The organism is Streptoverticillium reticulum, from assembly GCF_047456005.1.
Taxonomy (GTDB): Bacteria; Actinomycetota; Actinomycetes; order Streptomycetales; family Streptomycetaceae; genus Streptomyces; species Streptomyces reticulum.
The window spans coordinates 4,701,796-4,755,192 of record NZ_CP179755.1 but is presented as its reverse complement, the minus strand read 5'-3'; the positions used below and the strand labels follow the sequence as shown (position 1 = coordinate 4,755,192).

The 53,397-nt window shown below is 70.1% G+C and carries 67 protein-coding genes (1 of these 67 only partly in view); 12 read left to right on the top strand and 55 right to left on the bottom strand.

The window, feature by feature from the left end:
* Positions 1 to 99 precede the first annotated feature (99 nt).
* The 3 genes from groES to ACMATS_RS21795 form a co-directional block, all read right to left on the bottom strand.
* Positions 100 to 408 (bottom strand): co-chaperone GroES, encoded by a 309-nt coding sequence (gene groES, locus ACMATS_RS21805; protein WP_030022440.1) that lies wholly within the window; start codon positions 406 to 408, stop codon positions 100 to 102.
* A gap of 259 nt (positions 409 to 667) precedes the next feature.
* Positions 668 to 1,528, bottom strand: coding sequence for a polysaccharide deacetylase family protein (locus ACMATS_RS21800; RefSeq protein WP_414168765.1), 861 nt, complete (start codon positions 1,526 to 1,528; stop codon positions 668 to 670).
* A gap of 118 nt (positions 1,529 to 1,646) precedes the next feature.
* A complete protein-coding gene (locus ACMATS_RS21795) occupies positions 1,647 to 2,318 on the bottom strand; it encodes a transglycosylase SLT domain-containing protein (protein ID WP_414168764.1) in 672 nt (223 codons plus the stop codon).
* 427 nt (positions 2,319 to 2,745) lie between these two features.
* On the opposite strand from ACMATS_RS21795, the gene ACMATS_RS21790 reads away from it, so the two are divergent.
* Positions 2,746 to 3,927 carry a THUMP-like domain-containing protein gene (locus ACMATS_RS21790; RefSeq protein WP_414168763.1) on the top strand — a complete coding sequence of 394 codons (1,182 nt, stop codon included), beginning with the start codon at positions 2,746 to 2,748 and terminating at the stop codon, positions 3,925 to 3,927.
* A gap of 7 nt (positions 3,928 to 3,934) precedes the next feature.
* Here the strand turns inward: ACMATS_RS21790 and ACMATS_RS21785 are convergent, their stop codons facing one another.
* The 4 genes from ACMATS_RS21785 to tsaB are packed head-to-tail and all read right to left on the bottom strand — an operon-like array spanning position 3,935 to position 6,701.
* Entirely contained in the window at positions 3,935 to 4,318 is a 384-nt protein-coding gene (locus tag ACMATS_RS21785) for a hypothetical protein (protein ID WP_171082845.1), read from the bottom strand.
* 55 nt (positions 4,319 to 4,373) lie between these two features.
* Entirely contained in the window at positions 4,374 to 5,510 is a 1,137-nt protein-coding gene (gene tsaD, locus ACMATS_RS21780; protein WP_414168762.1) for a tRNA (adenosine(37)-N6)-threonylcarbamoyltransferase complex transferase subunit TsaD, read from the bottom strand.
* Positions 5,494 to 5,982, bottom strand: a complete 489-nt coding sequence (gene rimI, locus ACMATS_RS21775) for a ribosomal protein S18-alanine N-acetyltransferase (protein ID WP_414170759.1) — start codon at positions 5,980 to 5,982, stop codon at positions 5,494 to 5,496. Before rimI ends, tsaD begins: the two co-directional genes overlap by 17 nt.
* Before the next feature lie 50 nt (positions 5,983 to 6,032).
* Entirely contained in the window at positions 6,033 to 6,701 is a 669-nt protein-coding gene (gene tsaB / locus ACMATS_RS21770; RefSeq protein WP_390779895.1) for a tRNA (adenosine(37)-N6)-threonylcarbamoyltransferase complex dimerization subunit type 1 TsaB, read from the bottom strand.
* A 215-nt stretch (positions 6,702 to 6,916) separates the two neighbouring features.
* Here tsaB and ACMATS_RS21765 point away from each other — a divergent pair, with 215 nt between their 5' ends.
* A complete protein-coding gene (locus ACMATS_RS21765) occupies positions 6,917 to 7,498 on the top strand; it encodes a L,D-transpeptidase (protein ID WP_390779894.1) in 582 nt (193 codons plus the stop codon).
* A 7-nt stretch (positions 7,499 to 7,505) separates the two neighbouring features.
* Here the strand turns inward: ACMATS_RS21765 and ACMATS_RS21760 are convergent, their stop codons facing one another.
* From ACMATS_RS21760 to alr, 4 genes are all read right to left on the bottom strand, one after another.
* The gene (locus ACMATS_RS21760; protein ID WP_390780185.1) at positions 7,506 to 7,694 is read right to left on the bottom strand and encodes a hypothetical protein; all 189 of its coding nucleotides are present in this window, start codon (positions 7,692 to 7,694) and stop codon (positions 7,506 to 7,508) included.
* A 120-nt stretch (positions 7,695 to 7,814) separates the two neighbouring features.
* Positions 7,815 to 8,348, bottom strand: coding sequence for a tRNA (adenosine(37)-N6)-threonylcarbamoyltransferase complex ATPase subunit type 1 TsaE (tsaE, locus tag ACMATS_RS21755; protein ID WP_390779893.1), 534 nt, complete (start codon positions 8,346 to 8,348; stop codon positions 7,815 to 7,817).
* An 11-nt stretch (positions 8,349 to 8,359) separates the two neighbouring features.
* Positions 8,360 to 9,541: an alpha/beta fold hydrolase gene (locus ACMATS_RS21750; protein ID WP_390779892.1), complete on the bottom strand. Its 1,182-nt coding sequence runs from the start codon at positions 9,539 to 9,541 to the stop codon at positions 8,360 to 8,362.
* A complete protein-coding gene (gene alr / locus ACMATS_RS21745) occupies positions 9,538 to 10,749 on the bottom strand; it encodes an alanine racemase (protein ID WP_390779891.1) in 1,212 nt (403 codons plus the stop codon). Before alr ends, ACMATS_RS21750 begins: the two co-directional genes overlap by 4 nt.
* Positions 10,750 to 10,818: 69 nt before the next feature.
* Here alr and ACMATS_RS21740 point away from each other — a divergent pair, with 69 nt between their 5' ends.
* The 3 genes from ACMATS_RS21740 to ACMATS_RS21730 all read left to right on the top strand — a co-directional run bounded on the left by ACMATS_RS21740 (position 10,819) and on the right by ACMATS_RS21730 (position 12,990).
* Complete coding sequence (locus ACMATS_RS21740) at positions 10,819 to 12,258, top strand: NAD(P)H-hydrate dehydratase (RefSeq protein ID WP_414168761.1); 1,440 nt, start codon at positions 10,819 to 10,821, stop codon at positions 12,256 to 12,258.
* A gap of 82 nt (positions 12,259 to 12,340) precedes the next feature.
* Entirely contained in the window at positions 12,341 to 12,613 is a 273-nt protein-coding gene (locus tag ACMATS_RS21735; protein WP_414168760.1) for a hypothetical protein, read from the top strand.
* On the top strand, positions 12,610 to 12,990 hold the full coding sequence (locus tag ACMATS_RS21730; RefSeq protein WP_391155796.1) for a hypothetical protein: 381 nt from the start codon (positions 12,610 to 12,612) through the stop codon (positions 12,988 to 12,990). Before ACMATS_RS21735 ends, ACMATS_RS21730 begins: the two co-directional genes overlap by 4 nt.
* 47 nt (positions 12,991 to 13,037) lie before the next feature.
* Here the strand turns inward: ACMATS_RS21730 and ACMATS_RS21725 are convergent, their stop codons facing one another.
* Genes ACMATS_RS21725 through ACMATS_RS21710 form a run of 4 tightly spaced genes read right to left on the bottom strand, consistent with a single transcriptional unit; the run spans position 13,038 to position 16,575 of the window.
* The gene (locus ACMATS_RS21725; protein ID WP_390779887.1) at positions 13,038 to 13,979 is read right to left on the bottom strand and encodes a MerR family transcriptional regulator; all 942 of its coding nucleotides are present in this window, start codon (positions 13,977 to 13,979) and stop codon (positions 13,038 to 13,040) included.
* A 59-nt stretch (positions 13,980 to 14,038) separates the two neighbouring features.
* Entirely contained in the window at positions 14,039 to 14,407 is a 369-nt protein-coding gene (locus ACMATS_RS21720; protein ID WP_336413016.1) for a holo-ACP synthase, read from the bottom strand.
* Positions 14,404 to 16,263: a glutamine--fructose-6-phosphate transaminase (isomerizing) gene (gene glmS, locus ACMATS_RS21715; protein WP_414168759.1), complete on the bottom strand. Its 1,860-nt coding sequence runs from the start codon at positions 16,261 to 16,263 to the stop codon at positions 14,404 to 14,406. Before glmS ends, ACMATS_RS21720 begins: the two co-directional genes overlap by 4 nt.
* 24 nt (positions 16,264 to 16,287) lie before the next feature.
* Positions 16,288 to 16,575, bottom strand: a complete 288-nt coding sequence (locus tag ACMATS_RS21710; RefSeq protein ID WP_390779885.1) for a hypothetical protein — start codon at positions 16,573 to 16,575, stop codon at positions 16,288 to 16,290.
* 207 nt (positions 16,576 to 16,782) lie between these two features.
* On the opposite strand from ACMATS_RS21710, the gene coaA reads away from it, so the two are divergent.
* On the top strand, positions 16,783 to 17,772 hold the full coding sequence (gene coaA / locus ACMATS_RS21705; protein ID WP_336413019.1) for a type I pantothenate kinase: 990 nt from the start codon (positions 16,783 to 16,785) through the stop codon (positions 17,770 to 17,772).
* A gap of 164 nt (positions 17,773 to 17,936) precedes the next feature.
* Here coaA and glmM read toward each other — a convergent pair whose 3' ends face one another.
* The 4 genes from glmM to ACMATS_RS21685 all read right to left on the bottom strand — a co-directional run bounded on the left by glmM (position 17,937) and on the right by ACMATS_RS21685 (position 23,113).
* Positions 17,937 to 19,295, bottom strand: a complete 1,359-nt coding sequence (gene glmM, locus ACMATS_RS21700) for a phosphoglucosamine mutase (protein ID WP_336413020.1) — start codon at positions 19,293 to 19,295, stop codon at positions 17,937 to 17,939.
* A gap of 179 nt (positions 19,296 to 19,474) precedes the next feature.
* Positions 19,475 to 19,987, bottom strand: coding sequence for a 30S ribosomal protein S9 (gene rpsI / locus ACMATS_RS21695; RefSeq protein WP_390779884.1), 513 nt, complete (start codon positions 19,985 to 19,987; stop codon positions 19,475 to 19,477).
* Between the two features lie 39 nt (positions 19,988 to 20,026).
* Positions 20,027 to 20,473, bottom strand: coding sequence for a 50S ribosomal protein L13 (gene rplM, locus ACMATS_RS21690; protein WP_390779883.1), 447 nt, complete (start codon positions 20,471 to 20,473; stop codon positions 20,027 to 20,029).
* A 1,020-nt stretch (positions 20,474 to 21,493) separates the two neighbouring features.
* Positions 21,494 to 23,113 (bottom strand): ABC-F family ATP-binding cassette domain-containing protein, encoded by a 1,620-nt coding sequence (locus ACMATS_RS21685; RefSeq protein ID WP_414168758.1) that lies wholly within the window; start codon positions 23,111 to 23,113, stop codon positions 21,494 to 21,496.
* Between the two features lie 55 nt (positions 23,114 to 23,168).
* Here ACMATS_RS21685 and ACMATS_RS21680 point away from each other — a divergent pair, with 55 nt between their 5' ends.
* Together ACMATS_RS21680 and ACMATS_RS21675 are read left to right on the top strand one after the other, a co-directional pair.
* A complete protein-coding gene (locus tag ACMATS_RS21680; protein ID WP_414168757.1) occupies positions 23,169 to 24,089 on the top strand; it encodes a hypothetical protein in 921 nt (306 codons plus the stop codon).
* A 149-nt stretch (positions 24,090 to 24,238) separates the two neighbouring features.
* Positions 24,239 to 26,323 (top strand): glycosyltransferase, encoded by a 2,085-nt coding sequence (locus ACMATS_RS21675; protein WP_414168756.1) that lies wholly within the window; start codon positions 24,239 to 24,241, stop codon positions 26,321 to 26,323.
* 96 nt (positions 26,324 to 26,419) lie between these two features.
* Here ACMATS_RS21675 and truA read toward each other — a convergent pair whose 3' ends face one another.
* The 31 genes from truA to rpsJ form a co-directional block, all read right to left on the bottom strand.
* A complete protein-coding gene (gene truA, locus ACMATS_RS21670; RefSeq protein WP_414168755.1) occupies positions 26,420 to 27,277 on the bottom strand; it encodes a tRNA pseudouridine(38-40) synthase TruA in 858 nt (285 codons plus the stop codon).
* Positions 27,278 to 27,354: 77 nt separating this feature from the next.
* On the bottom strand, positions 27,355 to 27,819 hold the full coding sequence (gene rplQ / locus ACMATS_RS21665; protein WP_336413027.1) for a 50S ribosomal protein L17: 465 nt from the start codon (positions 27,817 to 27,819) through the stop codon (positions 27,355 to 27,357).
* A 145-nt stretch (positions 27,820 to 27,964) separates the two neighbouring features.
* Positions 27,965 to 28,987, bottom strand: coding sequence for a DNA-directed RNA polymerase subunit alpha (locus ACMATS_RS21660; protein WP_004946635.1), 1,023 nt, complete (start codon positions 28,985 to 28,987; stop codon positions 27,965 to 27,967).
* A 228-nt stretch (positions 28,988 to 29,215) separates the two neighbouring features.
* Positions 29,216 to 29,620 carry a 30S ribosomal protein S11 gene (gene rpsK / locus ACMATS_RS21655; protein WP_003948617.1) on the bottom strand — a complete coding sequence of 135 codons (405 nt, stop codon included), beginning with the start codon at positions 29,618 to 29,620 and terminating at the stop codon, positions 29,216 to 29,218.
* 66 nt (positions 29,621 to 29,686) lie between these two features.
* Complete coding sequence (gene rpsM / locus ACMATS_RS21650; RefSeq protein ID WP_171082784.1) at positions 29,687 to 30,067, bottom strand: 30S ribosomal protein S13; 381 nt, start codon at positions 30,065 to 30,067, stop codon at positions 29,687 to 29,689.
* 185 nt (positions 30,068 to 30,252) lie between these two features.
* The gene (gene rpmJ / locus ACMATS_RS21645; protein WP_003956441.1) at positions 30,253 to 30,366 is read right to left on the bottom strand and encodes a 50S ribosomal protein L36; all 114 of its coding nucleotides are present in this window, start codon (positions 30,364 to 30,366) and stop codon (positions 30,253 to 30,255) included.
* 62 nt (positions 30,367 to 30,428) lie between these two features.
* Positions 30,429 to 30,650, bottom strand: coding sequence for a translation initiation factor IF-1 (infA, locus tag ACMATS_RS21640; RefSeq protein WP_003956442.1), 222 nt, complete (start codon positions 30,648 to 30,650; stop codon positions 30,429 to 30,431).
* A 280-nt stretch (positions 30,651 to 30,930) separates the two neighbouring features.
* Positions 30,931 to 31,767, bottom strand: coding sequence for a type I methionyl aminopeptidase (map, locus tag ACMATS_RS21635; RefSeq protein ID WP_414168754.1), 837 nt, complete (start codon positions 31,765 to 31,767; stop codon positions 30,931 to 30,933).
* A gap of 98 nt (positions 31,768 to 31,865) precedes the next feature.
* A complete protein-coding gene (locus ACMATS_RS21630; RefSeq protein ID WP_390780825.1) occupies positions 31,866 to 32,522 on the bottom strand; it encodes an adenylate kinase in 657 nt (218 codons plus the stop codon).
* A complete protein-coding gene (gene secY, locus ACMATS_RS21625) occupies positions 32,522 to 33,835 on the bottom strand; it encodes a preprotein translocase subunit SecY (RefSeq protein ID WP_414170758.1) in 1,314 nt (437 codons plus the stop codon). Before secY ends, ACMATS_RS21630 begins: the two co-directional genes overlap by 1 nt.
* A 205-nt stretch (positions 33,836 to 34,040) precedes the next feature.
* Positions 34,041 to 34,496 (bottom strand): 50S ribosomal protein L15, encoded by a 456-nt coding sequence (rplO, locus tag ACMATS_RS21620; RefSeq protein ID WP_171082775.1) that lies wholly within the window; start codon positions 34,494 to 34,496, stop codon positions 34,041 to 34,043.
* Position 34,497: 1 nt separating this feature from the next.
* Positions 34,498 to 34,680, bottom strand: coding sequence for a 50S ribosomal protein L30 (rpmD, locus tag ACMATS_RS21615; protein ID WP_086567281.1), 183 nt, complete (start codon positions 34,678 to 34,680; stop codon positions 34,498 to 34,500).
* On the bottom strand, positions 34,680 to 35,282 hold the full coding sequence (gene rpsE / locus ACMATS_RS21610; protein WP_190066381.1) for a 30S ribosomal protein S5: 603 nt from the start codon (positions 35,280 to 35,282) through the stop codon (positions 34,680 to 34,682). Before rpsE ends, rpmD begins: the two co-directional genes overlap by 1 nt.
* A gap of 46 nt (positions 35,283 to 35,328) precedes the next feature.
* Entirely contained in the window at positions 35,329 to 35,712 is a 384-nt protein-coding gene (rplR, locus tag ACMATS_RS21605; RefSeq protein WP_336413030.1) for a 50S ribosomal protein L18, read from the bottom strand.
* 3 nt (positions 35,713 to 35,715) lie between these two features.
* Positions 35,716 to 36,255 (bottom strand): 50S ribosomal protein L6, encoded by a 540-nt coding sequence (gene rplF / locus ACMATS_RS21600; RefSeq protein WP_390780824.1) that lies wholly within the window; start codon positions 36,253 to 36,255, stop codon positions 35,716 to 35,718.
* Positions 36,256 to 36,276: 21 nt separating this feature from the next.
* Positions 36,277 to 36,675 carry a 30S ribosomal protein S8 gene (gene rpsH / locus ACMATS_RS21595; RefSeq protein ID WP_229322121.1) on the bottom strand — a complete coding sequence of 133 codons (399 nt, stop codon included), beginning with the start codon at positions 36,673 to 36,675 and terminating at the stop codon, positions 36,277 to 36,279.
* 209 nt (positions 36,676 to 36,884) lie between these two features.
* A complete protein-coding gene (locus ACMATS_RS21590) occupies positions 36,885 to 37,070 on the bottom strand; it encodes a type Z 30S ribosomal protein S14 (protein ID WP_004946670.1) in 186 nt (61 codons plus the stop codon).
* Positions 37,071 to 37,072: 2 nt separating this feature from the next.
* A complete protein-coding gene (rplE, locus tag ACMATS_RS21585; RefSeq protein WP_390780836.1) occupies positions 37,073 to 37,627 on the bottom strand; it encodes a 50S ribosomal protein L5 in 555 nt (184 codons plus the stop codon).
* Positions 37,624 to 37,947, bottom strand: a complete 324-nt coding sequence (gene rplX / locus ACMATS_RS21580) for a 50S ribosomal protein L24 (RefSeq protein ID WP_120756562.1) — start codon at positions 37,945 to 37,947, stop codon at positions 37,624 to 37,626. Before rplX ends, rplE begins: the two co-directional genes overlap by 4 nt.
* A gap of 2 nt (positions 37,948 to 37,949) precedes the next feature.
* Entirely contained in the window at positions 37,950 to 38,318 is a 369-nt protein-coding gene (rplN, locus tag ACMATS_RS21575; protein ID WP_004946682.1) for a 50S ribosomal protein L14, read from the bottom strand.
* 95 nt (positions 38,319 to 38,413) lie between these two features.
* Complete coding sequence (gene rpsQ / locus ACMATS_RS21570; RefSeq protein ID WP_019888756.1) at positions 38,414 to 38,695, bottom strand: 30S ribosomal protein S17; 282 nt, start codon at positions 38,693 to 38,695, stop codon at positions 38,414 to 38,416.
* Positions 38,695 to 38,919, bottom strand: coding sequence for a 50S ribosomal protein L29 (rpmC, locus tag ACMATS_RS21565; RefSeq protein ID WP_030368408.1), 225 nt, complete (start codon positions 38,917 to 38,919; stop codon positions 38,695 to 38,697). The genes rpsQ and rpmC overlap by 1 nt, the downstream gene beginning before the upstream one ends.
* Positions 38,919 to 39,338: a 50S ribosomal protein L16 gene (rplP, locus tag ACMATS_RS21560; protein ID WP_106677952.1), complete on the bottom strand. Its 420-nt coding sequence runs from the start codon at positions 39,336 to 39,338 to the stop codon at positions 38,919 to 38,921. The genes rpmC and rplP overlap by 1 nt, the downstream gene beginning before the upstream one ends.
* A gap of 5 nt (positions 39,339 to 39,343) precedes the next feature.
* The gene (rpsC, locus tag ACMATS_RS21555; RefSeq protein ID WP_030368410.1) at positions 39,344 to 40,174 is read right to left on the bottom strand and encodes a 30S ribosomal protein S3; all 831 of its coding nucleotides are present in this window, start codon (positions 40,172 to 40,174) and stop codon (positions 39,344 to 39,346) included.
* Positions 40,174 to 40,521, bottom strand: coding sequence for a 50S ribosomal protein L22 (gene rplV / locus ACMATS_RS21550; protein ID WP_384946107.1), 348 nt, complete (start codon positions 40,519 to 40,521; stop codon positions 40,174 to 40,176). The genes rpsC and rplV overlap by 1 nt, the downstream gene beginning before the upstream one ends.
* 42 nt (positions 40,522 to 40,563) lie before the next feature.
* Positions 40,564 to 40,845 carry a 30S ribosomal protein S19 gene (gene rpsS, locus ACMATS_RS21545; RefSeq protein WP_004950443.1) on the bottom strand — a complete coding sequence of 94 codons (282 nt, stop codon included), beginning with the start codon at positions 40,843 to 40,845 and terminating at the stop codon, positions 40,564 to 40,566.
* Between the two features lie 12 nt (positions 40,846 to 40,857).
* A complete protein-coding gene (rplB, locus tag ACMATS_RS21540) occupies positions 40,858 to 41,694 on the bottom strand; it encodes a 50S ribosomal protein L2 (RefSeq protein ID WP_390780823.1) in 837 nt (278 codons plus the stop codon).
* 39 nt (positions 41,695 to 41,733) lie between these two features.
* Positions 41,734 to 42,057, bottom strand: a complete 324-nt coding sequence (gene rplW / locus ACMATS_RS21535) for a 50S ribosomal protein L23 (RefSeq protein WP_058046827.1) — start codon at positions 42,055 to 42,057, stop codon at positions 41,734 to 41,736.
* Positions 42,057 to 42,707 carry a 50S ribosomal protein L4 gene (gene rplD, locus ACMATS_RS21530; RefSeq protein ID WP_390780822.1) on the bottom strand — a complete coding sequence of 217 codons (651 nt, stop codon included), beginning with the start codon at positions 42,705 to 42,707 and terminating at the stop codon, positions 42,057 to 42,059. The genes rplW and rplD overlap by 1 nt, the downstream gene beginning before the upstream one ends.
* 8 nt (positions 42,708 to 42,715) lie before the next feature.
* Entirely contained in the window at positions 42,716 to 43,360 is a 645-nt protein-coding gene (gene rplC, locus ACMATS_RS21525) for a 50S ribosomal protein L3 (RefSeq protein WP_390780821.1), read from the bottom strand.
* Between the two features lie 13 nt (positions 43,361 to 43,373).
* On the bottom strand, positions 43,374 to 43,682 hold the full coding sequence (rpsJ, locus tag ACMATS_RS21520; protein WP_003948644.1) for a 30S ribosomal protein S10: 309 nt from the start codon (positions 43,680 to 43,682) through the stop codon (positions 43,374 to 43,376).
* 538 nt (positions 43,683 to 44,220) lie between these two features.
* Here rpsJ and ACMATS_RS21515 point away from each other — a divergent pair.
* Positions 44,221 to 46,341 (top strand): PIG-L family deacetylase, encoded by a 2,121-nt coding sequence (locus ACMATS_RS21515; protein WP_414168753.1) that lies wholly within the window; start codon positions 44,221 to 44,223, stop codon positions 46,339 to 46,341.
* A 9-nt stretch (positions 46,342 to 46,350) separates the two neighbouring features.
* Positions 46,351 to 47,196, top strand: a complete 846-nt coding sequence (locus ACMATS_RS21510) for a metallophosphoesterase family protein (RefSeq protein ID WP_390780819.1) — start codon at positions 46,351 to 46,353, stop codon at positions 47,194 to 47,196.
* Positions 47,197 to 47,276: 80 nt separating this feature from the next.
* Here ACMATS_RS21510 and tuf read toward each other — a convergent pair whose 3' ends face one another.
* The 5 genes from tuf to ACMATS_RS21485 form a co-directional block, all read right to left on the bottom strand.
* Positions 47,277 to 48,470 carry an elongation factor Tu gene (tuf, locus tag ACMATS_RS21505; protein ID WP_336413038.1) on the bottom strand — a complete coding sequence of 398 codons (1,194 nt, stop codon included), beginning with the start codon at positions 48,468 to 48,470 and terminating at the stop codon, positions 47,277 to 47,279.
* A gap of 172 nt (positions 48,471 to 48,642) precedes the next feature.
* Positions 48,643 to 50,766, bottom strand: coding sequence for an elongation factor G (fusA, locus tag ACMATS_RS21500; RefSeq protein WP_336413039.1), 2,124 nt, complete (start codon positions 50,764 to 50,766; stop codon positions 48,643 to 48,645).
* A gap of 39 nt (positions 50,767 to 50,805) precedes the next feature.
* Positions 50,806 to 51,276, bottom strand: coding sequence for a 30S ribosomal protein S7 (gene rpsG / locus ACMATS_RS21495; RefSeq protein WP_171082751.1), 471 nt, complete (start codon positions 51,274 to 51,276; stop codon positions 50,806 to 50,808).
* Positions 51,277 to 51,278: 2 nt separating this feature from the next.
* On the bottom strand, positions 51,279 to 51,650 hold the full coding sequence (gene rpsL / locus ACMATS_RS21490; protein WP_003948652.1) for a 30S ribosomal protein S12: 372 nt from the start codon (positions 51,648 to 51,650) through the stop codon (positions 51,279 to 51,281).
* A 460-nt stretch (positions 51,651 to 52,110) separates the two neighbouring features.
* A complete protein-coding gene (locus ACMATS_RS21485; protein ID WP_414168752.1) occupies positions 52,111 to 52,581 on the bottom strand; it encodes a helix-turn-helix domain-containing protein in 471 nt (156 codons plus the stop codon).
* 297 nt (positions 52,582 to 52,878) lie between these two features.
* On the opposite strand from ACMATS_RS21485, the gene ACMATS_RS21480 reads away from it, so the two are divergent.
* Together ACMATS_RS21480 and ACMATS_RS21475 are read left to right on the top strand one after the other, a co-directional pair.
* Positions 52,879 to 53,172: a hypothetical protein gene (locus ACMATS_RS21480; RefSeq protein ID WP_390780817.1), complete on the top strand. Its 294-nt coding sequence runs from the start codon at positions 52,879 to 52,881 to the stop codon at positions 53,170 to 53,172.
* Positions 53,169 to 53,397, top strand: the beginning of a protein-coding gene (locus ACMATS_RS21475; RefSeq protein ID WP_390780816.1) for a hypothetical protein. Its footprint extends 413 nt past the window's final position; only the first 229 of its 642 coding nucleotides appear in the window; its start codon is at positions 53,169 to 53,171; its stop codon lies beyond the right edge, outside the window. The genes ACMATS_RS21480 and ACMATS_RS21475 overlap by 4 nt, the downstream gene beginning before the upstream one ends.

Here is a 53,397-nt window from a genome sequence, read left to right as displayed (position 1 = left end):
CGTATCTCTCAACGAACTGCGCCCCGGGCGCCCGGCTCTTCAGGCACGGGAACCAGGGGCGCAGTCAAAAGCCTCGAAAGCCTGTGGCTTCGGGGTGAATTACTTCTCGATGATCGCGAGCACGTCGCGAGCCGAGAGGACGAGGTACTCGTCGCCGTTGTACTTCACCTCGGTGCCGCCGTACTTGCTGTAGAGCACGACGTCGCCGACCTGCACGTCGAGCGGCAGGCGCTCGCCGTTCTCGAAGCGGCCCGGACCGACGGCGAGGACAGCACCCTCCTGGGGCTTCTCCTTCGCGGTGTCCGGGATGACCAGGCCGGAGGCCGTGGTCTGCTCGGCGTCGAGCGGCTGGACCACGATGCGGTCCTCAAGCGGCTTGATGGCAACCTTGGAGCTGGCGGTCGTCACGATCCGACCTCCCCCTTCGGAGATCTCACGGGGTCAATTGTCTGAGGTGGCGACCAGGTGGATCCGTCGTCGCGGGTGCCGGACCTGCCCGTCGCTGTGTTTGGCACTCACCGGTGGAGAGTGCCAACGGAGCCGAGACTATGACGCGGTTAGCACTCGGTCAAGCGGAGTGCCAATTCGCCGTGCGGCGAGCCATGACCTACCCGGGGGGCGGGGCGCCTACTCCACCTGCGGGGCGGCGCGTCGCGGGGGCGCGCACCTACACGTAGTCCTCCAGGCGCGCCACCGTGTAGCCCTGTTTCTGGATGCTGCGCAGCATGTTCGTCACCATCTGCGTCATCGTCGTGCCCTTGAGCTCGGACGGGCCGCGGAAGTGCGCGAGGACGATGTCGCCGGGGCGCAGCCCGCCCCCTTCCGCGTAACGCATGTCGTTGATCTGCATCGTCGCCTCCCACAGCACGACCGCGCGCACCCCGCAGCCGCCCGCCGCGGCGAGGGTCTGGTCGTTGTAGTTGCCGTACGGGGGCCGGAAGAGGACGGGGCGGCTGCCGAACCGCTTCTCCAGGATGTCCTGCTGCCCGCAGATCTCCTTGCGCTGCGCCTCGGCGGAGAGGGTGCGCAGGTTGGGGTGGGTCAGGGTGTGGTTCTGCACGGCGTTGCCCGGGGCGGGGCCCGCGGCGCGGAGCCGGTCGAAGTAGCCGTAGCCGCTTCCGGAGCGCGCGATGCTGTCCGTCAGGAACATCGTGAACGGCAGCTTCAGGTCCTCGGCCATCTTCACGAACTCCGGGTCCTTCTCGGCCCCGTCGTCGAAGGTGAGGAAGACGATCTTGTCGGCGGTCCGCACCCGCCGGACGATCTGCGGGGCCTCGCCGGGCTTGACCGTCGCGGTCAGCCGGGTGGACGGCGGCACGGGCGGCGGCGCGAGGGGCCCGTCGAGGCCCCAGCGGCGGTAGGCGGCGGCGTCGGGCCGGGGAGCGGGCGGGGCGCTGCTCTCCGGGGCGGATGTCTCCGGCCGGGAGGGGTGGGACGAGCCGTTCGAGCAACCGGACAGCGTGCCCGCGAGGAGCAGGGCGGCGGCACAGGCGAGGGCGGCCCGGAGGCCGGAAACAGGCGAGCTCACTCGAACGATTCTTGTCCGCACGTTCGAGGCATTCCCCCTCGGGGGGTGAGCGGACGCGAAAGGGCGGCAGCTCCCCCGATCGGGGTGCTGCCGCCCTGTGCGCGGTGGCTGCCTGCTCTTAGTAGGCGGAGTTGACGCTGTCCATGGAGCCGTACTTGTCGGCGGCGTAGTTGCAGGAGGCGACGATGTTGGCGACCGGGTCGTAGATGTCCCAGGAGGTGCCCTCGACGTGGTACGCCTTGAAGGTCGGGTCGATGATCTGCAGCAGGCCCTTGGAGGGGATGCCGGCAGCGGCGTTGACGTCCCAGTCGTTGACCGCCTGGGGGTTGCCGGTCGACTCGCGCATGATGTTGCGCTTGATGCCCTCGTAGGAGCCGGGGATGCCCTTGGCCTTCATGATGTCCAGCGCCTGGGTGATCCAGCCGTCCAGGTTGTTGCCATAGGCCTTGGGAGCCGGAGCAGCGGCCTCGGCCTTCTCGGCCTTGATCGGGGCGCGCTCGGTGGAACGGCTGGCGGCCTGCTGGGCGGTGCGCTCGGCGGCCTTGGCGGCGGCAGCGGCGGTCCTGGCCTGGGCGGCGGCGGTGTCGGTCTGCTTGCTCAGCTCGTCCTGCTGGGTCTCGCCGAAGGCCTGGGCGTTCTGGGCGACCGTCTTGACGGCCGGGGCGGCGCTGGCGGTGCCGGCGCCGACGGCGGCCAGGGCGACAGCGGCGACGCCGGTCGCCGCAACGGCAGCGGCGGAGAACTTGTGGGCCTTGGGCAGAGCGGTATAGCCGGAGATGGTGGAGCGCATGAGCGAGAAGATCCCTTTCAGTCGCGAAGTCGCAGTGGCCGTCATTGGCGCGAAAGAAGCGCCGTGTCTCGTTCGACGGCGCCGTGCGACCCGACCAGTGTTAGCGGCGGAAAAACCCGCTGGCAAAGGTGTGACCTACTACCGGACCGGGCGGAAAGGGACACCCCCAAAGCGAGCAGAATGCCCGAATTGACCCCATCGAGGTCCACTACCGCGAGTCGTATGTGACCTGGGCCCTATGGGTCGCCTCACAAGCCGACCCCCCTGCTGTCACGCTCCGGTGGGCAGTGGTGACCGTGTTTCGGGGTGCCCCGGTCCCGCCCTTTCGCCATTTCTCGGGGCTCCGCCCCGAACCCCGGACCGCGCTGCGCGCGGTGTCCTCAAACGCCGGACGGGCTGATGAACAGCCGTCGGCGAGAATGGCACCGTGCCTGCACCAGACGTCGACGCCTTCGCCTCCCTGCTCACCGACGAGGGCCGCCGCCTCCTCGGCGAGCTGCGCCACTACGACCCCTCCCAGGAGCTAGCGGCAGCGACCCGGCTGCGGCGGGAGCATCCCGCCGAGCTGGTGTCCGCCGCGCTCGGGCAGGCGCGGCTGCGGCAGCGGGCGGTCGCGAAGTTCGGTACCGAGGATGCGTACCGCATGTACTTCACCCCCCACGGCGTCGAGCAGGCGACCCGCACCTCGGTCGCCGCGTACCGTGCCCGCCGCTTCGCGGCGCTCGGGGTGCGCCGGGTGGCCGACCTCTGCTGTGGCATCGGGGGCGACGCGATCGCGCTGGCGCGGGCGGGCGTCTCGGTGCTCGCCGTCGACCGCGACCCGCTGACCTGCGAGGTCGTCCGGGCGAACGCGGCGGCGCTGGGGCTGTCCGAGCTGATCGAGGTGCGCTGCGCGGACGTGACCGAGGTCGACGCCTCCGCGTACGACGCGGTCTTCGTCGACCCGGCGCGGCGCGGCGGCCGCGGCCGGATCTTCGACCCCGAGGCCTATTCGCCGCCGCTGTCCTGGGCGGTCGGTGCCGCCCGCAAGGCCCCGTTCGCGGCGCTCAAGATCGCGCCGGGGGTGCCGCACGAGGCGGTCCCCGAGGAGGCGGAGGCGGAGTGGATCTCGGACGGCGGGGATGTGAAGGAGGCCGTGCTGTGGTTCGGCACGGACCCGGGCGTCCGGCGGGCGACGCTCCTGCCGGGGGGCGCGTCGCTGACGGGCCGCGGCCTCCCGGACCCGGCGGTCCGCCCGGTGGGGCGGTATCTGTACGAACCTGACGGCGCGGTGATCCGGGCGCACCTGGTCGCGGAGATCGCGGAGGAGCTGGGCGGCGGGCTCGTCGACGAGACGATCGCGTACGTGACGGCCGACGAGCTGCGCGCGACGCCGTATGCGGCGGCGTACGAGATCACGGACGTGCTCCCCTTCAACCTCAAGAAGCTGAAGGCGATCGTGCGCGAGCGCGCGATCGGCGTGGCCGTGATCAAGAAGCGGGGGTCTGCCGTCGAGCCGGAGGAGCTCCGCAAGAAGCTGAAGCTCGACGGGCCGAACTCCTGCGTGATCGTTCTGACGCGAGTTGCCGGGGCGCCGGCGATGCTGCTGGGGCAGGCGGTCCGGGCGTAGGCCCCGCTCAGTCCAGGTCCGTCAGATCCTCCGCGTAGAGCGTCGTCAACGGCTGCGGGCCCACGTACTGCTGGCAGTTGCACCGGCCCGGCTCGTAGCGGACCGGCTTCTTGTCCGCGTCCCAGGCGACGGCCACCTCGACCGACTCATGGCACTTGCCCTGCTTGTCGTGCTTGGCGAGGTGGTGTCCGCAACCGCACACCGGCGCGGGCGGCTTGGCGGCTGCCTCCAGCGCAGCGCGCTCCTCGCGCTGGGCTTCGCGCTGCGCCTCCAGCTCCGCCAGCTTGCGCTCATGGCGCATCTTGAGCCCGCTGCGCACGGGTTCGGTGACCTTGGCGACGATGCCCGCAGCAGGGCCGGCGAAGATGAACGCCCACCAGAACCATTCCACCGCGGATCGCCGCCTTCCCCGTCTCCCCCGGTTGTACGAGCATCAGGATAAGCCGTCAGGAATACAGGTTGTCCTTGCTCAACTCGTGGAAGTGGTCGTGGTCGTGACCGTGCCCATGACCGTGCCCATGGTCGTGGCCGTGTCCCGGCACGTGCGGCTCCGTCACCGGCAGCGAGGAGTCCGCCGAGAGGTCCCACGACGAGGCCGCCCGGCCCCGTGCCACCATCTCCGCGCCCAGCGCCGCGACCATGGCGCCGTTGTCCGTGCACAGCTTCGGGCGCGGGATGCGCAGGGTGATGCCCGCGTCCTCGCAGCGGCGCTGCGCCATCGCGCGCAGGCGGGAGTTGGAGGCGACGCCGCCGCCGATCATGAGGTGGTCGACGCCCTCGTCCTTGCAGGCGCGGACGGCCTTGCGGGTCAGCACGTCGACGACCGCCTCCTGGAAGGACGCCGCCACGTCCGCGACGGGGACGTCCTCGCCCGCGGCGCGCTTGGCCTCGATCCAGCGGGCCACCGCCGTCTTGAGGCCCGAGAAGGAGAAGTCGTAGGCGGGGTCGCGCGGGCCGGTCAGGCCGCGCGGGAAGCGGATCGCCTCCGGGTCGCCCTCGCGCGCGTAGCGGTCGATGACCGGGCCGCCCGGGAAGCCGAGGTGGAGGACACGGGCGATCTTGTCGAAGGCCTCGCCCGCCGCGTCGTCGATGGTGGAGCCCAGCGGGCGGACGTCGGAGGTGATGTCGGGGGCCAGCAGCAGCGAGGAGTGGCCGCCGCTCACGAGCAGCGCCATCGTCGGCTCCGGCAGGGCACCGTGTTCGAGCTGGTCCACGCAGATGTGGGAGGCCAGGTGGTTCACGCCGTACAGCGGCTTGCCGAGCGCGAAGGCGTACGCCTTCGCCGCCGAGACGCCCACGAGCAGCGCGCCCGCGAGGCCCGGGCCGGCCGTCACCGCGATGCCGTCGAGGTCCTTCGCGCTGACCCCGGCCTCCTTCAGGGCGCGCTGGATCGTCGGGACCATCGCCTCCAGGTGCGCCCGGCTGGCGACCTCGGGGACGACGCCGCCGAAGCGGGCGTGCTCGTCGACGCTGGAGGCGACCGCGTCCGCGAGGAGCGTGTGGCCGCGGACGATGCCGACGCCGGTCTCGTCGCACGAGGTCTCGATGCCGAGGACGAGGGGTTCGTCAGCCTTGCGAGCCATGGGTCATTCCTTGCACTGCGGTAGAAGGGTCGGAGAGGCGCATGACGAGGGCGTCGACGTTGCCCGGCTGGTAGTAGCCGCGGCGGACGCCGACCGGCTCGAAGCCGAAGCGCTCGTAGAGGCGCTGGGCCCGGGTGTTGTCGACGCGCACTTCGAGCAGCACCTCGCGGCACTCGAAGGAGGTCGCGGTGGTCAGCAGCTCGGCGAGCAGCCGGGCGCCGAGGCCGGTGCCCCAGAAGTCGTAGGAGACCGCGATGGTCTGGACGTCGCCGGTGCCGTCGACGGCGGCGAGCCCGGCGTAGCCGACGACGCGGGGCTTCTCCTCGCCGGTCTCGGCGACCACGTAGCGGCGGTTGGCGTTCGGCCCGCGCGCGTGGGCCAGTTCGGACCAGAACAAACCCTTGGACCAGGCGTCGTGCGGGAAGAGCTCGCGCTCCAGCTCCAGCACCGGCCCGATGTCCCACCAGCGCATCTCCCGGATGCGGACGGGCACTTCGGCCGGGTCGGGCACGGGTGTCGCCGTCACTTCGGGGTGACCACCTTGTAGTTGGCCGGTACCTGGGCGTCGGGACGGCGCAGGTACAGCGGCTGGTCCGGCAGGAACTCCCCGCCCGTGCGCAGCTTCTCGGCCGCGAGCGCCGCCAGGGCGGCCGCGGACTGGTGCTGTGGCAGGTCGGCCCGGACGTCCGTGAAGGCGTCGGCGTACAGGACGGCTCCCGCGCCGACGGCCGTCAGGCCGGCCAGCTTCTCGGTGAGGTCGGCGGGGCGGTCCACGGCGGGCTCGGTCAGGCGGGTGCGCGGGTCCGCGTAGCGGGCCCAGTAGACCTCCTTGCGGCGGGCGTCCGTCGCGACGACGAACTCGCCGGTCAGGCCCGCCTGCCCGGCCGCGTACGCAATGCCGTCGAGCGAGCACAGACCGTGGACCGGGACGGAGAGCGCGGCGCCGAAGGTGGCCGCCGTGACGATGCCGACGCGCAGGCCGGTGTACGGGCCGGGGCCGACGCCGACGACGATGTCCGTCACGTCCGCGAGCTTGCGGCCGGCCTCGGCGAGCACCCGGTCGACGGCGGGAAGCAGCAGCTCACCGTGCCTGCGGGCGTCCACCTGACCCGACTCGGCGACGACGGAGTCGCCGTCGTGGAGGGCTACGGTGACGGCGGGGGTGGCGGTATCAAGAGCGAGCAGCAGCACACCGACAAGCGTACGGCGCCGGGTGGGGCGGCCGGTGCCCGGCCGGGAACCGGGCGGGTGTGCGCACCGGGGCTGCCGGGGGCACGGCGGGGGCTCGTCCAGGTGCTACGGTCGGCCGGGGGTACCCCCATGCCGTTCAGGCCATGGGGGAGCAGGGCAGCGTATGCGCGCGTACGCGTATCCGCAGCGTATTCGCAGACGAAGGGGTGCTCAGCGTGGCACGCAGCAGCTCGGGGGTCATCGTGGCCGCGCTCACCGCGGCGGCGCTGGCCGGGGTCGGCTTCCTCGCCTACCAGGCCGAGGCCGCGCCCGACAAGCCCGCCCGTCACCACGCCGCCGCGGGCAAGGACAAGCAGTCCCAGCAGCAGGGCGGCAAGCCGGCCGCGGGCCCGCAGGGCGGCCAGCAGCAGGCGGCGAACGCGGTTCCGGCGGCCTCGGGCACCGGGATGCGGGTCGTCTACGCGCTCGCGCAGAAGCGGGTGTGGCTGGTGGGGGCGGACGGCAAGGCCTCGCGGACCTTCGACGTCGCGCCGAGCGCGGTGAGCCCGCAGCCGGGGACGTACACGGTGACGTCACGCTCCGCGAACATCACCGGGTCGGACGGGATCCCGGTGGAGCACGTGGTGCGGTTCAACGCGGTGAACGGGGTGGTCTTCGGCTTCAGCGCCGCGGTCGACGGATCCTCGCCGAACCCGAACTCCGGGAAGAAGACGGGCGCGATCAGGGAGAAGCCTGCGGACGGGCGGGCCATGTGGGAGTTCGCCGTGAGCGGGACGAAGGTCGTCGTCGTTCCGTAAGGCCCTGCTACGCCGCGTCGCGCTCCCGCCGGTCCTCGGCCGGCTCGGCCGGGGGCTCGTCCTCGTCCTTCGGCGGAGTCGACACCGCATCGGCCGCCGCGCACGCCGCGAGCAGATCGCGCATCGAAGGCGTCCGCTCCTCGGCGGAGCGGCTCGCAGGCTCGTGGGCCGACATGTGCGCCTCCAGGGATGCCATGGGCGAAGTTAGGTAGACCTAACCGAGTCTCTGCAGTCCATGTGACCACGCCCGGAGGCACCCGCGCAACATTTTGCCGACGGCTTGTCGGAATGTTGTCGGAATACGCGCCTCCGCGCCTCAGCCCAGCGGGGCCAGGTCCGCGTCCGCCCAGCGGGCGCCCATGCCCGTCACGGTCACGGTGCGGATGTCGTCCGCCTCGTCGATCGCGAGGCCGTCCGCCCCGACGGCCCGCTCGATGACGACCCGCAGCCGGTCGTCCGACAGGTCCTCGACCTTGCCGTCGCCCCACTCCACGACGATCACCGACTCCGGCAGGGAGACGTCGAGGTCGAGGTCCTCCATCTCGTCCAGCCCGCCGGACAGGCGGTAGGCGTCGACGTGGACGAGCGCCGGGCCGCCCCGCAGCGACGGGTGGACCCGGGCGATCACGAACGTCGGCGAGGTGACGGCACCGCGCACGCCGAGGCCCTCGCCCAGGCCGCGGGTCAGCGTCGTCTTGCCGGCGCCGAGCTCGCCGGAGAGCAGCACGAGGTCGCCGGGGCGCAGCAGGCCCGCGAGCCGGCGGCCCAACTCCCGCATGTCGTCGGCGGACTTGACGGTGAGCTGCGCTGCGGCGCCGGGGCGGCCGGTGGTGTCGTGCGGGGCGTTCATGCAGACCGATGTTACGGGGCCGGGGCGGTGCGCGGCGTCGCGGCGCCCACGGCACCCGCCTCGGCCAGCAGCTCCGCGAGGTGGTCGTCGACGAGTCCGGGGTGCTCCATCATCACCATGTGCCCGGCCCCGGGGACCAGCACCAGCTCGGCGTCCGGCAGGGCCTCGGCGATGACCTCGCTGTGGGTGTGCGGGATGACCATGTCCTTGTCGCCGGCGAGGACCAGCACCGGCAGGTGGTCGAAGGCGGACAGCGCCGCGAGCTTGTCGTGCCCGGCGAAGACCGCGTAGAACTCGGCGACCACGTCCACCGGCGTCGCCTCGATCAGCCGCTCGGCGAACCGCGCCACCGCGGGATCGACGTCCCCCGCGCCGAACGAGTAGCGCTTGATGACGCCGCCGATGATCTCGCTGGTGGCCCGGCGGCCCTTCTCGACCAGCTCGGTCTGGGTCGTCATCAGCTTGAAGGCGCCCGGCAGGATCCGCCGCGCCACGCTCCACCCGGCGGCCGGGAGCCCGTACGTCACCTCGGACATCCGTCCCGAGGACGTGTTGACGAAGGCCGCGCCGACGACGCGCTCCGCGATCAGGCCGGGGTGGTGCGCGGCGAGCGCCATGGTCGTCATGCCGCCCATCGAGTGCCCCACGAGCACCAGCGGCCCCTCGGGGGCGGCGGCGTCGATGACGGCCTTCAGGTCGTGGCCGAGGAGGTCGACGGAGAGGGGGGTGCCGCGCCCGCGCTCGGAGCGGCCGTGGCTGCGCTGGTCCCAGAAGACCATGCGGACCTTGCCGCGCAGGGCGGCGCGCTGGAAGTGCCAGGAGTCCTGGCTCAGGCAGTAGCCGTGGCTGAAGACGACCGTGACGGGCGGCGCCGCGGCGGCCGTCCGGCGGCCGAAGCGGCGCCCGGGGCGCTCCGCCTCCGGCTCCGCGACCTCGTCGACCTCGTAGTACAGCTCGGTGCCGTCCGCGGCGACGGCCGTCCCGGGCGTGCCGCGCAGCGTCCCGTACGGGCCCGACGAGTCCAGGGCGAGGCGCGCCTTGCGGCGCATGCCGCGCCCGACCGTCAGCCGCTCCACGGCGACCCCGACGGCGGCTCCGGCCGCCACGACCCCGACCGCGGCCCCGGCGAAACCCGCCCCGCGCCGCCAGGCGGCGCCGGCCGCCGCCGTGCCCGTACTGTCGCCCTCGCTCATCCTGTGCCCCCCGTGTCGTGGTCACGTCCCGTGTCACCACGTGGTGTGCGCGCAGTGCTGCCGGTACTTGCAGTGTCACCGACATAGACGCGGGGCACACGCACCGAGATGCGGGTGACCACTTCGTAGGCGATGGTTCCGGTCGCTCTTGCCCAGTCCTCGGCGGTGGGCTCGCCGTGGTCGCCGGGGCCGAAGAGGACGGCCTCGTCCCCGGGCTCCGCGCCGTCGCCGCCGAGGTCCACGACGAACTGGTCCATCGCGACCCGGCCCGCGACCGTGCGCCACTTGCCGCCGATCAGCACGGGGCCGGTGCCGGAGGCGGCGCGCGGGATGCCGTCCGCGTAGCCGACGGGGACGAGCGCCAGGGTCGTCTCGCCCGGGGTCGTGTACTGGAGCCCGTACGAGACGCCGTGGCCGCCGGGCACCCGCTTGACCGAGGCCAGGGAGGCCGTCAGCGTCATCACGGGCCGCAGGCCGAGCGACTCCGGGGTGCCGAGCTCGGGGCTCGGCGATATGCCGTACATCGCGACGCCGGTGCGCACGAGGTCGAAGTGGGCCTCGGGGAGGGTGAGGGTGGCCGGGGAGTTGGCGATGTGCCGCACCTCGGGGCGCAGGCCCTGGCGCTCCGCGTAGCCGACGGCGTCCCGGAAGACGGCCAGCTGGGCGCGGATGGAGGGGTGCCCGGGCTCGTCGGCGCAGGCGAAGTGGGACCAGATGCCGGTGACCCGGACCAGGCCCGCCTCCTCCGCCGCGCGGGCGGCGGCCACGAGCTGCTCCCAGTCGCCGGGCTGGCAGCCGTTGCGGCCCAGGCCGGTGTCGATCTTCAGCTGGACGCGGGCGGGGCGGCCGCAGGCCCGGACGGCCGTGGTGACCTCGTCCAGCGCCCACAGGCCGCTGACGGAGACGTCGATGTCCGCCTCGACGGCCTCCCGCCACGGGTCGCCCGGCGTCCACAGCCAGCACATCAGCCGGCCGGTGTCCCCGGCGGCACGCAGCGCGAGCGCCTCCTGCGGCAGGGCCGTGCCGACCCACTCGGCGCCGGCCTCCCGGGCGGCGCGGGCGCACGGCAGCGCGCCGTGCCCGTACGCATCCGCCTTGACCACGGCCATCAGCTGCGCGCCACGGGCGCGGGCCTTCAGGGTGCGTACGTTGGCCCGCAGGGCGGCCAGGTCGACCACGGCTCGGACGCGCATCGGTGTCTCACTCATCCCCGTCAGTGTCTCAGGCCCCCGGGGCGACGGGTGTCGCGACCGTGACCCGTGGGGGAGGCTGGCCCCATGAGGACTGGCTACAGCGTGGAGACCGTACGGGCCGCCGAGCGCGCGCTCATGGCCCGGCTGCCCGAGGGCGCCCTGATGCAGCGGGCGGCGGCCGGGCTGGCCGCGGCCTGCGCGGACCTGCTGGGGAAGGTGTACGGGGCACGGGTGGCGCTGCTGGCCGGCAGCGGGGACAACGGGGGCGACGCGCTCTACGCGGGCGCCCGGCTCGCGCGCCGGGGCGCGGGGGTCACGGCGGTACTCCTCGCGCCGGAGCGGGCGCACGAGGGCGGCCTGGCGGCCCTGCGGGCGGCCGGGGGCCGGGCGGTGACCGCCGCGGACGGCGCGGCCGTGCTCCGCCGGGCCGACCTCGTCGTCGACGGCATCGTCGGCATCGGGGGCCGCGGCGGCCTGCGGCCGGAGGCGGCGGCCCTGGTCCAGGCCGCGGAGGGGGCACTCATGGTGGCCGTCGACCTGCCGAGCGGCGTGGACGCGGACACCGGCGAAGTGCGGGGGGCCGCGGTGCGGGCGGACGCGACGGTGACCTTCGGGGCCTACAAGCCGGGCCTGCTCATCGACCCCGCGCGGGAGTGCGCGGGGGCGCTGCGCCTGGTCGACATCGGCCTCGGGCCGTTCCTCGAAGGCCCCCCGGACGTGGAGGCCCTCCACCACGCGGATGTGGCCGAATTGCTCCCCTTCCCCGAGCCGGAGAGTGACAAATACCGCCGCGGTGTGGTCGGCATCGTCGCGGGCTCGGCCCGCTACCCCGGCGCCGCCGTCCTGGCCGTGGCCGGCGCCCTCCAGGGCGGCGCGGGCGCGGTGCGCTACGCCGGCCCCGCGGCGGACGCGGTGATCGCCCGCTTCCCCGAGACCCTGGTGACGGCCGGCCCGCCGTCGAAGGCGGGCCGGGTCCAGGCGTGGGTGGTGGGCCCGGGCCTGGGCGACGGCGCGGAGGCCCGCCGGGCCCTGGAGGACGTCCTCGCCCAGGACGTCCCGGTCCTCGTCGACGCGGACGGCCTGCGCCTGCTGGACGCCGGGGCGGTACGGGCCCGGACCGCCGCGACGGTCCTGACCCCGCACGCCGGTGAGGCCGCGGCCCTGCTGGGCCTGTCCCGCGAGGAGGTGGAGGCCGGCCGCCTGGCGGCGGTGCGCGGCCTGGCGGAACGCTTCGGGGTGACGGCCCTCCTGAAGGGCTCGACGACCCTGATCGCCTCCGGCGCGGGCACCCCGGTGCGGGTGAACCCCACGGGGACGCCGTGGCTGGCGACCGCGGGGAGCGGGGACGTCCTCTCGGGCCTCACGGGCTCCCTGCTGGCGGCGGGCCTGCCGGGGCGGGACGCGGCGTCCGTGGGGGCGTACCTGCACGGGCTGGCGGCACGGGACCTGGGGGCGGCGCCGATCACGTCGATGGCCGTGGCGGAGGGGTTGCGGGGGGTGTGGCGGGACGTGGCGCGGGGCTGAAACGCGGGGCCTGGCGCTCTTCCGGGTGATGGTTCGGGCGAACCGGTTATGGGTACGTGGAGGTACCCATACTCTGCGCCGCATGGGAGGACACACCACCATGGCCGATGCCAACATCCGCATCCCCGCCGAAGCACGCGACCGCCTGGCCGCAGTGGCCGCCGCGGAGGGCCTGTCGCTGCGCGCCTATCTGTCACGCCTCGCCAACAGCGTTCTCACCCCTGCCGAGCGGGCCGAGCAGGCCGAGCGGGCCCGTCAGATCCTGCGCGAGTGGAACGGCTACGACCCGAGCCCGGAGGAAGAGGCCCGACTCGACGCCGAGATCGACCGGCGTCTGGCGGAGGCCTCCCGGTGAGTGACCACGTGCACATCGTCTTCGACGAAACCGCCATGGTCGCCGCAGGCCGGGGCAACTCCATGACATCCCGGCTCATCCACCGTGCGAACGAAGATGCCGACTGGCATCTTTACGCACCGGCATGCGCCGTGGTGGAAGCCGACCGGACCCGCCCCGGCACAGCCGAACACATCGCCTCGCTGCCCGGCATCGTCATCCTCGATCTGGACCTGCCTGCGGCCCTGGGCATCGCGAGCAAGGACACCTGGGGGGCTGCACACGCCCGGTACGCAGCCGAACCGAACGCCGAACGCCCCGATGGCGCGTACATCGCGACCGCCGATCCCCACCGTTGGGCGGGCCGACCGGTGCGGGTGCTCGACGTCAATCCCTGACCGTGGAGGGCCGGGCGCCGCCCACGGCGCCCGGCCCCTGCCCCCCGCTACGCGGCGCGCAGCGCAGCCGCCAGCCACTCGGTGGCCGGGCCCATGTCCGGCATGGGCCAGCCGTTGATGACGGCGATCAGCTGCCAGTAGCGCTCGAAGCGCGCGTCGTGGCCGATCTCCAGCCGGTCCAGCAGCCACTGCCGGAACTCCGGGCCGTTCTCCTGCCCGGTCCACTCCGCGCACCGGGCGACCAGGTCGTCGAGTACCGGCCGGGCCTCCGCGGTGCCCGGCCCGATCCCCGCCTCCCTGGCCTGCGCCGTCCGTTCCTGGATCAGCGCCGCCAGCTGCTTGGCCTCCTCCGGGCCGGGACGGCTCCCGGCCTGCTCCCGGGCCTGGATCTGATCGACCGCGGCCCGGCGCATGGCCGCGCGGAACGCGTCGTCCTGGACGAGCTCGGCGAGCTCCACCCACGCGTCGATCTGCGCGGTCGTCGGTTCCTCCGGCAGCTCGGGCATGCCGTTGCGCATCGTCGCCAGGAACTCGGGGTCGACGTCGAGTCCCTCGAAGGTGCTGTCGATGAAGTCGCCGACCAGGCGGCGGCGTTCCTGGTCGGAGAGGTTGGCCAGTTTGTGCATGAGTTCCGTCTCCTCGGGTGTCGACCCGCGTCCGGCCACCGCCCTCAGCACGGCCCGGCGCAGCTGCAGCGTGCGGATCTGCAGGTCCAGGGCCTCGGCGTGCACGGCCGCGACCTCGGCGACGGTGACCTCGCGCTCCAGCACCTGCCGGACGGTGGCGAGGCCGACGCCGAGTTCGCGCAGCGTACGGACGAGACCGAGGCGCGCCGGCGCGTCGTGGTCGTAGAGGCGGTAGCCCGCGGGTGTGCGGGCGGCCGGCTGCACCACCCCGGCATCGGACCAGAACCGGATGGTCTTGACCGTGAGCCCGGTCAGCCGGGCGAGGTCGCCGATGGAGTGGAAGGGGGTGGTGTCGCCGTCCATGCCCGCCACCTTGGTGTCTCCCGTCGCTGGAGAGTCAAAGGGGTTCGGCGAACCACCCCTCACTTCTCCGCAATCACCACCGCAGAAGCGACCCCCGCGTCATGGCTCAGCGACACGTGCCACGACGTCACGCCCAGCGCCTCCGCCCGCGCCGCCACCGTCCCGGTGACCACCAGGCGCGGCTGGCCGCTGTTCTCCGTGACGACCTCCGCATCCGTCCACAGCAGGCCGCCCGGGGCGCCCAGGGCCTTCGCCAGGGCCTCCTTGGCCGCGAAGCGGACCGCGAGCGAGGCGGTGCCGCGGCGCTGGCCGCTCGGCAGGTAGAGCTCGCGCTCCACGAACAGGCGCTCCGCCATGCCGGGGGTGCGCTCCAGCGCGGCGCCGAAACGTTCGATCTCGGCGACGTCGATGCCGACTCCGACGATCATTCGACCGTCACCGACTTCGCCAGGTTGCGCGGCTGGTCCACCTCGTTGCCCCGCGCCGTCGCGAGCTCGCAGGCGAAGACCTGGAGCGGGACGGTCGCGACGAGCGGCTGCAGCAGCACCGGGGTCGCCGGGATCTCGATCAGGTGGTCCGCGTACGGGCGCACCGCCTCGTCGCCCCGCTCCGCGATCACGATGGTGCGGGCGCCGCGGGCCCGGATCTCCTGGATGTTGGAGACGATCTTGTCGTGCAGGACGGACCGGCCGCGCGGCGACGGCACCACGACCACCACCGGCAGGTCCTCCTCGATCAGCGCGATCGGGCCGTGCTTCAGCTCGCCCGCCGCGAAGCCCTCGGCGTGCATGTACGCCAGCTCCTTCAGTTTCAGCGCGCCCTCCAGGGCGACCGGGTAGCCGACGTGCCGGCCGAGGAACAGCACGGTCCCCTTGTCCGCCAGCGAGCGGGCCAGTTCGCGTACCGGCTCCATCGTCTCCAGGACCTCGTCCACCTGCGTGGCGATGTCCGACAACTCCCGTACGACGGACCGGACTTCGTCGCCCCACTTGGTGCCGCGCACCTGCCCCAGGTACAGCGCTACCAGATAGCAGGCCACCAGCTGTGTCAGGAACGCCTTCGTCGAGGCGACCGCCACCTCCGGGCCGGCGTGCGTGTAGAGCACGGCATCCGATTCGCGGGGAATCGTCGAGCCGTTCGTGTTGCAGATCGCCAGGACCTTCGCGCCCTGCTCGCGCGCGTGCCGCAGCGCCATCAGCGTGTCCATCGTCTCGCCGGACTGCGAGATGGCGATCACCAGCGTCCGCCGGCCGAGGATCGGGTCGCGGTAGCGGAACTCGCTCGCCAGCTCCGTCTCGCACGGGATCCGCGTCCAGTGCTCGATCGCGTACTTGGCGATCAGCCCGGCGTGGTACGCCGTGCCGCACGCCACGATCACGACCTTGTCGACCTCCCGCAGCACCGGGCCGGGGATCCGCACCTCGTCCAGCGACAGCGTCCCGGCCGCGTCGATGCGGCCCAGCAGCGTGTCCGCGACGGCCTTCGGCTGCTCGGCGATCTCCTTGAGCATGAAGTAGTCGTAGCCGCCCTTCTCGGCGGCCGCGGCGTCCCAGTCGACGTGGTACGGGCGGACCTCGGCGTCCTTGCCCTCGAAGGTGGTGACCGTCACCGTCACGTCCAGGCTCTCCCGGCGGAGCTCGACCACCTGGTCCTGGCCGAGCTCGACGGCCTCCCGGGTGTGGGCGATGAAGGCCGCGACGTCCGAGGCGAGGAAGGCCTCGCCGTCCCCCACGCCGACCACCAGCGGGGAGTTGCGGCGGGCGCCGACCACCACGTCCGGGTCGTCCGCGTGCACCGCGACCAGCGTGAACGCGCCCTCCAGGAGGCGGCACACCTGCCGCATGGCCTCGGCGAGGTCGCCGCAGGAGGAGAAGGCCTCCGAGAGCAGATGGGAGACGACCTCGGTGTCCGTCTCCGAGGTCAGCACGTGACCGCGCCCGGCCAGTTCGGCGCGCAGCGCGGCGAAGTTCTCGATGATGCCGTTGTGGACGACCGCGACGCGGCCCGGATTGTCCAGATGAGGGTGGGCATTGGCATCGTTGGGCGCGCCGTGCGTGGCCCACCGCGTGTGGCCGATGCCGGTGTGCCCGGACGGCAGGGGGCGGGCGGCGAGCTCCTTCTCCAGATTGGCGAGCTTGCCGGCCTTCTTCGCGGCCGCGAGCCCGCCGTCGGCAGGCACCGCCACACCGGCCGAGTCATAGCCGCGGTACTCCAGCCGCCGCAGCCCGGCGAGGACGACGTCGAGGGCGCACTGCCCTCCCACATACCCAACGATTCCGCACATGGAGTGCAGCGTACGGCTCCGGCCTCAACGTCCGCGCTCGATCCGGTAGATGGCCTCCTGCACCAGATCCAGGTACTCGACCTCCTCGCAGCGCGGCTTGCTGCCCAGGACGTACCGGTCCAGGCAGTCGCCCAGCTCCTGCCCCAGGTCCTCCTCCGGCAGCTCGGCGCCGAGCTCCCCGCGCACCCGGTCGGCGAAGGCCTCCCGGGCCGCGTCGCCGCTGCGGCAGCCGGCGGAACCGGAGCCGGAGCGGCGGAACGCGCGCCGGACCGAGTAGCGCAGGTGGCGGTGTACGAGACGGAGAACGAACACGGGAGCCTCGCGCGGGGTGCGGAACCGGACCGGACAACGGAAAGGCTGGACAAACGGCACAGCAGGACCGAAACGTATTCCTGACCCGCGAGTAAGTACAGGCTCCCGGCCAAACTTCACCCACCGGCACCACACGCGACCCTCGGTGTCGCCCACACCACACACCCCCGAGGTGATCACCGCCCGCGGCCCCCGCAGAATGGGGCCGTGCCGACCACCACAGAGCAGCCGCAACCCCCGCACCAGCGACGGCGTGCGGACTCCTCGCCCTTCGTCGACCTCACCCGGGCCGAGTGGAGCGCCCTGCGCGAGAACACGCCGCTGCCGCTCACGGCCGCAGAGGTCGAGGCGCTGCAGGGGCTCGGCGACGTCATCGACCTCGACGAGGTCCGCGACATCTACCTGCCGCTCTCCCGGCTGCTCAACCTCTACGTGGGCGCCACCGGACAGCTGCGCGGCGCGCTCAACACCTTCCTCGGCGAGAAGGGGGCCCAGCGCGGCACGCCCTTCGTGATCGGCGTCGCCGGCAGCGTGGCCGTCGGCAAGTCGACCACGGCCCGGCTGCTGCGCGCCCTCCTCGCGCGCTGGCCCGAGCACCCGCGGGTGGAGCGGGTCACCACGGACGGCTTCCTGCTGCCCAACGCGGAGTTGCAGGCGCGGGGCCTGATGTCGCGGAAGGGCTTCCCCGAGTCCTACGACCGGCGGGCGCTGACGCGGTTCGTCGCGGACGTGAAGGCCGGGAAGGAGGAGGTCTCGGCGCCGGTCTACTCGCACCTGACCTACGACATCGTGCCGGGCGAGCGGCTGACCGTGCAGCGCCCCGACATCCTGATCGTCGAGGGCCTCAACGTCCTCCAGCCGGCCCAGCCCGGCAAGGACGGCCGCACCCGGGTCGGGCTCGCCGACTTCTTCGACTTCAGCGTGTACGTGGACGCGCGGGCCGAGGACATCGAGCAGTGGTACTACCACCGCTTCCGGAAGCTGCGGGCCACGGCGTTCCAGGACCCGGACTCGTACTTCCGGCGCTACACGGAGGTGTCGGAGGAGGAGGCGCTCGACTACGCGCGCCGGAACTGGCGGACCATCAACAAGCCCAACCTGCTGGAGAACGTCGCCCCGACGCGGGGCCGTTCGAACCTGATCCTGCGCAAGGGGCCGGACCACAAGGTGCAGCGGTTGTCGCTGCGCAAGCTGTAGGGGTTCCGGTCCCGCCGTTTTTCGCGGCTGCCGCCGCTCGTCCTCAAACGCCGGACGGGCTGATTTCAGCCCGTCCGGCGTTTGAGGCTGTGCTCAATGTGCGGCTCCGCCGCGTGGCGCGCGCAGTGCGGTCCGGGGTTCGGGGCGGAGCCCCGGTAACTGCCTTACCCCAGCGCCGACTTCACAACATCAGCCAAGCGCTGTGCAACAGCCCTGGCCTGCTCGATGTCGGCAGCCTCGACCATCACCCGCACCAGCGGCTCGGTCCCCGAGGACCGCAGCAACACCCGCCCGGTGGAACCGAGTTCACGCTCCGCCGTCTTCACGGCCTCCGCCAGCTCCTCCGAGGTGGCGACCCGCGACTTGTCGACGTCGCGCACGTTGACGAGCACCTGCGGCAGCCGCTCCATCACGCCCGCCAGCTCCGCGAGCGAGCGGCCCGTCGCGGCGACGCGGGCCGCCAGCATCAGGCCGGTCAGCGTGCCGTCGCCGGTCGTCGCGTGGTCCAGGACGATGACGTGGCCGGACTGCTCGCCGCCGAGGGCGAAGCCGTTCGCCTTCATCTCCTCCAGGACGTAGCGGTCGCCGACCGCGGTCTGGACGAGGTCGACGCCCTCGCGCTCCATGGCCAGCTTGAAGCCCAGGTTCGACATCACGGTCGCCACGATCGTGTTCTTGCGCAGCGACCCGGCGTCGCGCATGGCGAGACCCAGCACGGCCAGGATCTGGTCGCCGTCGACCTCGTCGCCCTTGGCGTCCACGGCCAGGCAGCGGTCGGCGTCGCCGTCGTGCGCCACGCCCAGGTCGGCGCCGTGCTCGACGACGGCGGCGCGCAGCTTGCCCAGGTGCGTGGAGCCGCACTCGTGGTTGATGTTGAGGCCGTCCGGCTCGGTGCCGATGGTGACGACCTCGGCGCCGGCCCGCGCAAAGGCCTCGGGCGAGACCCGGGCCGCGGCGCCGTGGGCGCCGTCGATGACGACCTTGAGGCCGTCGAGGCGGTTGGGGAGGACGCCGATCAGGTGGGCGACGTAGTTGTCGAAGCCCTGGTCGTACTCGCGGACCCGGCCGACGCCGGCGCCGGTGGGCCGGTCCCAGGGCTCGCCGGAGGCGTGGGCCCGGTAGGTCTGCTCGATACGGTCCTCGAGCTCGTCGGCGAGCTTGTGGCCGCCGCGGGCGAAGAACTTGATGCCGTTGTCGGGCATCGCGTTGTGGCTGGCGGAGAGCATCACGCCGAGGTCGGCGCCGAGCGCCCCGGTGAGGTAGGCGACCGCGGGCGTGGGCAGCACGCCCACCCGCAGGACGTCCACGCCCGCACTGGCCAGTCCGGCCACCACGGCGGCCTCCAGGAACTCCCCGGACGCGCGCGGATCACGGCCGACCACCGCCACCGGGCGATGGCCCTCGAAGGAACCCGCCTCGGCGAGCACATGCGCCGCTGCGACCGACAGGCCGAGCGCGAGCTCTGCCGTCAGATCGGCGTTGGCGACACCGCGCACACCGTCCGTACCGAAGAGTCGTCCCACTGGTGTCCTCCGAAAACACTGGAGTGCGGGGTCCGTACACGGACCCCCGAACGTGAAGGTGTCGAGCCCGGGGCCAGGGCGTTTCCTCCAGGTATACGCCCCGGGCCGCCAATGGCCGAACGCCCCGGCGGCACATTTCGTGCCGCCGGGGCGTTCGGGCAGTGCAGCGAAGCCGCGATTTAGCGCTTGCTGTACTGCGGAGCCTTGCGGGCCTTCTTGAGACCGGCCTTCTTGCGCTCGACCGCACGGTCGTCGCGCTTCAGGAAGCCGGCCTTCTTCAGGGCGCCGCGGTTGTTGTCCACGTCGGCCTCGTTGAGGGCGCGGGCCACACCGAGGCGCAGGGCGCCGGCCTGGCCGGACACGCCGCCACCCGCGATGCGGGCGATGACGTCGTAGCGGTCGTCGAGCTCGAGCACCTTGAAGGGCTCGTTGACTTCCTGCTGGTGCACCTTGTTGGGGAAGTAGTCCTCAAGGGTGCGGCCGTTGATCTTCCACTTGCCGGTGCCCGGAACGATCCGGACGCGGGCGATGGCGTTCTTGCGACGGCCCAGGCCGGCGGCCGGCTGCGGCTCGCCGAAGCGGGAGGCGAGGGACTCGGAGGTGTACTCCGACTCGACGACCTCGGTCTCGGTGGTGTACTCCTCGACGGCCTCGTCGTCGATGACGGGGGTCTCGGCGGTGGTCTCAGCCACGATTCTCCTCAGACTTTCTGGTTCGGCGGTGGCCGGGACTTAGCCCTGCTTGACCTGGGTGATCTCGAACGGAACGGGCTGCTGGGCGGCGTGCGGGTGCTGGTCGCCCGAGTAGACCTTCAGCTTCGAGAGCATCTGACGGCCGAGGGAGTTCTTGGGCAGCATGCCCTTGATGGCCTTCTCGACGGCCTTCTCGGGGTTCTTGTCGAGCAGCTCGTCGTAACGGACGGAGCGCAGACCACCCGGGAAGCCAGAGTGGCGGTAGGCCATCTTCTGGGTCTTCTTGTTGCCGGACAGGTGCACCTTGTCGGCGTTGATGATGACGACGAAGTCACCCATGTCCATGTGCGGGGCGTACACAGGCTTGTGCTTGCCACGCAGCAGGGAGGCTGCCGTGGAGGCGAGACGGCCCAGGACGACGTCCTGCGCGTCAATGATGTGCCACTGGCGCGTCACATCGCCGGGCTTGGGGCTGAACGTACGCACGGTCGTAGCCTTTTCTCAGTTGAGTGGGTCCTGACACGGTCCGTACAGGAAGATCACACGGCTACGGCCGCACCACGGGGACGCAACCCGCGTGCAGGCCACCGGCAACCAGCCCGACGGACAAGCGTAAGGGCCCCTCGCGTGAGAACGACCAAGCCAATACGCATAACGAACCCACAGAGTACCCGGCGCCGCCCGGCAGGGTCAAAACGTGGCGGGGCACCTTATCGCTTGCGCGCCACCCGGGCCTCGTCCCACACCGGCTCCGGCACCTCCCGCAGACGCCCGTCCGCTCCGAACACCAGACTGCGCACCCCGGGGGACAACCCCCGGACCCCGGCCGACCGGCCGACCGCCCGCACAAGGCCCCTCCGGACGCCCTCAGCGCTTCCTGGCCACCCGGGCCTCGTCCCACACCGGCTCCGGCACCTCCCGCAGACGCCCGTCCGCCCCGAACACCAGACTGCGCACCCCGGGGGACAACCCCCGGACCCCGGCCGACCGGCCGACCGCCCGCACAAGGCCCCTCCGGACGCCCTCAGCGCTTCCTGGCCACCCGGGCCTCGTCCCACACCGGCTCCGGCACCTCCCGCAGACGCCCGTCCGCCCCGAACACCAGACTGCGCACCCCGGAGGACAACCCCCGGACCCCCGGCCGACCGGCCGACCGCCCGCACAAAGCCCCTCCGGACACCCTCAGCGCTTCCTGGCCACCCGGGCCTCGTCCCACACCGGCTCCGGCACCTCCCGCAGACGCCCGTCCGCCCCGAACACCAGACTGCCCACCCCGGAGGACAACCCCCGGACCCCCGGCCGACCGGCCGACCGCCCGCACAAGCCCCCTCCGGACGCCCTCAGCGCTTCCTGGCCACCCGGGCCTCGTCCCACACCGGCTCCGGCACCTCCCGCAGACGCCCGTCCGCCCCGAACACCAGACTGCCCACCCCGGGGGACAACCCCCGGACCCCCGGCCGACCGGCCGACCGGCCGACCGCCCGCACAAGGCCCCTCCGGACGCCCTCAGCGCTTCCTGGCCACCCGGGCCTCGTCCCACACCGGCTCCGGCACCTCCCGCAGACGCCCGTCCGCCCCGAACACCAGGAACCGGTCGAAGGAACGGGCGAACCAGCGGTCGTGCGTGACCGCGAGGACCGTGCCCTCGTAGGCCTCCAGGCCCTCCTGGAGGGCCTCGGCGCTCTCCAGGTCCAGGTTGTCCGTCGGCTCGTCCAGCAGCAGGGCCGTGGAGCCGGACAGCTCCAGCAGGAGGATCTGGAAGCGCGCCTGCTGGCCGCCCGACAGCCGCTCGAAGCGCTGGTCGCCCTGGCCCTCCAGCTCGTAGCGGCGCAGCGCCGACATCGCGCCCCCGCGGTCCTTGGCGTGCTCCGTCCACAGGATGTCGACGAGCGTGCGGCCCTGCAGCTCGGGACGGGCGTGGGTCTGGGCGAAGTGGCCGGGGACGACCCGGGCGCCCAGCTTCCACATCCCGCCGTGCCCCACGTCCTCGCCGGCCAGCAACCGCAGGAAGTGCGACTTCCCGGAGCCGTTCGAGCCGAGGACGGCCACCCGCTCGCCGTAGAAGACCTCCAGGTCGAACGGCTGCATCAGGCCCGTGAGCTCCAGCTTCTCGCAGGTCACCGCGCGCACGCCGGTACGGCCGCCGCGCAGCCGCATCCGGATGTCCTGCTCGCGCGGCGGCTCCGGCGGCGGACCCGCCTCCTCGAACTTCCGCAGCCGGGTCTGGGCCGCCGCGTAGCGCGAGGCCATCTCGTGGCTCACGGACGCCGCCTCACGCAGACTGATCACCAGCTTCTTCAGCTGGGCGTGCTTCTCGTCCCAGCGGCGGCGCAGCTCCTCGAAGCGGGCGAAGCGCTCCTTGCGCGCCTGGTGGTACGTGCCGAAGCCGCCGCCGTGCACCCACACGTCGCTGCCGGCCGGGCCCGGCTCGACGCTGATGATCTTCTCGGCGGCGCGGGCGAGCAGCTCGCGGTCGTGGGACACGAAGAGCACCGTCTTCCGCGTCTCCCGCACCCGCTCCTCCAGCCAGCGCTTGCCGGGGACGTCCAGGTAGTTGTCCGGCTCGTCCAGCAGCAGCACCTCTTCCGGGCCGCGCAGCAGCGCCTCCAGCACCAGCCGCTTCTGCTCGCCGCCGGAGAGGGTGCGCACCTGGCGCCACTGGGCCTTCTCGTACGGGACGCCGAGGGCGGCCGTGGTGCAGATGTCCCACAGGGTCTCGGCCTCGTAGCCGCGGGCCTCCGCCCAGTCGGCCAGGGCCTGGGCGTAGGCCAGCTGTGCGGCCTCGTCGTCGACCGTCATCATCGCGAGCTCGGCCTCGTCCACGGCCCGCGCCGCCTCGCGGATGCGCAGCGGCGCCACGGAGACCAGCAGGTCCCGCACGGTGCGCTCGTCCCGCACGGACCCGACGAACTGCGGCATCACGCCCAGCCCGCCGCTCACCGTGACCGTGCCGCCGTGCGGCTGCAGCTCCCCGGAGATCAGCCGCAGCAGGGTCGTCTTGCCGGCGCCGTTGGCCCCGACCAGGGCGACCGCGGCGCCCTCCCCGACCCGGAAGGAGACGTCGCCGAGCAGCGCTCTGCCGTCCGGGAGGTAGTACTCGAGGTGCGCCGTCTCCACATGTCCCATACGCCGTATTCTCTCGGCCGACCGGGCCACGACCAACCGGTTTACGATGCGGGACATGAGTTTTGGGCAGGGGGGGCCGTACGGGCCCGAGGGCGGCTCCGGACCGGCGACTCCGCAGTGGGGGCCGCCGCCCGCACCACCCGGACCGCAGCCCGCCCCGTTCCCCGGCCCGCCGCTCCCCCCGGCCGCCACGCCCGACTGGGCGCAGCTCGCCGACGACACCGCCGCCCGCGGCCGGCGCCGCAAGCTCCTGCTCATCGGCGGCGGCGTGCTCGGCGCGGGCGCCGTGGCCGCCATCGTGGCCACCGCCGTGGTCATGACGGGCAAGAGCGACAAGGCCGACACCGCGAGCGGCAGGCTGCCCAGTGCGCCCGCCTCCGCCGAGCCGACCTTCGCCCCGGTCGCACCGCCGTCGCCGCCGGACCCGCGGGACTTCATATCCGGCGCGGACAAGGACAAGGCGCCGATCACCACGCAGAGCCTCTTCCCGCAGGCCGAGCCGGTGATGAGCCCCGGCTCCGCCTACAAGCGCATCGCCACCGACACCACCGCCGACTGCACCAACGCCGCCGAGGGCGGCCTGGGCCAGGTCCTCGGGGACAACGGCTGCCGCCAGGTGCTGCGGGCCACCTACCTGCGCAACGGCGTCGCCGTGACCGTCGGGGTGGCCGTCTTCGACACCAAGGCGGCCGCAGACAAGGCGAAGGACCAGTACACGGGGTACATCACCCCGCTGCCCGGCGAGGACGGCACGGTGTTCTGTCACGGGCCGGCGTGCCGCAACTCCGTGAACACGGAAGGGCGGTACGCGTACTTCACCGTCGCGGGTTTCACGGACGGCACCGCGGTCACCGCCGACGACACCAAGGCCCTGGCCGCGGGCCGCGACGTGGGGGACTACGCGTTCCGGCGCATCTACGCCCGCGGCAAGGAACAGGCCGCGGCGTCGGTGCAGTCGAAGACGCCCGGGCACTGATCCTTGCAACGTGACCCAAGCCACAATGTAGGCTGCCCGGGCAACCCAAATCCCTCTCAACGGTCTTAACCGACGGTGGGGAGACCTCGACACCCGGGCCAGGGGGAAGGACGGACGCAGCGCCGGCAGCGCGCCGCGGACACACCGCCATGAAGATCTCTTTCCTTTTGCAGAACGCCTACGGCATCGGCGGCACCATCCGCTCGACGTTCAACGTCGCGAGCGCTCTTGCCGAGCGCCACGACGTGGAGATCGTGTCGGTCATCAGAAGCGGAAAGACGCCGAGGCTGCCCCTCCACCCCGGGGTCAGACTGGTCAACCTCATCGACCAGCGCCCCGACGAGGGTGCCGACCGCGACCACGAACTGCTCGCGCAGGAGAGCGCGTACATCCCCCCGGTCGAGGCCAAGGGCGCGCACTTCAGCGCCCTCACCGACCAGCGCGTGGCCGAACACCTGGCCCGCACCGACGCCGACGTCGTCATCGCCACCCGACCCGGCCTGGTGATGTACCTCGCCGAGTTCGGCACCGACCGCTACCTGCGCATCGGCCAGGAGCACCGGATCTACGGCACCCACGAGCCGGCCATCCGCGCCTACCAGGACGCCTCCATCCCGCACCTGGACGCGCACACCACCGTCTCCGAGGCCGACGCGGCCACCCACCGGGAGCAGTTCCCCGACGCCAAGACGAAGATCGTCTGCCTGCCCAACGGCGTACCGGCCTCCGAGGTCGAACAGGCCGACCCCGACGCCAAGCTCGTCGTCGCCGCCGGCCGGCTCATCCCCGTCAAGCGCTACGACCTGCTCGTCAAGGCCTGGGTCGACGTCGCCGCCGCACACCCCGACTGGAAGCTGCGCCTCTACGGCCGCGGCCCCGAACAGGCCAAGCTGCGCGCGCAGATCGACCGCCTCGGGCTCAACGAGTCGGTCACGCTCATGGGCGCCCACTCCCCCATCGAGACCGAGTGGGCCAAGGGCTCCATCGCCGCCGTGACCTCCCGCGAGGAGTCCTTCGGCATGACGATCGTGGAGGCCATGCACTGCGGCGTCCCGGTCGTCGCCACCGACTGCCCGCACGGGCCCGGCGAGATCATCACCCACGGCGAGGACGGCCTCCTCGTCCCCGTCGGCGACAGCGACGCCATCGCCAAGGGCCTGCTCGAACTGATCGAGGACGACGACCTCCGCCGCCGCATGGGCGAGGCCGCCCGCGCCTCCGCCCAGCGCTACTCCCCCGAACGCATTGCCGACGCCTACCTCGACCTCATCGAGAGCCTCCGCGGCGAGCGCACCGGGACGTCCGGGGCCGGCAATGCATCCGTGCCGCTGGGCACGTTGCTGCGCCGCGCACTCGGCAAGCTCGTCCGGCGGCCCGTGAGCAAGGGGGCCAGGCAGGCGAAGCAGCCGGTGAAGAAGGTCCTCAAGGACATCGTCGTCCGCAAGGCGCTGCGCCCCGTGGCCTCCTGCCGCGTCGACGCCGACGGCAACATCCTGGTGTCCGTCGACGGCAGCGGCGTCTCCGGCGACAAGCTCACCCTCACCGTCACCCGCCGCCGCGAGGGCAAGCCCATCAGCGTGCCGCTCACCCCGCCGGCCGACGGCAAGGGCGGCCCCTGGACGGCCGTCCTGGACCGGCGCAAGCTCCGCCTGGGCGAAGGCCGTTGGGATCTGCACGTCGTGCGCGAGGAGGACAACGCCCGCCGCCGCGTGGTCTCCCACCTCGCCGAGGGCAAGGGCCTGCTCACCGTGGAGCCGCTGCCGGACGCCCCGTTCACCTGGTGGGTGCCCTACCCGACCGTCGACGGCTACCTCGCGCTGCGCGCCTGGCACCGCCCGGCCCACGCCGAGGCGCGCAGCATCCGCACCGGCGAGGACGCGTTCACGGTCGAAGGCACCCTGCACGGCGCCGAGTTCACCGCCGACGGCAAGCCCGTCCTCGTCGGCACCCCGCGCACCGAGGCGGCGGCCGAGGTCTCGGTGGACGTCGAGGTCACCGGCGCGACGGCGTTCCGGGTCACCGTCCCGTACGAGCGGCTGAAGGCGGCCCGCGGCGGCGACGGGAGCACGACCTGGGACCTGGCCCTGCTGCCCGCCCCCGGGGCCGAGCCGGTCAAGCTGGGCCGGCTCGTCGGGGACATCGTCGACCGCAACAAGACCGACATCTACCCGACGGTCGCGGGCGTCCACCCGTACTTCACGATGTCGAGCGACCTGGCCGTCACGCTTCCGTGACGGCCTGAGCGGTCCGCGCCCCGTAAGGGGCGCGGGGAACTGCGCGACCAGCCACAACCGACCCGCAGCCGAAGTACCGCACTTCCAGCGGAGCGCCTAGCAGCAGCCCGAACTGCCGGGAAGCGTCCGCTTGTTGCGCGCTTCCCGGTTGCGGGCCGCCAGCTCGGAGTCGGCCGGGTAACCGACCTCCTCCAGGGTCAGCCCGTGCGGCCGGACGACGTGGACCGCGGAGTCCCGCACCCGCGCCGCCAGCACCTTGGCGGGCCAGTCGACCGGCCGGTGCCCGTCGCCGACGAACAGCAGCGCGCCCACGAGCGACCGCACCATGTTGTGGCAGAAGGCGTCGGCCCGCACCGTCGCGGTGATGACGCCGGAGGCATCCCGCACCCAACTCAGCTGCTGCAGCGTGCGGATGGTGGTGGCACCCTCGCGCTTCTTGCAGTACGCCGCGAAGTCGTGCTCGCCAACGAGCTTCTCTGCAGCGGCATTCATCGCATCGACGTCCAACGGCCAGTCGTGCCACAGGACATGACCGCGCAGCAGCGGGTCGACACCGCCGTGATGGTCCGTCACCCGGTAGGCGTAGCGCCGCCAGATCGCCGAGAAGCGCGCGTTGAAACCGGCCGGGGCCTCCTCGACCTTCCACACGCGGACGTCGTGCGGGAGCCGTCCGGCCAGCCGGCGCAGCAGCTTCTCCTGATGCTCGGCCCACACCTCGGCCGGCAGGTCGACGTGCGCGACCTGGCCGCGGGCGTGCACCCCTGCGTCCGTCCGCCCGGCGACGGTCAGTTCGTACGTCTCGGACGAGCGCGTCACCGTCCGGATCGCGTCCTCCAGCTCGCCCTGGACCGTGCGCTGTCCCTCGCGCTGCTTGGCCCAGCCCGAGAAGTCCTTGCCGTCGTACGACAGGTCCAGCCGCACCCGGACCTTGCCGGGCTCCACCTCGTCACTCACCGCAGAGTTTCCTTCCACAAATGCGGGACGGGCCCGCCCCCCGAAAGGGGCGGGCCCGTCCTGACACACGAAGTGCGTCAGGCGTCCTTCGACTCCTCGGCCGGAGCCTCGGCAGCAGCCTCGGACTCCTTGACCGCACGCTTGGTGGCGGCCTCGGCCTCGGCGACGGTCGCCTTCTTGGCGATCTCGCCCTCGACCAGCTCGATCACGGCCATCGGGGCGTTGTCGCCACGACGGTTGCCGATCTTGGTGATACGGGTGTAACCACCCGGACGCTCGGCGAAGCGCGGAGCGATCTCGGTGAAGAGCACGTGAACGATGCCCTTGTCCGTGATCGTCTGCAGCACCTGGCGACGGTTGTGGATGTCGCCCTTCTTCGCCTTGGTGATCAGGCGCTCGGCGACGGGGCGCAGGCGGCGGGCCTTGGCCTCGGTCGTCGTGATGCGGCCGTGCTCGAAGAGCGCCTTGGCGAGGTTCGCCAGCAGCAGCTTCTCGTGCGCGGCGGAGCCGCCGAGACGTGCACCCTTGGTGGGACGCGGCATGGTGTTTCTCCTAGGTGTCTGCCCCGGCCGTGTCAGGTACCGGAGTCAGTATCCGAGCAGGCGGTCGCCTGTCGGAGACCCCGCGCCCGGTGAGGGGCGCGGGGAACTGCGCGACCAGCCGAAGCCGGCCTGCAGCCGAAGACCGTCAGTACTGCTCGGTCTCCACAAAACCCGCGTCCGCGTCGTCGTCGGCGCCAAACGCGTCGGCGGCAGCGGTCGGGTCGAATCCGGGCGGGCTGTCCTTGAGGGCCAGGCCCATGCCGGCCAGCTTCGCCTTGACCTCGTCGATCGACTTCGCACCGAAGTTGCGGATGTCGAGCAGGTCGGCCTCGGAGCGGGCGACGAGCTCACCCACCGAGTGGATGCCCTCGCGCTTGAGGCAGTTGTAGGACCGAACGGTGAGCTCGAGCTCCTCGATCGGCAGCGCCAGGTCGGCGGCCAGGGCGGCGTCCGTCGGGGACGGGCCCATGTCGATGCCCTCGGCGTCGATGTTGAGCTCGCGGGCCAGACCGAACAGCTCGACCAGGGTCTTGCCGGCGGACGCCATGGCGTCGCGCGGGCGCATGGCCTGCTTGGTCTCGACGTCGACGATCAGCTTGTCGAAGTCGGTGCGCTGCTCGACACGGGTCGCCTCGACCTTGTAGGTGACCTTGAGAACCGGCGAGTAGATGGAGTCGACCGGGATACGGCCGATCTCCTGGCCCACCTGCTTGTTCTGGACGGCGGAGACGTAGCCGCGACCGCGCTCGACGGTCAGCTCCATCTCCAGCTTGCCCTTGGCGTTCAGGGTCGCCAGGACCAGGTCGGGGTTGTGCACCTCGACACCGGCCGGCGGGGCGATGTCGGCGGCGGTGACCAGACCCGGGCCCTGCTTGCGCAGGTACATCACGACCGGCTCGTCGTGCTCCGAGGAGACGACCAGCTGCTTGATGTTCAGGATGAGGTCGGTGACGTCCTCCTTGACGCCCGGCACGGTGGTGAACTCGTGCAGGACACCGTCGATGCGGATGGACGTGACCGCCGCACCCGGGATCGAGGAGAGGAGCGTACGACGCAGGGAGTTGCCGAGGGTGTAGCCGAAGCCCGGCTCCAGCGGCTCGATCACGAACCGGGAACGGAACTCGTCCACGACCTCTTCGGTCAGAGAGGGACGCTGAGCGATCAGCATGCGAAGGATCCTTCAGTCATGGACACCCACTATTTGATGTCCTGAGGTACTACAAGGGTACGGGCGGCACGGCTCCGAAGAGCCGTACCGCCCACACTCTCAAGGCAACCGCGAAGCGGCCGGCGCGTCAGACGCGGCGACGCTTCGGCGGACGGCAGCCGTACTGCGACATGTGGGGGGGCGACCCCCACACCCCCAGCCGACCGCCGGGCCCGCTTCGGAAGCGCGTCAGACGCGGCGACGCTTCGGCGGACGGCAGCCGTTGTGCGGGGTGGGGGTGACGTCCTGGATCGAACCGACCTCGAGGCCCGTGGCCTGGAGGGAGCGGATCGCGGTCTCACGGCCGGAGCCGGGACCCTTGACGAAGACGTCGACCTTGCGCATGCCGTGCTCCTGCGCACGACGCGCGGCCGACTCGGCGGCCATCTGCGCGGCGAACGGGGTCGACTTGCGCGAGCCCTTGAAGCCGACGTGGCCGGCGGAGGCCCAGGAGATCACGTTGCCCGTGGGGTCGGTGATCGAAACGATGGTGTTGTTGAACGTGCTCTTGATGTGCGCGTGGCCGTGAGCGACGTTCTTCTTTTCCTTGCGGCGCACCTTCTTGGCAGCGCCCTGACGACCCTTGGGGGGCATCTCTTACTCCTACGGGAGGTGGTCGGTCCTACAGCGAAGACCGCGTGGTCAAGCGTCCGCTGAGGACTACTTCTTGCCCGGCTTCTTCTTGCCGGCGATGGCGCGACGCGGGCCCTTGCGGGTACGGGCGTTCGTGCTGGTGCGCTGGCCGTGGACGGGCAGGCCACGACGGTGGCGCAGACCCTGGTAGCAGCCGATCTCGACCTTGCGGCGGATGTCGGCCTGGACCTCGCGGCGCAGGTCGCCCTCGGTCTTGATGTTGGCGTCGACGTACTCGCGGATCTTGACCAGGTCCTCCTCGGACAGGTCACGAACGCGGGTGTTCGGGTTCACACCGGTGTTGGCGAGGGTCTCCTTCGCCAGGGTGCGGCCGATGCCGAAGACGTAGGTGAGTGCGACCTCCACGCGCTTTTCGCGCGGGATGTCGACACCGGAAACGCGTGCCATTGAATGGCTCCAGATGCTCGTCGGAGGTCTTCCACAAGACCGCTCCCAGCCGCCGTATCAGGTACGAACCGAGTCCCCGGCCTCCGAGCCGGGGGTGTCGCCCTCCATCACAGAGAGGGACGGGTCCTGCGTATGTACGTATTGCTCGCGTCGCGCGAAGAAACTGCTGAAGTGCAGGTTCTGCGTCAGCCCTGGCGCTGCTTGTGGCGCAGGTTGTCGCAGATGACCATGACCCGGCCGTGGCGGCGGATCACCTTGCACTTGTCGCAGATCTTCTTGACGCTCGGCTTGACCTTCATGGGATGCAGGTTCTCCGAAGTCAGTGCCTTCACCCCACGGGAGGCGGGGCTACGGGCAAGATCTACTTGTACCGGTAGACGATCCGGCCGCGCGTCAGGTCGTACGGGGACAGCTCCACCACGACCCGGTCGTCGGGAAGGATACGGATGTAGTGCATCCGCATCTTGCCGCTGATGTGCGCGAGGACCTTGTGACCGTTCTGGAGCTCCACCTTGAACATGGCGTTCGGCAGAGACTCGATCACGGTGCCCTCGATCTCGATGGCACCTTGCTTCTTGGCCACGCTTCGCCTTTCGAATCGGCTACCTTGATCAACTCTGGTGTTCGCACCCTCGCGCGGAACGCGGGCATGCGGATAGACGAGAGCCGACGCGTCAGTCTACGTCAGGGAAACGGGAAAGCCTAATCGAGGGTGATACGTCCACCCACTCCCCCTCACCGGAGGATTGTGGGCGGCGCCCCACCCCGCTGTGTGGGTCCCCCGCCGGGGGCGGCCGATGCCGTCGGCCCCGTACGGGTCGTTCTCGGCTGGTCGCGCAGTTCCCCGCGCCCCTGGCGGGGCGCTACGCCAGCGGGTCCGGCGCCGCCGTGATGCCCATCGCGGCCAGCTTCGCGCGGCCGCCGTCCGGAGCGGTGAGGACCAGCGGACCCTCCTCCGTGACCGCGATCGAGTGCTCCCAGTGCGAGGACCACGTCAGGTCGTCCGTCAGGACCGTCCAGTCGTCCTCGAGGACGTGCGTCTTCGCCGTCCCCAGGCTCACCATCGGCTCGATGGCGATGCAGAAGCCCGGCACCAGCTTCGGCCCCTTGCCCCGCTTGCGGGAGACATAGTTCAGCAGGTGGGGGTCCATGTGCATCTCGGAGCCGATGCCGTGGCCGCCGTAGTCCTCGATGATCCCGTACTTGCCGCTCGCCGGGCGCGGCTGGCGGCGGATGTAGCCCTCGATGGCCTTGGAGAGGTCGACCAGGCGGTTGCCGCTCTTCACGGCGGCGATGCCGGCCCACATGGACTCCTCGGTCACCCGGGAGAGCTCGATCAGCTCCGGGGCGTGACCGGAACCCACGAAGGCCGTGAAGGCCGCATCCGCGTGCCAGCCGTCGATGATCGCGCCGGCGTCGATCGAGATGATGTCGCCGTCCTTCAGGACGGTCTTCGTGTCGGGGATGCCGTGCACGACGACCTCGTTCACCGAGGTGCAGATGGTGGCGGGGAAGCCGCCGTAGCCCAGGAAGTTCGACTTCGCGCCGTGCTCGGCGATCACCTTGCGGGCGACGTCGTCCAGGTCCTTGGTCGTGGCACCGGGAACGGCCGCCTCCCGGGTGGCCGCGTGGATGGCGGCGACGACCAGCCCCGCCTCGCGCATCTTCGCGATCTGCTGGGGGGTTTTGATCTCCACCATGTGGGGTGCCTTTCTCGGCTCTCGGTTCGCTGGCTCGGGAACAACACTACGGCCGCGGTGCCCTTGCGGGCACCGCGGCCGTGTACAGACCGTGAGGGTCAGGCGCTGCGCGCCGGAAGGGCGTCCATCGCCCGCCCGGTGACCTCGGCGACCTTGCCGAGGGCCGAGATCGTCACCACGAGGCCCTGGGCCTTGTAGTAGTCGATGATCGGCTCCGTCTGCGTGTGGTAGACCTCCAGCCGCTTGCGGACGGTCTCCTCGCTGTCGTCGTCGCGCTGGTACAGCTCGCCGCCGCAGACGTCGCAGACGCCGTCCTGCTGCGGGCGGCTGTAGGTGACGTGGAAGACGTGACTGGAGTCGTTCCGGCAGATCCGGCGGCCGGCGATGCGCTTGACCACCTCGTCCTCGGGGACCTCCAGGTCCAGCACGGCGTCCAGCTTCACGCCGTCCAGCTCGAGGGCCTCGTCGAGGGCCTCGGCCTGGGCGACGTTCCGCGGGAAGCCGTCCAGCAGGAAGCCGTTCTCCGCGTCCGGCTGGTTCATCCGGTCGCGGGCCATCCCGATGGTGACCTCGTCCGGGACCAGCTGGCCCGCGTCCATGTACGACTTGGCCTGCAGGCCGAGCTCCGTGCCCTGGCTGATGTTCGCCCGGAACAGGTCACCCGTGGAAATGTGCGGGATCGCGAGATTCTTGGCGAGGTACGCGGCCTGCGTACCCTTGCCGGCGCCGGGCGGGCCGACGAGGACGATTCGCATCAGCGGAGGAACCCTTCGTAGTTGCGCTGCTGAAGCTGGCTCTCGATCTGCTTCACAGTCTCCAGACCGACACCCACGATGATCAGGATGCTGGTTCCCCCGAACGGGAAGTTCTGGTTTGCGTTGAGTGTGACCAGCGCCACGGTCGGCACCAGTGCAATCAAGCCCAGGTACAGCGAGCCAGGCCACGTGATGCGGTTCAGCACGTAGCTCAGATACTCCGCGGTGGGTCGGCCGGCCCGGATGCCCGGGATGAACCCACCATACTTCTTCATGTTGTCTGCAACTTCTTCGGGGTTGAAGGAGATGGCGACGTAGAAGAAGGCGAAGAAAACGATCAGCAGGAAGTACGTGACGATGTAGACGGGGTGGTCGCCCTTGACCAGGTTGGACTGCACCCAGGTCGCCCAGCCCGCCTTGGACCCGGTGAACTGCACCAGCAGCGCCGGGATGTAGAGGAGCGACGAGGCGAAGATGACGGGGATCACACCCGCCTGGTTCACCTTCAGCGGGATGTAGGTGGACGTGCCGCCGTACGAACGGCGGCCGATCATGCGCTTCGCGTACTGCACGGGGATCCGGCGCTGAGCCTGCTCGACGAAGACGACGAGCGCGACCATGGCCAGACCGCAGAGGATCACCAGGCCGAACTCCAGCCAGCCGCCCATCAGCTTGCCCTGCATCTTGATGCCCCACAGGGCGCCCGGGAAGCCGGCCGCGATGGAGGTGAACATCAGGATCGACATGCCGTTGCCGATGCCGCGGTCGGTGATGAGCTCACCGAGCCACATGATGAGGCAGGTGCCGGCGGTCATCGTGACGACCATCGTGATCGTGGTGAAGATCGAGTGGTTGGGCACGATCTGGTTGCCGACGGGGCAACTCCCGAAGAGCGCACCGGTGCTGGCGGTGGCCACGAGGCCGGTGCCCTGGAGGACGGCGAGCGCGACGGTCAGATAACGCGTGTACTGCGTGATCTTGGTCTGGCCGCTCTGCCCCTCCTTCTTGAGGGCTTCCAGGCGCGGGATCACGACCGTGAGCAGCTGCAGGATGATGCTCGCCGTGATGTAGGGCATGATGCCGAGCGCAAAGATCGTGACCTGCAGCAGTGCACCACCGCTGAACATGTTCACGAGGCCGAAAAGGCTCTGGCCGCTCTTGGCCTGGTCGAGGCACGTCTGGACGTTGCGGTAGTCGACGCCCGGCACGGGGATGTGCGCCCCGAGCCTGAAGAGCACCATGATGCCCAGCGTGAACAGTAGCTTCTTGCGCAGGTCGGGCGTCTTGAACGCCCGGGCGAACGCGGTGAGCACGGTGCCTCCTGCGCCTCTCACGCAGCCACGCGAGAGGTGACGGTCTTGAGGTTCGACGAATACGTATCGGTCAAAGTCCGTACGGACGCAGGCCGCACGGACGTTACAGCAGTGCACGCCACCTTACCGGCGACCATGCCCCCCTTGGAACGACCAACCGGGGATGCCCCGTTATGGGACATCCCCGGTTGTCGGATCAACGAACTCAGATGAGCTCGGTGACGGTGCCGCCGGCGGCGGCAATCTTCTCCTTGGCGGAGCCGGAGACGGCGTCGACCGTCACCTGCAGCGCCACGGAGATCTCGCCCTGGCCAAGGACCTTGACGAGCTCGTTCTTGCGAACAGCGCCCTTGGCGACCAGACCGGCCACCGTGACCTCGCCACCCTGCGGGTAGAGCTCGGCCAGCTTGTCCAGGTTCACGACCTGGAACTGCTTGTGGGCGGGGTTCTTGAAGCCCTTCAGCTTCGGGAGGCGCATGTGGAGGGGCATCTGGCCACCCTCGAAGCGCTCCGGAACCTGGTAACGGGCCTTCGTACCCTTGGTACCGCGACCAGCCGTCTTACCCTTCGACGCCTCACCACGACCGACACGGGTCTTGGCGGTCTTGGCGCCCGGGGCGGGACGGAGGTTGTGGACCTTCAGCGGGTTCTGCTCCGCCATGTCAGTCGACCTCCTCGACCGTCACGAGGTGGCGGACGGTGTGCACCATGCCGCGGATCTCGGGGCGGTCCTCCTTGACAACCACATCGTTCATGCGCTTGAGACCAAGCGAACGAAGGGTGTCGCGGTGGTTCTGCTTGCTGCCGATGTAGGACTTGACCTGCGTGACCTTGAGGCGAGCCATTACGCACCCGCCCCTGCACGCGCCCGCAGCAGAGCAGCGGGGGCGACGTCCTCGAGCGGCAGACCACGACGGGCGGCGATCTCCTCGGGACGCTGCAGTCCCTTGAGGGCCTCCACCGTGGCGTGCACGATGTTGATCGGGTTCGAAGAACCGAGCGACTTCGACAGGATGTCGTGGATGCCCGCGCACTCGAGCACCGCTCGCACCGGGCCACCGGCGATAACACCGGTACCGGGGGAAGCGGGCTTGAGCAGCACGACACCGGCCGCCTTCTCGCCCGTGATCGGGTGCGGGACGGTGCCCTGGATACGGGGGACCTTGAAGAAGTTCTTCTTGGCCTCTTCCACGCCCTTGGCGATGGCAGCCGGAACTTCCTTGGCCTTGCCGTAACCGACACCGACCGTGCCGTCACCGTCGCCCACCACGACCAGCGCGGTGAAGCTGAAGCGGCGACCACCCTTGACAACCTTGGCGACGCGGTTGATCGCGACTACGCGCTCAACGTACGCGGTCTTCTCGGCGGCAGCGCCACCGTCACGGCCCTTCCGGTCCCGCCGCTCGCCGCCACCGGCACCGCTTCCGCGGCGCTGGGGTCCAGCCATTGGAATTACCTCTCTCTGTTACGTCCGCTAGCTCCGGAACCGGGGCTTAGAACTTCAGCCCGGCTTCGCGGGCGGCGTCCGCCAGAGCGGCAATGCGCCCGGCGTACTGGTTGCCACCGCGGTCGAACACGACGGCCTCGACACCGGCGGCCTTGGCACGCTCGGCGACCAGGGCGCCAACCTTCTTGGCCTGGGCACCCTTGTCGCCCTCGCCACCACGGATCGACGCGTCCAGGTGGGACGCCGACGCCAGGGTGTGACCCTTGAGGTCGTCGATCACCTGAGCGGTGATGCCACGGTTGGTACGCGTCACCACGAGACGGGGGCGCTCAGCCGTACCCGAAATGTTCTTCCGGATGCGGATGTGGCGGCGGGCCTTGGCGGCGCGCTTGTACGCGTCGCCCTTAGCAATCTTGACACCGTATGCCATGGCTTACTTACCAGCCTTTCCGACCTTGCGGCGGATGACCTCGCCGGCGTACTTGACGCCCTTGGCCTTGTACGGGTCGGGCTTCCGCAGCTTGCGGATGTTAGCGGCGACCTCGCCGACCTTCTGCTTGTCGATGCCCTCGACAGACAGCTTGGTCGGGGACTCCACCTTGAAGGTGATGCCCTCGGGGGCCTCGACGAGGATCGGGTGGCTGTAGCCCAGGGCGAACTCCAGGTTGGAGCCCTTCGCCTGGACACGGTAACCGACACCGCTGATCTCGAGGTTCTTGCTGTAACCCTGGGTCACGCCGGTGATCATGTTCGCCACCAGCGTGCGGGACAGGCCGTGCAGGGCCTTGTTCTGACGCTCGTCGTTCGGACGGGTCAGCTGCAGGATGCCGTCCTCGCCCTTGACGACCTCGATGGGGGCGGCAACGGTGTGGGTGAGGGTGCCCTTGGGGCCCTTCACCTGGACCGTGCGGCCCTCGATGGTGACGTCCACACCAGCGGGAACCTGGATGGGCTGCTTGCCAATGCGCGACATTAGCTCTTCCTCCGTTCCCGATTACCAGACGTAGGCGAGGACTTCCCCACCCACGCCCTTCTTCTGCGCCTGCTGGCCGGTCAGGAGACCGTGGGACGTGGAGATGATCGCCACGCCCAGGCCGCCGAGGACCTTCGGCAGGTTGGTGGACTTTGCGTAGACCCGCAGGCCCGGCTTCGAAATCCGCTTGATGCCCGCGATGGAGCGCTCACGGTTCGGGCCGAACTTCAGGTCGATGACGAGGGACTTGCCGACCTCGGCGTCCTCGACCTTCCAGCCGGCGATGTAGCCCTCCTGCTGCAGGATCTCGGCGATGTGCGCCTTGATCTTGCTGGCAGGCATGGCCACGGAGTCGTGGTACGCCGAGTTCGCGTTCCGCAGACGGGTCAGCATGTCTGCGATCGGATCGGTCATGGTCATGTTTGGCCTTCGGCCTCTCTCGCCGTGGTTTCCTATCTGCGCCATCCCTCTCCCCGAACAGTGTCGGGACGGGTGCGGCGCGGGGACCTACGGCGTAGTAAGACGGTCATGGGCGGCGGGCACCCAACCCTTCAACTCTACGCGAGTCGGGGCTGGGCCCCCGCCGTCCTTGATGCTTACCGAGAGCCCTGGTCAACCCAAGTGGGTTGTTACCAGGAGCTCTTGGTCACGCCCGGCAGCTCGCCACGGTGAGCCATCTCACGAAGGCACACGCGGCAAAGGCCGAACTTACGGTAAACGGAGTGCGGGCGGCCGCAGCGGTTGCAGCGGGTGTACGCGCGAACCGAGAACTTCGGCTTGCGAGCGGCCTTGGCAATCAGAGACTTCTTCGCCACGGTCAGTTCTCCTTGAAGGGGAAGCCGAGGTGACGAAGCAGGGCGCGGCCCTCGTCGTCGTTCTTCGCCGTGGTCACCACGGTGATGTCCATGCCCCGGACCCGGTCGATCTTGTCCTGGTCGATCTCGTGGAACATGACCTGCTCCGTGAGACCGAAGGTGTAGTTGCCCCGGCCGTCGAACTGCTTGGGGGACAGACCGCGGAAGTCGCGGATGCGCGGCAGCGCGAGCGACAGGGTGCGGTCCAGGAACTCCCACATGCGGTCGCCACGGAGGGTGACGTGGGCACCGATCGGCTGGCCCTCACGCAGCTTGAACTGCGCGATGGACTTACGGGCCTTGGTGACGGCCGGCTTCTGACCGGTGATCGTGGTGAGGTCGCGGATGGCGCCCTCGATCAGCTTGGAGTCGCGGGCGGCGTCGCCCACACCCATGTTGACCACGATCTTGGTCAGGCCCGGAACCTGCATGACGTTCTCGAAGGAGAACTCCTCACGCAGCTTGCCCGAGATCTCCTCGCGGTACTTCGCCTTGAGACGCGGAGTGGTAGCCATCAGATGTCCTCACCCGTCCGCTTGGCAACGCGGATCTTGTTGCCGTTGTCGTCGAAGCGGTAACCGACGCGGGTGACGACCTTCTTGCCGTCCTTCTCCACGACCAGCTGAACGTTGCTGACGTGGATGGGGGCCTCGGTGGTCACGATGCCGCCGGTCTTGGAACCGCGGGCGGTCTGGCCGGCCTTGGTGTGCTTCTTGACCCGGTTGACACCCTCGACGAGGACGCGGTTCTCGCTGGGCATGGCCACGATGACCTTGCCCTGCTTGCCCTTGTCCTTACCGGTGATGACCTGAACCAGGTCGCCCTTCTTGATCTTCATGCTTACAGCACCTCCGGCGCGAGCGAGACGATCTTCATGAACTTCTTCTCGCGCAGCTCTCGGCCCACGGGGCCGAAGATACGGGTGCCGCGGGGGTCACCGTCGTTCTTGAGGATGACGGCCGCGTTCTCGTCAAAGCGGATGTACGAGCCGTCCGGACGGCGGCGCTCCTTGACGGTGCGAACGACGACAGCCTTGACGACGTCGCCCTTCTTCACGTTGCCACCGGGGATCGCGTCCTTGACGGTGGCGACGATGACGTCACCGATGCCCGCGTAGCGGCGACCCGAGCCACCGAGAACACGGATGCAAAGGATCTCCTTGGCACCAGTGTTGTCGGCGACGCGAAGTCGCGACTCCTGCTGGATCACGTCTATCTCCTGATCGTCTGCCGGTTCCCGGCAGGGGCTCCGAGGAGCCCCTGCCGAGCCTGGCGGAACTTATCCGAGGGAGAACCCCTCAGAAATTACTTGGCCTTCTCGAGGATCTCGACGACGCGCCAGCGCTTCGTCGCGGACAGCGGCCGGGTCTCCATGAGGAGGACGCGGTCGCCGACGCCCGCAGCGTTCTGCTCGTCGTGCGCCTTGAGCTTGTTCGTACGGCGGATGACCTTGCCGTACAGCGCGTGCTTGACGCGGTCCTCGACGGCGACGACGACGGTCTTGTCCATCTTGTCGCTGACGACGAGACCCTCACGGGTCTTGCGGAAGCCGCGCTCGTTCGTCTCAGTCACATTCTTCTCGCTCATCAGGCGCTCTCCACCGTCTCGATGCCCAGCTCGCGCTCGCGCATCAGGGTGTAGATCCGGGCGATGTCCTTACGGACGGACTTGAGCCGACCGTGGTTCTCGAGCTGTCCGGTCGCCGCCTGGAAGCGGAGGTTGAACAGCTCTTCCTTGGCCTCACGGAGCTTCGCGACGAGGTCCTCGTCGTTCAGCTCACGCAGCTCGGTCGCCTTGATACCAGCGGCCATCACGACTCACCTGCCTCGCGCCGAACAATGCGGCACTTCATCGGAAGCTTGTGGGCGGCGCGGGTCAGCGCCTCACGAGCGACCTTTTCGTTCGGGAAGGACAGCTCGAACATCACCCGACCGGGCTTGACGTTCGCGATCCACCACTCCGGAGAACCCTTACCGGAACCCATGCGGGTCTCGGCCGGCTTCTTCGTCAGGGGACGGTCCGGGTAGATGTTGATCCAGACCTTGCCACCACGCTTGATGTGACGCGTCATGGCGATACGAGCGGACTCGATCTGACGGTTCGTCACGTAGGCCGGGGTCAGGGCCTGGATGCCGTACTCACCGAAGGCAAGCTCGGTGCCACCCTTGGCCATGCCGTTCCGCTTGGGGTGGTGCTGCTTGCGGTGCTTGACCCTGCGAGGGATCAGCATGTCGGTCAGGCCTCCGTTCCGGTGGACTCGGCCGGAGCAGCGGCAGCGGCCTCGGCCTTGGGGGCCTCGGCAGCGGCGCTCTGCTGCGGCTTGCGGCCGCGGCCGCCACGCTCGCCACCACGGCCACCACGGGCCGGGCGGTCCTGAGCGCCACCACGGGACGGGCGGTTGCCCGCACGCGCGGCAGCGTTCTCGGCGCGGACCTCGGCGATGTTCTTGACGTCGCCCTTGTAGATCCAGACCTTCACGCCGATGCGGCCGAAGGTGGTCTTGGCCTCGAAGAAGCCGTAGTCGACGTTCGCGCGGAGCGTGTGCAGGGGCACACGGCCCTCGCGGTAGAACTCCGAGCGGGACATCTCGGCGCCGCCGAGACGGCCACCGCACTGGATCTTGATGCCCTTGGCGCCGGCCTTCATCGTCGACTGCATGCTCTTGCGCATGGCGCGACGGAAGGAGACGCGGGAGGACAGCTGCTCGGCGACGGCCTGGGCCACCAGCTGAGCGTCCACCTCGGGGTTCTTGACCTCGAGGATGTTCAGCTGGACCTGCTTGCCGGTCAGCTTCTCCAGCTCGCCGCGGATGCGGTCGGCCTCGGCGCCGCGGCGGCCGATGACGATGCCCGGACGAGCGGTGTGGATGTCGACGCGGACGCGGTCGCGGGTGCGCTCGATCTCAACCTTCGAGATACCGGCGCGCTCCATGCCCTTCGTCATCATGCGACGAATGGCAACGTCTTCCTTGACGTAGTCCTTGTACAGCTTGTCGGCGTACCAGCGGGACTTGAAGTCCGTGGTGATGCCGAGCCGGAACCCGTGCGGGTTAACCTTCTGGCCCATTACCGGGTTCCTTCCTTGCTGCTGACGACCACGGTGATGTGGCTGGTCCGCTTGCGGATCCGGTAGGCACGGCCCTGGGCACGCGGACGGAACCGCTTCAGGGTCGGGCCCTCGTCGACGTACGCCTCGCTGATGTACAGCGCGGAGGCGTCCGTGTGGTCGTAGTTGTGCGCGGCGTTGGCAATGGCGCTGTCCAGCACCTTGCCCACCGGCACGCTCGCGGCCTGCGGGGCGAAACGCAGGACCGCCTGAGCCTCCGTGGCGTCCATGCCACGGATGAGGTCCACCACGCGGCGGGCCTTCATGGGCGTGACGCGGATGTACCGCGCCTGGGCCCTGGCTTCCATGGTTGTCCCTTCGGTGTCAGTCATAGTCGTTCACACCCCGCCTTAGCGGCGCTTCGACTTGCGGTCGTCCTTGACGTGGCCGCGGAAGGTGCGGGTCGGCGAGAACTCGCCGAGCTTGTGGCCGACCATCGACTCGGTGACGAACACCGGGACGTGCGTCTTGCCGTTGTGCACCGCGAGCGTGTGGCCCAGCATGGCCGGCACGATCATGGAGCGACGGGACCAGGTCTTGATGACGTTCTTGGTACCAGCCTCGTTCTGAGCGTCCACCTTCTTGATGAGGTGGCCGTCGACGAAGGGTCCCTTCTTGAGACTACGCGGCATCTAAACCCGCTCCTAGCGCTTCTTGTTCGTCTTGCGGCGGCGGACGATGTACTTGCTGGACGCCTTCTTCGGCGAGCGAGTACGACCCTCCTTCTGACCCCACGGCGAGACCGGGTGGCGACCACCGGAGGTCTTGCCCTCACCACCACCGTGCGGGTGGTCAACGGGGTTCATGGCGACACCGCGGACGGTCGGGCGGACGCCCTTCCAGCGCATACGGCCGGCCTTGCCCCAGTTGATGTTCGACTGCTCGGCATTGCCGACCTCGCCGACGGTGGCGCGGCAGCGGATGTCGACCAGGCGGACCTCACCGGACGGCATGCGCAGGTGGGCGTAGGCGCCCTCCTTCGCCAGCAGCTGCACGGAGGAACCGGCGGAGCGGGCGATCTTCGCACCGCCGCCGGGCCGCAGCTCGATGGCGTGGATGGTCGTACCGACCGGGATGTTGCGCAGCGGCAGGTTGTTGCCGGGCTTGATGTCGGCCGCGGGGCCGTTCTCGATCCGGTCGCCCTGGTTCAGGCCACGCGGAGCGATGATGTAGCGCTTCTCGCCGTCCAGGTAGTGGAGCAGCGCGATGCGCGCGGTGCGGTTGGGGTCGTACTCGATGTGAGCGACCTTGGCCGGCACGCCGTCCTTGTCGTGACGACGGAAGTCGATCACGCGGTAGGCGCGCTTGTGGCCACCGCCCTGGTGGCGAACGGTCACACGACCGGCGTTGTTACGGCCGCCCTTGCTGTGCAGCGGGCGGACCAGCGACTTCTCCGGCGTGGACCGCGTGATCTCGACAAAGTCGGCGACGCTGGAGCCACGACGGCCCGGGGTCGTCGGCTTGTACTTGCGGATACCCATTTCTCAGTCCTCGTCCGATTCCGGACGACTCGGACTCCGTTAGGAGACCGGGCCGCCGAAGATGTCGATACGGTCGCCCTCGGCGAGGGTCACGATGGCGCGCTTGGTGTTGGCGCGCTTGCCGAAACCGGTCTTGGTGCGCTTGCGCTTACCCTGACGGTTGATCGTGTTGACCCCGGTGACCTTGACCGAGAAGACCGCCTCGACGGCCTGCTTGATCTGGGTCTTGTTGGCGCGCGGGTCGACGATGAACGTGTACTTGTTCTCGTCCAGCAGCGCGTAGCTCTTCTCCGAGACAACCGGCTTGACCAGAAGGTCGCGCGGGTCCGAGAAGGTCTTGCTGGTGACGACGGCCTCAGTCATCAGGCCTCGCTCCCTTCGGTCTCAACGGCCTTGGGGCCAGACACGAAGGACTCGAGAGCGGCCTGGGTGAAGACCACGTCGTCGGAGACGAGCACGTCGTACGTGTTCAGCTGGCCCGGCTCCAGGATGTGCACCTGGGGCAGGTTGCGGGCGGACAGCCACGCGGCCTCGTCGGACCGGTCGGCGACCAGGAGCAGGTTCTTGCGCTCCGAGATCTTGCCGAACAGGGTCTTGGCGGCCTTGGTGGACACCGCGCCGTCGACCACGCCGGAGACGACGTGGATGCGGGAGTGACGCGCCCGGTCGGTGAGGGCACCGCGCAGGGCGGCGGCCTTCATCTTCTTCGGGGTCCGCTGCGAGTAGTCACGCGGCACGGGACCGTGCACGACGCCACCACCGGCGAACTGCGGCGCGCGGGTCGAACCCTGACGGGCGCGACCGGTGCCCTTCTGGCGGTACGGCTTCTTGCCACCGCCGCGGACCTCGCCACGGGTCTTGGTCTTGTGCGTGCCCTGACGGGCAGCGGCCAGCTGCGCGACGACGACCTGGTGGATCAGCGGAACGCTGACCTTCGCGTCGAAGATCTCCGCGGGGAGCTCGACGGTCCCGGCCTTGTCGCCTGCCGGCGAAAGGATGTCAATGGTGCTCATCGGTTACCTCAGGCCCCCTTGGCCGCGGTACGGACCAGGACGAGGCCGCCGTTCGGACCAGGAACCGCGCCCTTGATGAGCAGCAGGCCCTTCTCCGCGTCAACGGCGTGGACGGTCAGGTTCTGGGTGGTGACCCGCTCGTTGCCCATACGGCCCGCCATGCGGAGGCCCTTGAACACACGGCCCGGGGTGGCACAGCCACCGATGGAACCGGGGGAGCGGTGCTTGCGCTGGGTGCCGTGCCCGGCGCCGAGGCCACGGAAGTTGTGGCGCTTCATGACACCGGCGAAGCCCTTGCCCTTGCTCTTGCCCGTGACGTCGACCTTGACGCCGGACTCGAACACGGCAGCGGTGATCTCCTGGCCGAGCGTGTACTCGCTGGCGTCAGCGGTACGCAGCTCCACCAGGTGGCGGCGCGGGGTGACGTCGGCCTTGGCGAAGTGACCCTTGAGGGGCTTGTTCACCTTGCGCGGGTCGATCTCGCCGAAGGCGATCTGGACCGACTCGTAGCCGTCGCTGTCGTTGGTGCGGACCTGGGTGACGACGCAGGGCCCGGCCTTGACGACGGTCACCGGGACAATCCGGTTGTTCTCGTCCCAGACCTGGGTCATGCCGAGCTTCTCGCCCAGGACGCCCTTAATGTTCTTAGCCATCTCGCGCGTCACCTCAGAGCTTGATCTCGATGTCGACGCCGGCCGGCAGGTCGAGACGCATCAGCGAGTCAACCGTCTTCGGCGTGGGGTCGAGGATGTCGATGAGGCGCTTGTGCGTGCGCATCTCGAAGTGCTCGCGCGAGTCCTTGTACTTGTGCGGCGACTTGATGACGCAGTACACGTTCTTCTCAGTGGGCAGCGGCACCGGGCCCGCGACCGACGCACCAGTGCGGGTCACCGTCTCGACGATCTTCTTCGCCGAGGAGTCGATGACCTCGTGGTCGTAGGCCTTGAGCCGGATGCGGATCTTCTGTCCCGCCATGGCTACTTCGTAGTCCTGTCTCTCGTAACGCTCCGGAACTCGGCGGGCTGTGCGGCCGCACTGCCCTTCCCCGCTCCACTCTCCGACCCACGCGGTCGGGCGTGTCGCGCCCCTTCCAGCAGATCTCCCCGAAGGAAGATCCCTGCTCAAGGGGTTTGTGGGGGAAGAACACCCACCGAGTGCCTGGCTGGGGCCCCGCTGACACTTCCCGGAAGATTCCCGTACTTCCACCCCTGAAAAGAGGTGACGAGTACTGCGGGACTCGCTTCCAGTCCTCCCGGCGGGAGGCGCGCAGCATCGGCACTCAACCGAGCAACCTGAACAGTGTGCCATACGAGCCCGAAGGGACGCCAATCGCAGCCGAAAAAGGTACCCCGAGCGGCTCAGTTGTCAAACCAACCCGCCGCGTTCCGGCGACACTGTGGATCGCGAGGAGGCTTTGTGCGTGCTTGGGCAACCCGCCCGGACCCTGTGCCGTCCCCCTAGTACGCGGGGGCATCCGGGGGCTGCACGCTGCACAACGGGACGGAGTCGTTAGTTGAACATCTCACAGCGAGGGGTCGTCACCCGCCGCAGCGTCCTCGCGGGCATCGCGGTCGCCACGGCGGCCTGCGCCACCGGGTGCAGCAGTGACGGCGGCTCCGGCCCGTCCAAGCCTTCCGCCTCGCCCGTCACCGCCGTCGACCCGGCCTCCCGGCAGTCCTTCGTGGGCGCCGAGAGCCCGCTGCTGCTCCAGGTCATGGCGCACCCCGACGACGACCTGTTCTTCATGAACCCCGACGCCGAGCGCATCGTGCAGTCCGGCGTCCCCGTCGTCTCCGTGTACGTCACCGCCGGCGAGGCCGCGGGCCAGAACTGGATCAAGGGCATGCCCAAGAGCAGGCCCGACAAGGCCGGCTACTCCTCCTCCCGCCACCAGGGCCTGCGCCAGGCCTACGCGGAGATGCTGGGCACGGACCGGTTCACGCCCTGGAAGAAGTCCGTCGTGGACCTGCCGGGCGGCGTGCGGGCCGAGACGAACGAGCTCGTCCACGGCAACCGCAGGGCCCGGCTGATCTTCCTCAACATCGCCATGCTCTCCCCCGGCATGACCCGCCTCCCCCACCTCTGGGACGCCCCCTACGCGGTCATGCAGACCCTCGTCGCCACCGGCTCGCCGTGCACCAGCGTCAGCAAGTACGAGCACAGCACCCTGGTCGACGTGCTGGCCTCGATCATGGACACGCACAAGCCGACCGTCGTCCACACCATGGACCCGGACCCTGACTACCAGGTCCACGACGCCACCCACCCCAAGGACAACGACTGGGGCTCGTGCTCGGACCACCGCGACCACACCCCCACGGCGCTCTTCACCTGGAAGGCGCTCTCCCAGTGGGTCGCGGACACCACCCGCCGCAAGGGCCACCCGCCCCGCTTCACCACCACGTCCTTCCGCGGCTACTACAACCAGCGCTGGCCGCACAATCTCCCGCAGCAGATCGTCGAGGACAAGCACCGGCTCGTCGCCGACTACGGCGGCGCCCCGGACTGGCAGTGCGGCAACGCCGCGGGCTGCGGCGACTACGGCCAGGGCGGCGACAGGCCGCTCACCAACCGCAAGGGCTGGATCCGCTCCACGCACTACCGCCACCCCGGCGCCATGCCCGTCGCCCTCGGCGACCGCTCCGGCCGCCTGGAGGCCTTCGGCGTCCTGGGCCTGCAGGCCGTGCGCTGGCAGGAGACCTCCGCCGGCAGCGGCCGCTGGGGCGCCCCGCAGAACCTAGGCGGCGGGCCGCTGGCCCCCGCCCTCGCCGCGGTCAGGGACTCCGCGGGCCGGCAGCTGCTGTTCGGCATGCGCTTCGCCAAGCTGGAGGGCCAGGGCCGGGCCGACAGCCGGGAGATCGTCGTCCTGGAACAGCACACCGCGGGCGGCGCCTTCAAGGCCTGGAAGGGCCTGGGCAACCCCGAGCACAAGGCCGACCGCGGCCGCCGCGTCGGCATGCCCGCCGCCGTCGCCACGCCCGACGGCCGGGTGTACGTCTTCGTCCGCAACGCGGGCAAGGGCGTCTCCTGCAGGATGCGGGCGGCCGACGGCACGTGGGGCAAGTGGCAGAGCCTGCACGGCCAGGAGATCCAGGAGGGCCTCACCGCCGTGCTGGACAAGGACCACCGCGTCCACGTCTTCGGCATCGGCCGGGACACCGTGCACCACTGGAGCCAGGAGACCCCGGAGAAGCCGGTGAGCTTCATGCCGCTCAAGGGCCTGCCGGGCCCCGGCGGCGAGCCCGTCGCCGCGGGCCTGGGCCCGGACGGCGCCGTCACGCTCGTCTACCGCGTCCCGGAGGCGGCGGAGCCCGTCTCCTACCGCCTCGCGGCGAGCGGCGACGGCACGGAGGAGGCCGGCTCCTCGGGGCTGCACGGCTTCTCGGGCTACGGCCCGCTGGCCGCCGCCCTGCTCCCGCAGCGCGGCAAGGACGCGCTGATGGTCCTGGGCCGCACCATGGACGGCCGGATGCAGCTCGTCGACGCGGCGTCCGGCGGCTCCCCCGTACAGGCCGGAGGCTCGTACCTGCCCGTGGGCACGCCGTCGCTCTCGGTCGACGCGGCGCACCGGCTGTGCGCCGTCGGCATGGGCACGGACGCCACACCGTGGATCTGGCGGCCCACGGCCGCGTAGGTTGGCCGCATGCCGCTGTTACCTGCGCCTTCGCTCCTCGCCGTCAGTGACCTGCACACCGGCGTCACCGACAACGTGCCCATCGCCGAGTCGCTGCGCCCCGCGTCGGACGGCGACTGGCTGATCGTCGCGGGGGACGTCGCCGAGCGGTTCGACGACGTCGAGCGCACCCTGCGCATGCTCGCCGGGCGCTTCGCCAAGGTCGTCTGGACGCCGGGCAACCACGAGCTGTGGACGCCGCGCACCGACCCCGTCCAGCTGCGCGGCAGGGCCCGCTACGAGCGTCTGGTGGAGCTGTGCCGCGGACTCGGCGTGGCCACGCCCGAGGACCCGTACCCGGTGTGGCGGGGCGAGGGCGGGCCGGTCGCGGTGGCGCCCGTGTTCACGGGGTACGACTACACCTTCCGCACGCCCACGGCGGCCACCAAGGAGCAGTCCCTGGCCCAGGCGCACGAGGCGGGCATCGTGTGCACGGACGAGTACCTGCTGCACCCCGAGCCGTACGCGGGCTTCGACGACTGGTGCCGTGAACGGGTCACGGAGACCGAGGCCCGGCTGGCGGCGCACGATCCGGCGCTGCCGCTGGTGCTGGTCAGCCACTGGCCGCTGGTGCGCGAGCCCACCGACGTGCTGATGTACCCGGAGTTCGCCCAGTGGTGCGGCACGGTCCTCACCGGCGACTGGCACCGGCGGTTCACCACGGCCGCCGTGGTCTACGGGCACCTGCACATCCCCCGCACGACCTGGTACGACGGCGTGCGCTTCGAGGAGGTCTCGATCGGCTACCCGCGGGAGTGGCGCCGCCGCGGCCACCCGCGGGGGCTGCTGCGGCGGATCCTGCCGTACAGCGCATAGGGCAGAGCCGCACCGCGCATGCGAAAGGGCCCCGCATCCCGGAGGATGCGGGGCCCTTTCAGACCTCAAGCAAGCGGAACTTACTTGTTGATCTTGGTGACCTGGCCGGCGCCGACGGTGCGGCCGCCCTCACGGATGGTGAAGCGCAGGCCCTCCTCCATCGCGACGGGCTGGATCAGGGAAACGGTCATCTCGGCGTTGTCGCCGGGCATGACCATCTCCGTGCCCTCCTTGAGGGTCACAACACCGGTCACGTCAGTCGTACGGAAGTAGAACTGCGGACGGTAGTTGTTGAAGAACGGGGTGTGGCGGCCGCCCTCGTCCTTGGAGAGGATGTACGCCGTGGCCTCGAACTCGGTGTGCGGGGTGACCGAACCCGGCTTGATGATGCACTGGCCGCGCTCGACGTCCTCGCGCTTGATGCCACGGAGGAGCAGACCGACGTTCTCACCGGCCTGGCCCTCGTCGAGCAGCTTGCGGAACATCTCGATGCCGGTGACCGTGGTGGTGGTCTTCTCGGTCTTGATGCCGATGATGTCGACGGTCTCGTTGACCTTGAGGACACCACGCTCGATACGACCGGTGACGACGGTGCCACGACCGGTGATCGTGAAGACGTCCTCGATCGGCATGAGGAACGGCTTGTCGACGTCGCGCTCCGGCTGCGGGATGTTCTCGTCCACAGCGTCCATCAGGTCCTCGACGGACTTGACCCAGGTCGGGTCACCCTCGAGCGCCTTCAGGGCGGAGATCTTGACGACCGGGGCGTCGTCGCCCGGGAACTCGTACTCGTTGAGGAGCTCACGGACCTCGAGCTCGACGAGCTCCAGGATCTCCTCGTCGTCCACCATGTCGGCCTTGTTCAGGGCGACAACGATGTACGGAACACCGGACTGGCGGGCCAGGAGCACGTGCTCCTTGGTCTGCGGCATCGGGCCGTCGGTGGCGGCCACGACCAGGATCGCGCCGTCCATCTGGGCGGCACCGGTGATCATGTTCTTGATGTAGTCCGCGTGACCCGGGCAGTCGACGTGAGCGTAGTGACGGGCATCCGTCTGGTACTCAACGTGCGCGATGGAGATGGTGATACCGCGCTGACGCTCCTCAGGGGCCTTGTCGATGTCCTCGAAAGGCGTGTAGGGGTTCAGGTCCGGGAACTTGTCGTGCAGCACCTTGGTGATCGCCGCGGTAAGAGTGGTCTTACCGTGGTCGACGTGACCGATGGTGCCGATGTTGACGTGCGGCTTAGTCCGCTCGAACTTCGCCTTCGCCACTGGGTCCTCCTACGGAGTGGTTCTGTACGCCTTACTCATCGGCGCCAGGTGATCTTTGCTGGGGTGCCGTCCGCCGGGGTGCCCGCCGCATTCCTCATGGTTTGCGGCGGTACACCCCGACAGTCGGTGTAAAGCCTAAAGCGTGAGCTCCGCCTGTGAAGACGGGAGCCGGTTACTCGCCCTTGGCCTTCGCGATGATCTCCTCGGCGACGTTCCGCGGAACCTCGGCGTAGGAGTCGAACTGCATCGAGTAGCTTGCGCGACCCGAGGTCTTGCTGCGGAGGTCGCCGACGTAGCCGAACATCTCCGACAGGGGGACCAGGCCCTTGACGAGCTTGGCACCGTGACGGTCCTCCATGGCCTGGATCTGGCCACGGCGGGAGTTGATGTCACCGATCACGTCGCCCATGTAGTCCTCAGGGGTGGTGACCTCGACGGACATCATCGGCTCGAGCAGAGCCGGCGACGCCTTGCGGGCACCCTCCTTGAACGCCATGGAACCGGCGATCTTGAAGGCGAGCTCGGAGGAGTCGACGTCGTGGTAGGCACCGTCGAGCAGCGTCACCTTGACGCCGGTCAGCGGGTAGCCGGCCAGAACACCGAACTCCATGGCCTCCTGGCAACCGGCGTCCACGGACGGGATGTACTCCCGCGGGATGCGGCCACCGGTGACCTTGTTCTCGAACTCGTAACCGTCGCCCTCGAGGGGCTCGATTGCGATCTGCACCTTGGCGAACTGGCCGGAACCACCAGTCTGCTTCTTGTGCGTGTAGTCGATACGCTCGACGGCCTTGCGGATCGTCTCGCGGTACGCGACCTGCGGCTTGCCGACGTTGGCCTCGACCTTGAACTCACGCTTCATACGGTCGACCAGCACGTCGAGGTGCAGCTCGCCCATACCCGCGATGATGGTCTGGCCCGTCTCCTCGTCCGTGTGGACCTGGAAGGAGGGGTCCTCCTCCGCGAGACGCTGGATGGCGACACCCAGCTTCTCCTGGTCGCCCTTGGACTTGGGCTCGATCGCGACCTGGATGACCGGCGCCGGGAAGTCCATGGACTCCAGGATCACCGGGTTCGCGGCGTCGCAGAGGGTCTCACCGGTGGTGGTCTGCTTCAGACCCATGACGGCGACGATGTCACCGGCACCCACCGACTCGATCTCCTCACGCTTGTTCGCGTGCATCCGGTAGATCTTGCCGATGCGCTCCTTCTTGCCCTTGACGGAGTTCTGCACCTGGGTGCCCGCCGTCATGCGGCCCGAGTAAACCCGGACGAAGGTGAGCTTGCCGAGGTGCGGGTCGCTCATGATCTTGAAGGCAAGGCCGGCGAACGGCTCGTCGTCGGACGGCTTGCGCTTCACGACCTCGTCGGCGTCGTTGACGGCGTGGCCCTCAACGGCCTCGATGTCGAGCGGCGACGGCAGGTAGCGGACGACGGCGTCGAGCAGGGGCTGAACGCCCTTGTTCTTGAACGCGGTGCCACAGAACACCGGGGTGACGGTGACGGAGTCGCCGCCGCCACGCGAGGCGAGAGTGATGCGGCGGATGGCCGCCATCAGCTGCTCCTCGGTCGGCTCCTCGCCGCCCAGGTACAGCTCCATCATCTCTTCGTCGTTCTCGGCAACGCCCTCGAGGAGCTTGCCGCGCCATTCCTCGGCAGCCTCGATGTGGGTGGCCGGGATGTCGACGACGTCGTACATCTCGCCCTTGGCGGCCTCGGCGGACCAGACCAGCGCCTTCATCTGGACGAGGTCGACCACGCCCTTGAAGTCGGCCTCGGCACCGATCGGCAGCTGCATGACCAGCGGAACCGCGCCCAGGCGGTCGACGATCATGTCGACGCAGCGGTGGAACTCGGCACCCGTGCGGTCGAGCTTGTTGACGAAGCAGATACGCGGCACGCCGTAGCGGTCCGCCTGACGCCAAACGGTCTCGGACTGCGGCTCAACACCGGCAACGCCGTCGAACACCGTCACGGCACCGTCGAGGACGCGCAGCGAACGCTCCACCTCGACGGTGAAGTCGACGTGGCCCGGGGTGTCGATGATGTTGATGGTGTGGTCGACGTTGTTCAGCGGCCAGTGGCAGGTCGTCGCGGCAGACGTGATCGTGATGCCGCGCTCCTGCTCCTGCTCCATCCAGTCCATCGTGGCAGCGCCGTCGTGGACTTCACCGATCTTGTACGAAACACCGGTGTAGAACAGGATCCGCTCGGTGGTGGTCGTCTTGCCCGCGTCGATGTGGGCCATGATCCCGATGTTGCGGACCTTGGCCAGGTCAAGCGAAGTGGTGGCCATATGGCTCAGTCTTCTCTCGGTTCTCGATGGGGGTAGCGACTACCAGCGGTAGTGCGCGAAGGCCTTGTTGGACTCGGCCATCTTGTGCGTGTCCTCACGCTTCTTGACCGAGGCGCCGAGACCGTTCGAAGCGTCCAGCAGCTCGTTCATGAGGCGCTCGGTCATGGTCTTCTCGCGACGGGCGCGGGAGTAACCGACCAGCCAGCGCAGCGCCAGCGTGGAGGCGCGGCCGGGCTTGACCTCGACCGGGACCTGGTAGGTCGCGCCACCGACACGGCGGGACTTGACCTCGAGAGCGGGCTTGACGTTCTCGAGGGCGCGCTTGAGGGTGATGACCGGGTCGTTACCGGTCTTCTCGCGCAGACCCTCCATGGCGCCGTACACGATGCGCTCGGCGGTGGAGCGCTTGCCGTGCAGCAGGATCTTGTTGATCAGCGAGGTGACAAGAGGAGAACCGTAGACCGGGTCGATGATGACCGGGCGCTTCGGGGCGGGGCCCTTACGAGGCATTCTTACTTCTCCTTCTTGGCGCCGTAGCGGCTGCGAGCCTGCTTGCGGTTCTTGACGCCCTGGGTGTCGAGCGAGCCGCGGATGATCTTGTAGCGGACGCCCGGCAGGTCCTTCACACGGCCACCGCGCACGAGCACGATGGAGTGCTCCTGCAGGTTGTGACCCTCACCCGGAATGTAAGCGGTGACCTCGATGCCGCTGGTCAGACGCACACGCGCGACCTTACGGAGGGCCGAGTTCGGCTTCTTCGGGGTGGTCGTGAAAACACGCGTGCAGACGCCACGGCGCTGGGGCGAACCCTCGAGTGCGGGCGTCTTGTTCTTCTCGACCTTGTCCTGCCGGCCCTTTCGGACCAGCTGCTGGATCGTAGGCACCGTTTCTCCGGTTTCTGTGATCGCGATAAATCTAACCCGGGAGCAAACACCGACCCACGCGGTCGGGTGTGTCGAAGGCTGCAGACCCCCGCCGATGGCGGGAAGTGGCGCAGATTCCGGTGTCGCCGAGTCGGTGCGGACCGCTCGGTTCCGGGCGTCCCGTACGGTTTGAAGGCACGCACGAGAGCCCAGGGACACCCCAGGCACAAGGTCAGAGCGTACCTACCGCATGGGCTGCGGTCAAAACAAATGCACACGCGGACGACGCCCCTGCGTACGACCCCCGTCGCAGATCAGGGGCGCCCCGCCGGGACCCTCCGGGGCACACCGGGGAAGGGCGGGCGGCGTGACACCGCTCCGCCCAACGGGTGACGTCCACGGGCGAGTTGCCTTCCCTGACAACCGTCCGGTTGCCGACGCCCGGCCGCCTTCCGGCTCACCGGCCTTCCGGCCTACCGGCCTACCGCCCGGTCGCCGTCTTCCGCGGGTCCTCCGGCTTGGTGCCGCCGACGGCGATGATCATTTCCGTCATCTCCACGAACTGCCGGCGGTGGCTGTCCGGGATGCCGAGCAGGTCGGCGGCCTCGGCGGGAGTCACCCGCACGCCGCCCGGGGCCCGCTCCGCGGCCGGGGCCGCCGCGGCGCGCGGGGCGCCCGGCAGCGGCAGGTCCTCCGGAGAGACCTTGCCGGACTGGATGAGCATGTCCCGCAGCGAGACGCCGAGCACCCGCGCGAGGGCCCGCATGGTCTCCAGATCGGGCATGCTCTGCCGCTGCAGCAGCCGGGTCACCGCCGCGCGGTGCACCCCCGCGTCCTCCGCCAGCCGGGACCGGCCGCCGCCCCGGGGGCTGTCGATGTCGTATCCGCGGTCCCGCATCAGCCCTTCGACCCAGCCCGCGAACCGCTCCATTTCCGAGCCCTTTTCGCCCATGGCACTGCTCCCTCCGCAACTTCAGACCCTACCGTCCGATCGCGCACGCAATAACCAGAATGCTGTGCGCGAGCGCAACTTGCCACCTCGGGCGGGTAAATTCGCGCCGTTTGGCTGATCAATGGCGGTTCAAGTGCCCAGGAAATCCCTTCAGATGCCTTCAGCGATGTGACAGGGGACACGAGCGTGCCGGGAGGTGTGCGAGGGTCGAAAGTTGTTGCGGTTGCGCACGCAAGCCCGTACAGTCCGATTGCGCAACCGCAACAACGCCCCGTTCCCGAAGGGGACCACCTCCGCATGCCCGCCCCCGCCCTCCGCGCCCCGCTCCCCCAGGACCACTACCCCTCCGCCTCCCGCCGCCCCGCCGACTGGCGCTCCCTGGCCGCCTGCACCGGCCTCCCCGACCACACCGTCTTCGCCCGCCGCCCGAAGGCCGCCCTCCCGGCCCTGCGCGCGTGCGCCGTCTGCCGCGTCCAGCACCACTGCCTGGAGGCGGTCGCCCCGCGCGAGAGCTGGTTCGACGGCGTCTGCGCGGGGCGCCTGTGGCGCAACGGCCGGGAGATCCCCATCCCCGAGGAGCACTGCCCATGACCGTCCCTTCCCCCTCCCCCGCCTTCTGGCTCGGCGTCCTCCTCCGCCAGTTCCCGGAGCTGAACCGGGAACTGGCCCCCAGCCGCACGGCCCGCCCGGCGACCGACCGGACGCCCCGCTCGGGCATGCCGCCCTCCGCCCCCATCCGCCTCTTCGTCTCCGACACGATCCGCGACATCACGGACGGCGTGGTGGAGTTGGAGGAGGCGGCCTGCGACCGGCTCC

Bases quoted from the DNA above. Each gene is read 5' to 3' on its own strand.
- tsaE (WP_390779893.1), bottom strand. From the start codon at position 8,348: ATGAACGCCCCGCACGACACCACCGGCCGCCCCGGCGCCGCAGCGCAG.
- tsaD (WP_414168762.1), bottom strand. From the start codon at position 5,510: ATGGCTCGCAAGGCTGACGAACCCCTCGTCCTCGGCATCGAGACCTCG.
- rpsJ (WP_003948644.1), bottom strand. From the start codon at position 43,682: ATGGCGGGACAGAAGATCCGCATCCGGCTCAAGGCCTACGACCACGAG.
- rpmD (WP_086567281.1), bottom strand. From the start codon at position 34,680: ATGGCTCGCCTCAAGGTCACGCAGGTCAAGTCCTACATCGGCAGCAAG.
- rimI (WP_414170759.1), bottom strand. From the start codon at position 5,982: ATGCGCTGGTGGGACATCGGGCCGGTGCTGGAGCTGGAGCGCGAGCTC.
- ACMATS_RS21750 (WP_390779892.1), bottom strand. From the start codon at position 9,541: ATGAGCGAGGGCGACAGTACGGGCACGGCGGCGGCCGGCGCCGCCTGG.
- ACMATS_RS21630 (WP_390780825.1), bottom strand. From the start codon at position 32,522: ATGCGAATCGTCCTCGTCGGCCCGCCCGGCGCCGGCAAGGGTACGCAG.
- rpsG (WP_171082751.1), bottom strand. From the start codon at position 51,276: ATGCCTCGTAAGGGCCCCGCCCCGAAGCGCCCGGTCATCATCGACCCG.
- alr (WP_390779891.1), bottom strand. From the start codon at position 10,749: ATGAGTGAGACACCGATGCGCGTCCGAGCCGTGGTCGACCTGGCCGCC.
- rplX (WP_120756562.1), bottom strand. From the start codon at position 37,947: ATGAAGATCAAGAAGGGCGACCTGGTTCAGGTCATCACCGGTAAGGAC.
- ACMATS_RS21685 (WP_414168758.1), bottom strand. From the start codon at position 23,113: ATGGGACATGTGGAGACGGCGCACCTCGAGTACTACCTCCCGGACGGC.
- rplW (WP_058046827.1), bottom strand. From the start codon at position 42,057: ATGACTGAGGCCGTCGTCACCAGCAAGACCTTCTCGGACCCGCGCGAC.
- ACMATS_RS21795 (WP_414168764.1), bottom strand. From the start codon at position 2,318: ATGCGCTCCACCATCTCCGGCTATACCGCTCTGCCCAAGGCCCACAAG.
- ACMATS_RS21660 (WP_004946635.1), bottom strand. From the start codon at position 28,987: ATGCTGATCGCTCAGCGTCCCTCTCTGACCGAAGAGGTCGTGGACGAG.
- ACMATS_RS21510 (WP_390780819.1), top strand. From the start codon at position 46,351: ATGCCGCTGTTACCTGCGCCTTCGCTCCTCGCCGTCAGTGACCTGCAC.
- rplD (WP_390780822.1), bottom strand. From the start codon at position 42,707: ATGAGCACCATTGACATCCTTTCGCCGGCAGGCGACAAGGCCGGGACC.
- ACMATS_RS21485 (WP_414168752.1), bottom strand. From the start codon at position 52,581: ATGGGCGAAAAGGGCTCGGAAATGGAGCGGTTCGCGGGCTGGGTCGAA.
- rplP (WP_106677952.1), bottom strand. From the start codon at position 39,338: ATGCTGATCCCTCGCAGGGTCAAGCACCGCAAGCAGCACCACCCCAAG.
- rplC (WP_390780821.1), bottom strand. From the start codon at position 43,360: ATGGCTAAGAACATTAAGGGCGTCCTGGGCGAGAAGCTCGGCATGACC.
- rpsQ (WP_019888756.1), bottom strand. From the start codon at position 38,695: ATGAGCGAGAAGAATGTGACTGAGACGAACGAGCGCGGCTTCCGCAAG.
- ACMATS_RS21760 (WP_390780185.1), bottom strand. From the start codon at position 7,694: ATGGCATCCCTGGAGGCGCACATGTCGGCCCACGAGCCTGCGAGCCGC.
- rpmC (WP_030368408.1), bottom strand. From the start codon at position 38,919: ATGGCCGCTGGTATCAAGGCGACCGAGCTGCGTGAGCTGAACGACGAG.
- rpsH (WP_229322121.1), bottom strand. From the start codon at position 36,675: ATGACCATGACCGATCCGATCGCAGACATGCTGACCCGTCTGCGGAAC.
- ACMATS_RS21720 (WP_336413016.1), bottom strand. From the start codon at position 14,407: ATGATCGTCGGAGTCGGCATCGACGTCGCCGAGATCGAACGTTTCGGC.
- rpmJ (WP_003956441.1), bottom strand. From the start codon at position 30,366: ATGAAGGTCAAGCCGAGCGTCAAGAAGATCTGCGACAAGTGCAAGGTG.
- ACMATS_RS21680 (WP_414168757.1), top strand. From the start codon at position 23,169: ATGAGTTTTGGGCAGGGGGGGCCGTACGGGCCCGAGGGCGGCTCCGGA.
- rplO (WP_171082775.1), bottom strand. From the start codon at position 34,496: ATGGCGGAGCAGAACCCGCTGAAGGTCCACAACCTCCGTCCCGCCCCG.
- ACMATS_RS21735 (WP_414168760.1), top strand. From the start codon at position 12,341: ATGGGAGGACACACCACCATGGCCGATGCCAACATCCGCATCCCCGCC.
- rpsC (WP_030368410.1), bottom strand. From the start codon at position 40,174: ATGGGCCAGAAGGTTAACCCGCACGGGTTCCGGCTCGGCATCACCACG.
- rplQ (WP_336413027.1), bottom strand. From the start codon at position 27,819: ATGCCGCGTCCCACCAAGGGTGCACGTCTCGGCGGCTCCGCCGCGCAC.
- rpsE (WP_190066381.1), bottom strand. From the start codon at position 35,282: ATGGCTGGACCCCAGCGCCGCGGAAGCGGTGCCGGTGGCGGCGAGCGG.
- rplR (WP_336413030.1), bottom strand. From the start codon at position 35,712: ATGGCATACGGTGTCAAGATTGCTAAGGGCGACGCGTACAAGCGCGCC.
- rplF (WP_390780824.1), bottom strand. From the start codon at position 36,255: ATGTCGCGCATTGGCAAGCAGCCCATCCAGGTTCCCGCTGGTGTGGAC.
- ACMATS_RS21740 (WP_414168761.1), top strand. From the start codon at position 10,819: ATGAGGACTGGCTACAGCGTGGAGACCGTACGGGCCGCCGAGCGCGCG.
- fusA (WP_336413039.1), bottom strand. From the start codon at position 50,766: ATGGCCACCACTTCGCTTGACCTGGCCAAGGTCCGCAACATCGGGATC.
- glmS (WP_414168759.1), bottom strand. From the start codon at position 16,263: ATGTGCGGAATCGTTGGGTATGTGGGAGGGCAGTGCGCCCTCGACGTC.
- ACMATS_RS21675 (WP_414168756.1), top strand. From the start codon at position 24,239: ATGAAGATCTCTTTCCTTTTGCAGAACGCCTACGGCATCGGCGGCACC.
- rpsK (WP_003948617.1), bottom strand. From the start codon at position 29,620: ATGCCCCCCAAGGGTCGTCAGGGCGCTGCCAAGAAGGTGCGCCGCAAG.
- ACMATS_RS21480 (WP_390780817.1), top strand. From the start codon at position 52,879: ATGCCCGCCCCCGCCCTCCGCGCCCCGCTCCCCCAGGACCACTACCCC.
- rplV (WP_384946107.1), bottom strand. From the start codon at position 40,521: ATGGAAGCCAGGGCCCAGGCGCGGTACATCCGCGTCACGCCCATGAAG.
- map (WP_414168754.1), bottom strand. From the start codon at position 31,767: ATGGTGGAGATCAAAACCCCCCAGCAGATCGCGAAGATGCGCGAGGCG.
- rpsM (WP_171082784.1), bottom strand. From the start codon at position 30,067: ATGGCACGCGTTTCCGGTGTCGACATCCCGCGCGAAAAGCGCGTGGAG.
- rplB (WP_390780823.1), bottom strand. From the start codon at position 41,694: ATGGGTATCCGCAAGTACAAGCCGACGACCCCGGGCCGTCGTGGCTCC.
- rpsS (WP_004950443.1), bottom strand. From the start codon at position 40,845: ATGCCGCGTAGTCTCAAGAAGGGACCCTTCGTCGACGGCCACCTCATC.
- ACMATS_RS21725 (WP_390779887.1), bottom strand. From the start codon at position 13,979: ATGGACGGCGACACCACCCCCTTCCACTCCATCGGCGACCTCGCCCGG.